At 51.7% G+C, this 57,426-nt stretch carries 58 protein-coding genes and 6 tRNA genes (3 of these 64 only partly in view); 35 read left to right on the top strand and 29 right to left on the bottom strand.

Annotated elements, in window-relative coordinates; all coding sequences use genetic code 11:
• Window positions 1-36, bottom strand: the beginning of a protein-coding gene (locus ACF8OF_RS05880; RefSeq protein WP_392496012.1) for a type III secretion system domain-containing protein. 651 nt of this gene lie to the left of the window's left edge; the window shows 36 of its 687 coding nt (coding positions 1-36); the start codon lies at window positions 34-36; its stop codon lies off the left edge, out of view.
• A protein-coding gene (ssaJ, locus tag ACF8OF_RS05875) for an EscJ/YscJ/HrcJ family type III secretion inner membrane ring protein SsaJ (protein WP_354621329.1) crosses the window boundary here: on the bottom strand, window positions 1-656 show its 5' portion. 64 nt of this gene lie to the left of the window's left edge; 656 of the gene's 720 nt are visible here — the first part of the coding sequence; it begins with the start codon at window positions 654-656; the stop codon falls past the left edge of the window. Before ssaJ ends, ACF8OF_RS05880 begins: the two co-directional genes overlap by 100 nt.
• Window positions 653-928: a type III secretion system inner rod subunit SctI gene (sctI, locus tag ACF8OF_RS05870; protein ID WP_262860300.1), complete on the bottom strand. Its 276-nt coding sequence runs from the start codon at window positions 926-928 to the stop codon at window positions 653-655. The genes ssaJ and sctI overlap by 4 nt, the downstream gene beginning before the upstream one ends.
• A gap of 12 nt (window positions 929-940) precedes the next feature.
• The gene (locus tag ACF8OF_RS05865; RefSeq protein WP_279797674.1) at window positions 941-1,162 is read right to left on the bottom strand and encodes an EscG/YscG/SsaH family type III secretion system needle protein co-chaperone; all 222 of its coding nucleotides are present in this window, start codon (window positions 1,160-1,162) and stop codon (window positions 941-943) included.
• A gap of 26 nt (window positions 1,163-1,188) precedes the next feature.
• Entirely contained in the window at window positions 1,189-1,404 is a 216-nt protein-coding gene (gene sctF, locus ACF8OF_RS05860) for a type III secretion system needle filament subunit SctF (RefSeq protein WP_262860302.1), read from the bottom strand.
• 56 nt (window positions 1,405-1,460) lie between these two features.
• The gene (locus tag ACF8OF_RS05855; RefSeq protein WP_392496010.1) at window positions 1,461-2,213 is read right to left on the bottom strand and encodes a pathogenicity island 2 effector protein SseG; all 753 of its coding nucleotides are present in this window, start codon (window positions 2,211-2,213) and stop codon (window positions 1,461-1,463) included.
• On the bottom strand, window positions 2,210-3,016 hold the full coding sequence (locus ACF8OF_RS05850; RefSeq protein WP_392496008.1) for a hypothetical protein: 807 nt from the start codon (window positions 3,014-3,016) through the stop codon (window positions 2,210-2,212). The genes ACF8OF_RS05855 and ACF8OF_RS05850 overlap by 4 nt, the downstream gene beginning before the upstream one ends.
• 30 nt (window positions 3,017-3,046) lie before the next feature.
• Window positions 3,047-3,481 carry a SycD/LcrH family type III secretion system chaperone gene (locus ACF8OF_RS05845; RefSeq protein ID WP_392496006.1) on the bottom strand — a complete coding sequence of 145 codons (435 nt, stop codon included), beginning with the start codon at window positions 3,479-3,481 and terminating at the stop codon, window positions 3,047-3,049.
• 17 nt (window positions 3,482-3,498) lie between these two features.
• A complete protein-coding gene (locus tag ACF8OF_RS05840; RefSeq protein WP_392496004.1) occupies window positions 3,499-3,930 on the bottom strand; it encodes a secreted effector protein in 432 nt (143 codons plus the stop codon).
• A gap of 17 nt (window positions 3,931-3,947) precedes the next feature.
• Window positions 3,948-4,601 (bottom strand): type III secretion system effector protein, encoded by a 654-nt coding sequence (locus tag ACF8OF_RS05835; protein ID WP_392496003.1) that lies wholly within the window; start codon window positions 4,599-4,601, stop codon window positions 3,948-3,950.
• A gap of 9 nt (window positions 4,602-4,610) precedes the next feature.
• Window positions 4,611-6,086 (bottom strand): type III secretion system translocon subunit SctE, encoded by a 1,476-nt coding sequence (gene sctE / locus ACF8OF_RS05830; protein WP_392496001.1) that lies wholly within the window; start codon window positions 6,084-6,086, stop codon window positions 4,611-4,613.
• A complete protein-coding gene (gene sscA, locus ACF8OF_RS05825) occupies window positions 6,067-6,573 on the bottom strand; it encodes a CesD/SycD/LcrH family type III secretion system chaperone SscA (protein WP_392496276.1) in 507 nt (168 codons plus the stop codon). Before sscA ends, sctE begins: the two co-directional genes overlap by 20 nt.
• 2 nt (window positions 6,574-6,575) lie before the next feature.
• Complete coding sequence (locus ACF8OF_RS05820; RefSeq protein WP_392496000.1) at window positions 6,576-7,175, bottom strand: secretion protein; 600 nt, start codon at window positions 7,173-7,175, stop codon at window positions 6,576-6,578.
• A complete protein-coding gene (locus tag ACF8OF_RS05815; RefSeq protein ID WP_392495999.1) occupies window positions 7,172-7,483 on the bottom strand; it encodes a hypothetical protein in 312 nt (103 codons plus the stop codon). Before ACF8OF_RS05815 ends, ACF8OF_RS05820 begins: the two co-directional genes overlap by 4 nt.
• Entirely contained in the window at window positions 7,464-7,712 is a 249-nt protein-coding gene (locus ACF8OF_RS05810; RefSeq protein ID WP_392495998.1) for an EscE/YscE/SsaE family type III secretion system needle protein co-chaperone, read from the bottom strand. The genes ACF8OF_RS05815 and ACF8OF_RS05810 overlap by 20 nt, the downstream gene beginning before the upstream one ends.
• Before the next feature lie 12 nt (window positions 7,713-7,724).
• Complete coding sequence (gene sctD, locus ACF8OF_RS05805; RefSeq protein WP_392505292.1) at window positions 7,725-8,915, bottom strand: type III secretion system inner membrane ring subunit SctD; 1,191 nt, start codon at window positions 8,913-8,915, stop codon at window positions 7,725-7,727.
• Complete coding sequence (locus tag ACF8OF_RS05800) at window positions 8,908-10,392, bottom strand: EscC/YscC/HrcC family type III secretion system outer membrane ring protein (protein WP_392495996.1); 1,485 nt, start codon at window positions 10,390-10,392, stop codon at window positions 8,908-8,910. Before ACF8OF_RS05800 ends, sctD begins: the two co-directional genes overlap by 8 nt.
• Window positions 10,393-10,399: 7 nt before the next feature.
• Complete coding sequence (locus tag ACF8OF_RS05795; RefSeq protein ID WP_392495994.1) at window positions 10,400-10,774, bottom strand: pathogenicity island protein; 375 nt, start codon at window positions 10,772-10,774, stop codon at window positions 10,400-10,402.
• A 260-nt stretch (window positions 10,775-11,034) separates the two neighbouring features.
• Between ACF8OF_RS05795 and ACF8OF_RS05790 the strand changes: the two genes are divergently transcribed.
• Window positions 11,035-13,791 (top strand): two component system sensor kinase, encoded by a 2,757-nt coding sequence (locus ACF8OF_RS05790; RefSeq protein ID WP_392495992.1) that lies wholly within the window; start codon window positions 11,035-11,037, stop codon window positions 13,789-13,791.
• A gap of 43 nt (window positions 13,792-13,834) precedes the next feature.
• Window positions 13,835-14,470 (top strand): two component system response regulator, encoded by a 636-nt coding sequence (locus ACF8OF_RS05785; RefSeq protein ID WP_025153506.1) that lies wholly within the window; start codon window positions 13,835-13,837, stop codon window positions 14,468-14,470.
• 206 nt (window positions 14,471-14,676) lie between these two features.
• Here ACF8OF_RS05785 and ACF8OF_RS05780 read toward each other — a convergent pair whose 3' ends face one another.
• The 4 genes from ACF8OF_RS05780 to nagE all read right to left on the bottom strand — a co-directional run bounded on the left by ACF8OF_RS05780 (window position 14,677) and on the right by nagE (window position 22,151).
• Window positions 14,677-17,436 (bottom strand): putative adhesin, encoded by a 2,760-nt coding sequence (locus ACF8OF_RS05780; protein WP_392495991.1) that lies wholly within the window; start codon window positions 17,434-17,436, stop codon window positions 14,677-14,679.
• Window positions 17,437-17,552: 116 nt separating this feature from the next.
• Complete coding sequence (locus ACF8OF_RS05775) at window positions 17,553-17,966, bottom strand: type III secretion protein (RefSeq protein ID WP_392495990.1); 414 nt, start codon at window positions 17,964-17,966, stop codon at window positions 17,553-17,555.
• Window positions 17,967-18,274: 308 nt separating this feature from the next.
• Window positions 18,275-19,942: a glutamine--tRNA ligase gene (gene glnS, locus ACF8OF_RS05770; protein WP_262860320.1), complete on the bottom strand. Its 1,668-nt coding sequence runs from the start codon at window positions 19,940-19,942 to the stop codon at window positions 18,275-18,277.
• A 175-nt stretch (window positions 19,943-20,117) separates the two neighbouring features.
• On the bottom strand, window positions 20,118-22,151 hold the full coding sequence (gene nagE, locus ACF8OF_RS05765) for an N-acetylglucosamine-specific PTS transporter subunit IIBC (protein ID WP_392495989.1): 2,034 nt from the start codon (window positions 22,149-22,151) through the stop codon (window positions 20,118-20,120).
• A 427-nt stretch (window positions 22,152-22,578) separates the two neighbouring features.
• Between nagE and nagB the strand changes: the two genes are divergently transcribed.
• The 9 genes from nagB (at window position 22,579) to ACF8OF_RS05720 (ending at window position 26,691) form a co-directional block, all read left to right on the top strand.
• The gene (gene nagB / locus ACF8OF_RS05760) at window positions 22,579-23,388 is read left to right on the top strand and encodes a glucosamine-6-phosphate deaminase (protein WP_354621320.1); all 810 of its coding nucleotides are present in this window, start codon (window positions 22,579-22,581) and stop codon (window positions 23,386-23,388) included.
• A gap of 83 nt (window positions 23,389-23,471) precedes the next feature.
• Complete coding sequence (gene nagA / locus ACF8OF_RS05755; protein ID WP_392495988.1) at window positions 23,472-24,635, top strand: N-acetylglucosamine-6-phosphate deacetylase; 1,164 nt, start codon at window positions 23,472-23,474, stop codon at window positions 24,633-24,635.
• Window positions 24,636-24,648: 13 nt separating this feature from the next.
• Window positions 24,649-25,884, top strand: coding sequence for an ROK family protein (locus ACF8OF_RS05750; protein WP_279797634.1), 1,236 nt, complete (start codon window positions 24,649-24,651; stop codon window positions 25,882-25,884).
• Between the two features lie 190 nt (window positions 25,885-26,074).
• Window positions 26,075-26,151 (top strand) — tRNA-Met (locus ACF8OF_RS05745).
• A gap of 8 nt (window positions 26,152-26,159) precedes the next feature.
• Window positions 26,160-26,244 (top strand) — tRNA-Leu (locus ACF8OF_RS05740).
• Window positions 26,245-26,283: 39 nt separating this feature from the next.
• Window positions 26,284-26,358, top strand: a tRNA-Gln gene (locus tag ACF8OF_RS05735).
• 48 nt (window positions 26,359-26,406) lie between these two features.
• A tRNA-Gln gene (locus ACF8OF_RS05730) sits at window positions 26,407-26,481 on the top strand.
• A 37-nt stretch (window positions 26,482-26,518) separates the two neighbouring features.
• Window positions 26,519-26,595 (top strand) — tRNA-Met (locus tag ACF8OF_RS05725).
• Between the two features lie 21 nt (window positions 26,596-26,616).
• Window positions 26,617-26,691 (top strand) — tRNA-Gln (locus ACF8OF_RS05720).
• A 232-nt stretch (window positions 26,692-26,923) separates the two neighbouring features.
• Here the strand turns inward: ACF8OF_RS05720 and ubiF are convergent.
• Window positions 26,924-28,105, bottom strand: a complete 1,182-nt coding sequence (gene ubiF, locus ACF8OF_RS05715) for a 3-demethoxyubiquinol 3-hydroxylase (RefSeq protein WP_262862699.1) — start codon at window positions 28,103-28,105, stop codon at window positions 26,924-26,926.
• A 203-nt stretch (window positions 28,106-28,308) separates the two neighbouring features.
• On the opposite strand from ubiF, the gene miaB reads away from it, so the two are divergent.
• The 5 genes from miaB to lnt all read left to right on the top strand — a co-directional run bounded on the left by miaB (window position 28,309) and on the right by lnt (window position 33,854).
• Window positions 28,309-29,748, top strand: coding sequence for a tRNA (N6-isopentenyl adenosine(37)-C2)-methylthiotransferase MiaB (miaB, locus tag ACF8OF_RS05710; RefSeq protein ID WP_279797632.1), 1,440 nt, complete (start codon window positions 28,309-28,311; stop codon window positions 29,746-29,748).
• Window positions 29,749-29,800: 52 nt separating this feature from the next.
• Window positions 29,801-30,883: a PhoH family protein gene (locus ACF8OF_RS05705; RefSeq protein WP_046893687.1), complete on the top strand. Its 1,083-nt coding sequence runs from the start codon at window positions 29,801-29,803 to the stop codon at window positions 30,881-30,883.
• Complete coding sequence (gene ybeY / locus ACF8OF_RS05700) at window positions 30,876-31,343, top strand: rRNA maturation RNase YbeY (RefSeq protein WP_025153517.1); 468 nt, start codon at window positions 30,876-30,878, stop codon at window positions 31,341-31,343. Before ACF8OF_RS05705 ends, ybeY begins: the two co-directional genes overlap by 8 nt.
• 70 nt (window positions 31,344-31,413) lie before the next feature.
• A complete protein-coding gene (corC, locus tag ACF8OF_RS05695; RefSeq protein ID WP_004235612.1) occupies window positions 31,414-32,304 on the top strand; it encodes a CNNM family magnesium/cobalt transport protein CorC in 891 nt (296 codons plus the stop codon).
• Window positions 32,301-33,854 carry an apolipoprotein N-acyltransferase gene (gene lnt / locus ACF8OF_RS05690; protein ID WP_262882147.1) on the top strand — a complete coding sequence of 518 codons (1,554 nt, stop codon included), beginning with the start codon at window positions 32,301-32,303 and terminating at the stop codon, window positions 33,852-33,854. Before corC ends, lnt begins: the two co-directional genes overlap by 4 nt.
• Before the next feature lie 72 nt (window positions 33,855-33,926).
• On the opposite strand, the gene ACF8OF_RS05685 is transcribed toward lnt, so the two are convergent.
• Genes ACF8OF_RS05685 through ACF8OF_RS05670 form a run of 4 tightly spaced genes read right to left on the bottom strand, consistent with a single transcriptional unit; the run spans window position 33,927 to window position 37,610 of the window.
• Window positions 33,927-34,424 carry a protein disulfide oxidoreductase gene (locus ACF8OF_RS05685; protein WP_392495986.1) on the bottom strand — a complete coding sequence of 166 codons (498 nt, stop codon included), beginning with the start codon at window positions 34,422-34,424 and terminating at the stop codon, window positions 33,927-33,929.
• Complete coding sequence (locus ACF8OF_RS05680; RefSeq protein WP_392495985.1) at window positions 34,424-35,152, bottom strand: DsbA family protein; 729 nt, start codon at window positions 35,150-35,152, stop codon at window positions 34,424-34,426. Before ACF8OF_RS05680 ends, ACF8OF_RS05685 begins: the two co-directional genes overlap by 1 nt.
• Entirely contained in the window at window positions 35,149-37,185 is a 2,037-nt protein-coding gene (locus tag ACF8OF_RS05675) for a protein-disulfide reductase DsbD domain-containing protein (RefSeq protein ID WP_392495983.1), read from the bottom strand. The genes ACF8OF_RS05680 and ACF8OF_RS05675 overlap by 4 nt, the downstream gene beginning before the upstream one ends.
• Window positions 37,186-37,241: 56 nt before the next feature.
• Window positions 37,242-37,610, bottom strand: coding sequence for a copper-binding protein (locus tag ACF8OF_RS05670; RefSeq protein ID WP_392495981.1), 369 nt, complete (start codon window positions 37,608-37,610; stop codon window positions 37,242-37,244).
• Between the two features lie 423 nt (window positions 37,611-38,033).
• Here ACF8OF_RS05670 and ACF8OF_RS05665 point away from each other — a divergent pair, with 423 nt between their 5' ends.
• The 8 genes from ACF8OF_RS05665 (at window position 38,034) to nadD (ending at window position 46,315) form a co-directional block, all read left to right on the top strand.
• Window positions 38,034-38,936, top strand: coding sequence for a glutamate/aspartate ABC transporter substrate-binding protein (locus ACF8OF_RS05665; protein ID WP_279797620.1), 903 nt, complete (start codon window positions 38,034-38,036; stop codon window positions 38,934-38,936).
• A gap of 198 nt (window positions 38,937-39,134) precedes the next feature.
• On the top strand, window positions 39,135-39,872 hold the full coding sequence (locus ACF8OF_RS05660; protein ID WP_004235603.1) for an amino acid ABC transporter permease: 738 nt from the start codon (window positions 39,135-39,137) through the stop codon (window positions 39,870-39,872).
• Entirely contained in the window at window positions 39,872-40,549 is a 678-nt protein-coding gene (gene gltK, locus ACF8OF_RS05655; RefSeq protein WP_004235602.1) for a glutamate/aspartate ABC transporter permease GltK, read from the top strand. Before ACF8OF_RS05660 ends, gltK begins: the two co-directional genes overlap by 1 nt.
• A complete protein-coding gene (locus ACF8OF_RS05650; protein WP_025153524.1) occupies window positions 40,546-41,271 on the top strand; it encodes an amino acid ABC transporter ATP-binding protein in 726 nt (241 codons plus the stop codon). The genes gltK and ACF8OF_RS05650 overlap by 4 nt, the downstream gene beginning before the upstream one ends.
• A 216-nt stretch (window positions 41,272-41,487) precedes the next feature.
• Window positions 41,488-44,070: a leucine--tRNA ligase gene (gene leuS / locus ACF8OF_RS05645; RefSeq protein ID WP_262859968.1), complete on the top strand. Its 2,583-nt coding sequence runs from the start codon at window positions 41,488-41,490 to the stop codon at window positions 44,068-44,070.
• A gap of 13 nt (window positions 44,071-44,083) precedes the next feature.
• Window positions 44,084-44,638, top strand: a complete 555-nt coding sequence (gene lptE / locus ACF8OF_RS05640; protein ID WP_262859969.1) for an LPS assembly lipoprotein LptE — start codon at window positions 44,084-44,086, stop codon at window positions 44,636-44,638.
• Entirely contained in the window at window positions 44,635-45,678 is a 1,044-nt protein-coding gene (holA, locus tag ACF8OF_RS05635) for a DNA polymerase III subunit delta (RefSeq protein WP_274370919.1), read from the top strand. Before lptE ends, holA begins: the two co-directional genes overlap by 4 nt.
• Window positions 45,659-46,315: a nicotinate-nucleotide adenylyltransferase gene (gene nadD, locus ACF8OF_RS05630; RefSeq protein WP_072871280.1), complete on the top strand. Its 657-nt coding sequence runs from the start codon at window positions 45,659-45,661 to the stop codon at window positions 46,313-46,315. The genes holA and nadD overlap by 20 nt, the downstream gene beginning before the upstream one ends.
• Before the next feature lies 1 nt (window position 46,316).
• Here nadD and ACF8OF_RS05625 read toward each other — a convergent pair whose 3' ends face one another.
• A complete protein-coding gene (locus ACF8OF_RS05625) occupies window positions 46,317-47,036 on the bottom strand; it encodes an SDR family oxidoreductase (protein WP_062772233.1) in 720 nt (239 codons plus the stop codon).
• Window positions 47,037-47,139: 103 nt separating this feature from the next.
• Here ACF8OF_RS05625 and ACF8OF_RS05620 point away from each other — a divergent pair, with 103 nt between their 5' ends.
• Window positions 47,140-47,499 carry a helix-turn-helix domain-containing protein gene (locus ACF8OF_RS05620; protein WP_025153530.1) on the top strand — a complete coding sequence of 120 codons (360 nt, stop codon included), beginning with the start codon at window positions 47,140-47,142 and terminating at the stop codon, window positions 47,497-47,499.
• Here the strand turns inward: ACF8OF_RS05620 and ACF8OF_RS05615 are convergent.
• Window positions 47,469-47,996: a YbgA family protein gene (locus ACF8OF_RS05615; RefSeq protein WP_262859973.1), complete on the bottom strand. Its 528-nt coding sequence runs from the start codon at window positions 47,994-47,996 to the stop codon at window positions 47,469-47,471. The genes ACF8OF_RS05620 and ACF8OF_RS05615 overlap by 31 nt on opposite strands.
• A gap of 290 nt (window positions 47,997-48,286) precedes the next feature.
• On the opposite strand from ACF8OF_RS05615, the gene rsfS reads away from it, so the two are divergent.
• The 10 genes from rsfS to ACF8OF_RS05565 all read left to right on the top strand — a co-directional run.
• Window positions 48,287-48,613 (top strand): ribosome silencing factor, encoded by a 327-nt coding sequence (rsfS, locus tag ACF8OF_RS05610; RefSeq protein WP_080694358.1) that lies wholly within the window; start codon window positions 48,287-48,289, stop codon window positions 48,611-48,613.
• Window positions 48,614-48,616: 3 nt separating this feature from the next.
• A complete protein-coding gene (rlmH, locus tag ACF8OF_RS05605; RefSeq protein ID WP_004235593.1) occupies window positions 48,617-49,087 on the top strand; it encodes a 23S rRNA (pseudouridine(1915)-N(3))-methyltransferase RlmH in 471 nt (156 codons plus the stop codon).
• A gap of 56 nt (window positions 49,088-49,143) precedes the next feature.
• Window positions 49,144-51,024 carry a peptidoglycan DD-transpeptidase MrdA gene (mrdA, locus tag ACF8OF_RS05600; protein ID WP_392496275.1) on the top strand — a complete coding sequence of 627 codons (1,881 nt, stop codon included), beginning with the start codon at window positions 49,144-49,146 and terminating at the stop codon, window positions 51,022-51,024.
• 5 nt (window positions 51,025-51,029) lie between these two features.
• A complete protein-coding gene (mrdB, locus tag ACF8OF_RS05595; RefSeq protein WP_025153534.1) occupies window positions 51,030-52,142 on the top strand; it encodes a peptidoglycan glycosyltransferase MrdB in 1,113 nt (370 codons plus the stop codon).
• 17 nt (window positions 52,143-52,159) lie between these two features.
• Entirely contained in the window at window positions 52,160-53,149 is a 990-nt protein-coding gene (rlpA, locus tag ACF8OF_RS05590; RefSeq protein WP_392495977.1) for an endolytic peptidoglycan transglycosylase RlpA, read from the top strand.
• Between the two features lie 93 nt (window positions 53,150-53,242).
• Window positions 53,243-54,457, top strand: a complete 1,215-nt coding sequence (dacA, locus tag ACF8OF_RS05585; protein ID WP_025153536.1) for a D-alanyl-D-alanine carboxypeptidase DacA — start codon at window positions 53,243-53,245, stop codon at window positions 54,455-54,457.
• A gap of 68 nt (window positions 54,458-54,525) precedes the next feature.
• Complete coding sequence (gene ybeD / locus ACF8OF_RS05580) at window positions 54,526-54,789, top strand: DUF493 family protein YbeD (protein ID WP_004235588.1); 264 nt, start codon at window positions 54,526-54,528, stop codon at window positions 54,787-54,789.
• A gap of 142 nt (window positions 54,790-54,931) precedes the next feature.
• On the top strand, window positions 54,932-55,564 hold the full coding sequence (gene lipB, locus ACF8OF_RS05575) for a lipoyl(octanoyl) transferase LipB (RefSeq protein ID WP_392495975.1): 633 nt from the start codon (window positions 54,932-54,934) through the stop codon (window positions 55,562-55,564).
• Window positions 55,565-55,695: 131 nt separating this feature from the next.
• Window positions 55,696-56,661, top strand: a complete 966-nt coding sequence (gene lipA / locus ACF8OF_RS05570; protein ID WP_004235585.1) for a lipoyl synthase — start codon at window positions 55,696-55,698, stop codon at window positions 56,659-56,661.
• Between the two features lie 297 nt (window positions 56,662-56,958).
• Window positions 56,959-57,426: the 5' portion of an EamA family transporter gene (locus ACF8OF_RS05565; protein WP_392495974.1), read on the top strand. Its footprint extends 381 nt past the window's final position; the window shows 468 of its 849 coding nt (coding positions 1-468); its start codon is at window positions 56,959-56,961; the stop codon falls past the right edge of the window.

The raw sequence follows: 57,426 nt of genomic DNA, 5'->3' as shown, positions 1-57,426 counted from the left end.
GAAGGTACCAGGATCCATCGGTGCCGGTTTATCCATGCGATTGTCCTCCACTGAGTTTCTGCCGGTGCGTTATCCGCACTTTGCATACGAAATTCGGCCGGCTGCATCAGAATGCTGATATTTTCTTTCTGCACACCGGGGATCGATTTTTCAACCAGGTTGCTTATCTGCACCCGGAACATTTCAAGGTTAATCTGAGGTGAATACTTGATAAATACCGCCACGGAAGCCGTTCCGGCGGACCTGTCATCGTTTGCACTGTCATAGGCAATGGTCACACCGGCGTGGATGACGCCGTCCATCTGACTCAGCATCCGCTCAATTCTCTGCTCGTTGAGGAAAACAATTTTTTGCTGCTCCTCAGCGGGTGATACCACCAGCTGATTCGGGGGAAACATGGTTTCAGCGGAAACGTAGCTGCGCCGGGGGAAACCATTCAGGCGCAGCAGTTCAACGGCATTGATAAACTGCGATTGTTCCACCCGCAGCGTAACGCCCCCGGTTCCGGGCTGCTTATCGGCATCGATATGGTGCTGCATGAGGATCGCCAGCATCTGATTCGCATCCTCCTCGTGCAGTTCGCTGTAGAGCTCCACGCGGCAACCCGCCAACAGCAACACCAATCCGATGACCACAGCCAGACGCGAATACTTCATGTCATATTGGCCAGTTTATTAACCGACTGGGAAACCGCACCCGCCACCTTAGCGCCCAGGTCCACGCTCACGGTCGTCCCGAGTATTGTGGCCTGTTGCACAAGCATCTGAGAGGGGGTCAGACTACCCGCATTCCCCTGCGGCGTACCGGCAAACAGTAAATTATTGAAGGCGGCAATCTGCCCGTTATCCGGCGCAGACACGGCAGTTGCCGGTGGCGCAGCGCTCATCGTGGCGGCGTTTACCGCGGTTACACTGTTAATCACACTCATCAGTTACTCCTGTTAAGCTTTTTTAAGCCAGGTTTTTACAGCTTCAGCCTCCGGAGGGGCAACGTCTGCAAGCGCCCGGTGCGCCTGAACGGATTCATTCAGACCGGCCAGCAGCACTGCGCGGCACAGCGCCTGCAGGCTGGTATCCTCAACCAGCAACGGCAGCACCGGCAGAATGCCCCGGACTTGTCGTTGCAGACCATGGTTTATCCCGGCAAAGGCCGCTTCTACCACCAGTTGCCTCTCCTTCTCTGTCAGCATCATATTTTGGCGATAATGCCACTGAGCATATCTTTGATGGTTTTGAGCATCGCACTCTCATAGTTAATAAAAGTGGAGTACTGCTGTACGGCAAACTGGGCTTTGAGCATGGCTTCCGGATTAGAGATGTCCTGTGCGTTCATTTTGTCCTCAATCGCCTGTCCGGCCTGATGTGCCAGGCGCGATAAGTTGTCAACAAGTTGCTCAACATTCATTGCTGCCTCCGGTTATATGAGTTGTTACACAGTTAATTATGACCGCTGCGGCGCGGTTACCTATCAGGTGATGACCTGAAAGTAACAACAGATTCTGCAGGATTGTCCGCTGGCGGAAACAGACGATTCAGTAAGCGAAAAAAAGGGATGCTCGCCCGCTGCCCTGTTACGGGACAGCCTGCAGCCCCGTAGCGCAAAAATACCAGTGCGCCCCGGGTGGCATTGTCCATCAGACGAAAGTACGGGTAGCTCAGGCCGACAGAAGTCATCATAAACGGCTGCCCCATGACCGCCGCCGTGAGCAGCGCACGTGCCCCAAACGACACGCTTTCGCCGATATTTTTGCTCTTATTCACATCATAAAAACGGTGAGCAATGAAATACACCGCGTTAGCGATACTGTCGTGCCCCATCGGCAAGGTATGTTTGCGCTGATAAATCAGACAGGCGATATCAGCAATGGCGATGGACAGGCCAATCCCGGCGAACAGCAGCAGTGATACCGCGCCACCGCCGGCTACCGCCAGCGCTATCGCCGCACCACAGCAAAAAAGCTGTCCTCCCAGCACAACACTCTGCCAGCTAAAAAGCTCCGCGGGAATTATGCCTGCCGCCCGTTCAGTCAGTCTGGCGAGCATCCTCTTCTGCCCCTGCCTGCAGGTATCTTTCGCCTCCTTATGACCTGCATCATGCAGGGGGGCGGGCAAAACCGGAATCGACAGCCCTGCAACCATCTCCTTTATTATTTGTTGCATCTCTGCACTGACCACCACTTCATGGCCGGTGCGCGTGATATCTGCATCTATCATGCCGGACTGCCTGCGGGGGCGTTCAGCTCTGCCCGGGAATATTCATAGGCGGCGACCAGCTGCTTAACCATCCTCTGGATTTTTTCCTGACTGAGTCTGTCGATCTCATCATCATCATCTCCGGTGGCAGGCACCGTAGTGGCTGATACCACAAGATTACCCAACATCCGCTCAATCCGTGCGGTGTATGTGTTAATCCCGCCACCCAAGATGATGAGCACCGCCGAGATAGCCGACGAAGTACAGGAGAGCGTAAAGTCGGCGCTTTCCGGCAGATGCGCAAAGGGTAAAAAGAGAAGGGAGGCTGAGATGCCAACGCGAAGTGTGAAAGAAGCGATATCACCTGTGACTTCCGCATGTGAGTCGCTCATACCGAAGGACGTCATCAGTTTCTTTGTCGCCAGCACAATAGAATCATTTCCTGTTTTCAGCGGTTCGCGGTCATTTCTCACCTGAATCAGGTTATACAGCGCACAACAGGCATCCCCTGCCGCAATAATCATGGCGGTACCGGTCACAACGGCAAGAGGGATCCCGGCGCCGCCGGAAATTACCGACGCGACTAACGATACCAGGAAAGCGGAACCGGACGCGGCAAAACGCACCAGATGCTGATTAAGATACCCGTTATAAGCCTGTCGCTTCAGCAGGTTTTCCTTACTCAGCGACATAGCGGGAACCGGCAGCACCGCACCGGGCGGAAGCAATACCGGAGGGGTAATTTCAGCATCTCTGCCCCCGTGATCCTTACTGTAAGCCTTTGTCAGTGAAGGCAGACGGGAATAATTGGTTACTCTTGACATGGCTATTCTCCATCGGTTCATCCGGTCACGCTATGCCAGAAGCTGACTCAGCATCTGTTCTGCACTGGCGCGCACGGTACTGTAAGAAGGATCTTCGTAGCTCATCGTCAGCGCTGTCTGCAGCGCGACTCTGGCTTCAGACAATTCCCCCATCGCTTTCAGACATACGGCTATCTGATACACCGGCTCGGGATGGCAGGCGTCCAGCATCAGTGCGTAGCCGTAGTAGTTCATCGCCTGCGCATATTCCTTTTGCATCATCAGCACGCCGGCAAGCGCAATATGTGCCCGCCAGCTCCAGGGCTGAATCATCACCAGCCAGGAAAAATTCACCAGCGCACAGTCGTAATCCTGCTGCTGCCAGGCGGCATAACCGTCGGCATAAACGTCATCCGGGGAAAGCGCCAACGCTTTTTTGATAACCGGATCGTCCCACAGTGTCTGCTCAAGAGATGTCGGTTCCATATTCTTCTCCAACTCATTCAATAGCGGGATGAACGTTGCTTTCCATGGTTACACAGTATACCGGCGGTTATTTCCAGCCAGCTCTCGCCATTGTGAAATACCCTGACCGCCCCCAGCCTGTACAACAACCGCACCAGTTTATGGCGCTGTATCGCCAGCCGGCGATCCCATACCGCGGTTATCACCAGCATTCTGACGGCACTCAGCCACGGGACCTGCTGAAACAGGCTCCGGAGGATCCTCCGGAGCGCCATCAGCGATGAAGGCAACGGCTGGCTGTCCGGCACGCGATGAAGACTGCACAGGATCAACGTATCTTTATCGGCGCGATAAACGAGACGGTAGGGATACCACTCCACCTGCTCCCCGAGCAGCAACCCGCAGCCGGGCAGACAGGCAGCGCACGGAATCAGTCCCTCTTTACGCAGCAGCCGCGCTATTTCATCCATACGATATCCTCCGGCGTTTAATAGCGAAAAAGTGCGCGCAACATCTGGCCCTCCTGCTCCACTATATTGCTGTTAAAATCTATCGAGTGTTTGTTGATTTCATTGCCCTTTACCAACGAATCATCCTGTGTTTTGACATATGACTGCGCGCCCTGATTCTGCAGCCCTCCAATGGCTTTCTCCTGATCCGCTTCGCGGGTTTTACTTGCGGAAGCCAAGGCACCAGCATTGTTGGCCATCTGCCCCACAGCGTTACCTATCATCGTCCAGACCTCACCGCGAGAGACGCCCACAGCTGCGCCAACGACCATCATCACGCCGCCAATAATGCCGCCAACCGCCCCGCGCACCGCGGCACAAAAGCTACTTACAATGGCTTTAACATTTTGCTGCATAGCGTTGACTTCAAGCCCCCAGCCCAGGGCCTGTTTCTTTTGGTTAATAAGCTGCAGCGTGTCGCGCAGTTTATTTATCAGCATCATCATCCTGATAAGCTTTTCATTGATGCCAGCAAAAAAATCGGTTATATAGGACGTTCCTTCGCTGCTGCCCTGAACATTAACGCTGCCATTAACAAACAACGGCTGATTTACGGGATTACAGCCCCTCTCAACACCCGAATTAATATTATGAGATACAAAAGAATCTTCAGGAAAAACCACTCTGCACATACCTCCTCCTCAGGCCCGTTGTCCGGCAATATTTGCCAGCACAGTGCCACTGTTATCGATAATTTCTGAGCAAATTCTCAGGGTATTTATGCTATTCTGATACGTTTGTTCGAGCCCCTTTTGCTGCGTTTTCTTGCGGTCTTCTGTCCAGTTCTGCATAAAATCGATATAGCCCTGCTGTACCATCAGGTGATCAATATCTCTTTGCAGTTTTGCACTGGCGAGGGCTATAGCAGAGGCCGAAATTTTATTCGCACCACTGGTAAAAATAGTAATACTTCTAATTAAAAACATAGGATTACGCGTGCAATCAATAACAACCGTTTTCACTATGCTCCAGCGCAGATTTTTTAAAATGGCAGCGCGAAGTTTTTTCGCCACCACCTCTTCACTTTTTTTCAGCAGATCCTTACCGGCGCCTTCGATAGCGGTTTCCACCAGCGTCCCGATACCTTTGCGGGTAAAACTTTTACTGATGCTGCGTACCATGTCCGATCCGGCCTCCAGCTCATGAGCGGCAGTTTCTGCCGCTATCTCACCCACCTCAGCCATCCCGCACTCAAGCGCCATGCCGGCGTCTTTACTTACCATCCGGCTGACTTCCTGCCCGGCTTTCTCTGCCAGTGTCTTCAGCTCACTCTCTGTACCTTTGACAATGGCATCGGTGAGCGCTTTACCTGCGCCCGTATCCAGAACCTCTTCAGTGGCTTTGGTGATAGCGCGGACGGCGCTGATACCACGGCAGATCTGAAAAATATCCAGCGTCAGCGCTACTCCTTCACAAACCATTTGCCCTGTCCCTGCTGCATTGATGATGTCATCGCAAACCGACTTATCAGCCCCGAGCGCCTCCGCGGTCTCTGCGCCCGCTTTAACCATGCCGGCCATCCCGGCCGAGAAATACGCTGCACCATCGGTAATCGCCAGCGGATCAGCCGTTAAAATACCTTCAACCATCTTCAGTACACCGATCACGGCCTCAGCGCCGCCGATTATCCAGTCAAAAACCGCGTTGACGATCCCGGCTTTACGCACCTGCTCAGCCTGTTCAACCGCTTTATTGATTTGCTCCTGGTATTCCGCAACCTGTTTATCACGCAGTACAGCCTGAACCTCACTCATATGTTCGAGCTGCCTGCACAGGGCATCGGCACTGTTCCCGCAAGCTTTCAGCACTAACTGCGTCATCATCAGAGATAACATCATGGGATCCATTTCCAGCACATCGCGCACCGTAGCACACCGTGTACCGTCACCTTCAGACTGAATGCCCATAAGCTTGCGTAACGCCTTATCTGCCTCCTGCTGACTGACATATCCCCGGCGTTTTACACCCTCATCTTCGTCAGCAAATTGCGCCGGAGCACAAAAGTGTTCGCCTAATGCTCCGCTGGCTATCCGGGCTGGCTGAACCCGGGCGGTGAGAGGCCGGCGGAAAAACACATCACCGGCGAACGGGGTACCGTTAATTTGCATCCGGTTCATTATCTTCTCCTGTTTTGCTCAGGCCGGCGCGTGCGCGCCGGCGTATATCCGCCACTTCCCTGTTTTCATGGTTACCTCCCTGATGCTCTGCACCACATACCAGCAATGCGGCCCGAAAGGCTTTGGCCGCCATCGGCAGATTACCGCAGGCGAGATAACACTCCCCTGCGGCACAGGGTACCTTCGCCTCTGATACTCTTATTTTTGCGGCACGTCCGTAAGCATAGATGGCATCACTCCAGGCTGCCCCCGCCCGGCAACAGGCGCCCAGTTCAAACCAGTATTCAAAAGACCACGCATCGCAGATGGTCAGAATCTTAAAGATCCGGGCCGCCGCACCGTACTCCCCTGCGCTTGCCAGTTGCCGCGCATAACGCTGCAAAATATCCAAATCTGCACTGATATCCTCAGCAAAAAGCATCCGCAACGCGCCGCCCTGCTGAAAAAAACGCAGCACGATATCTGACTCCGGGACGTCCGTTTTCATCATCAGTACATCTTCTGCGCAATCATGCTGAGTAAGTCACCCAGTTTATTGTTTGCTCCGGCTGACTGGGTGATAACGGCATTGATCTCCTGAGATATTTTCTGAATTTTGAGTTGTTCCTGGGTCATCAGGTCGGTATCGCGGTTCGCACTGTTATCAAGAGCCGCTTTGACCGCCTGCAGCGATCCCTTATCGAGGCCATCTGTATCCCGATGCTTACTGATGTAGTCATCAATCGTCATACCATCGACGAGAATGCCGTTATCGTGCATATATTTGATGACCTCATCGGGGACCGGTTTACGGGTTTTATCATCACCTTTTGCAGCGTCGGCAATAACTTCATCCATTCGGTTAGCCATATCCTGAGTATTGCGCGCACGATCGGCGCTGGTATTTATCCTGGCAAAAAGTGCATTAGCTATTTTTTGTAAAGCCAATCGCAAATTATCGAGGACCGATAAGGCGTAGGTGAAAGGATTATTACTATCCGGGTTATCCGCAACGGTATTATTATCGCCGGTACCCAAGGTAATATCCGGCGTTGTGAAGCCCGGGGTGTTAAAATTAATACGATGATTTACTGACAGGTTTCCGCTCATATTTTCACCTCAGCAGTACTATTGGTTTGGTTGCTAACAATATGTTTAAGTCGCGATTGCAGTTGCTTCAGGGCTGCGTTCAACACCTGAATATCCCGCTCAGCCCGGCGTCCCACCTCTTCAGCCCCCAGAGGTATCAGAGCCTGCAGGTCGTTAAGCTTTTTCGCGGCAGCAGGGTCAGTTGCAGCCCGCTCCCTGAGTTCAGCTGCTGCCAGCTTCAGCCTCCTGAAGTCTGAATAGAACCGGCACAGCCGGGAATATTCCCGCTCCATTCTTTTTAGTTCAGCATCAATATTGGTTTTCATCATCTGGTTTTACCGGTTGATTGTGATAGCGATATACGATCACCCTGATGATATCTTCAGCCTGAATGACTGCCTCCAGCAATAAGGTGAACTGCTGATGTTGTTCCCGGGTAACCGGTTCGTTCATCGACTGCTGCAGCCGCATTTTTGCTGCCCGCAATATGTTTAATCTGTCCTGCGCCAGGCTGACAGAATCGCGCACACTATCTTCTAAATAAGTCAGCGTTGACATAGTGTTACAGGCTCAAAAACCAAAAGAATAGTTAATCAGTCCGTCAGGAAATCTTATCGTTACTGCCTCGTCTGTCAGGGCAGCAACTTCCCCGCCCTGTGGCAGCCGGCTTCCCGTCCTCAGGCGCTCACCATTTTTCAGCAGCAGGTAGAGCCCCTGCTGACCACGGATAACAGCGACGACCGGCGAAGGGAGACGCTGGCTGCCCTCGCCGGACGATGCCACATTCTGGTAACTCAGCGCGATCCCGGGGAACTGCTGACGCAATTGCACCAGAATAGCGTTCAACGATTGCCGCTCATCCCTATTCAGTATGCCGCTGATGACGAAAGCCTGATCCACTGAGGTTACGCTGACTTTTTCTGCCAGCCCCTGCTGTAACAGGCTGTCAATCAACGCGTTGATTTGAGTTTCATGACGGTTTTCGATATGCAGATGTTTCAGACCGGGGATCGCCATCAGCTGCTGCTGAATACCCGCCCAGCGCTTTCCCATCATGATACCGGCGTTAATGCTGATCTCTCCCGGTGCGCTGCTGGTGATTTCTGCCTCGTCATACCCTGCCCGGGTCAGGACATCCCGGACCTGTCTGATAAGCTGATCGGTGCACACCACATGATCCCGGTACATCACCCCCCATTCGCCCAGCGTCAGACGCACGCTTTGCAGGCGCTCGCTCTTCTCACAGTAGCCGGAGAGCCGGAGTGTGCCGTTCTTTTCCCGGGTTACCGTGATCTGTGTCAATCCGGTTTGCCGCAACAGTTCTGTCACCCGGGAAGTCACCGGCTGCGGTGGCGGCAGATTCCCGTTATTCATCAGGATCAACGCGGAAGTCCCCGTCAATATCAGACACGCGAGCACCATCCCGCATAACAGGGCTGATCGTGTGCGACGAAGCGGGTAGCGGGCTAAATCAGCATGATGCTGACCAAACGCCATCGTCAGCCCCAAAGCCTGTACCACGCCCTCCCCGGGTAATGGCTTACCGGCCTGATGCCGGCGGCCATTAATCCGCACCGGCGCGCCCTCTGTATTGATCATCAGTCCTGCCGGTGTTGCGGTGAATTCCAGCCTGTCACCGCCGTGCAACGGAATACAGAGATCACAACCGCGCTCGCCGACCGAAAGAGACCCGCCGGCCAGACAGACTTCACGTCCGTGCAGCACGCCGCCGAGTAAACGGATTTTCCACTCGTTATCCATGGCTGTTATCACTATTGGCTACCGTGGCTTTGATAAGAAACAGACGGATAACACTGTGGGTCTCATTATGTTCGCTGCTGAACAAATGCCCGACAATCGGTATATCGCCAAGTAACGGGATTTTATTCTGCGTCTGCGTCTGTTTATCCTGTTTAAATCCCCCAAGCAGCAGACTCTGCCCCGGACGGAGTGTGGCCTGAGAGGCTATCTCAGAGTTTTGTACTTCCGGTAACGGTTCATCCTGACTCAGGGGCGGGTTTTGCTGACCATCCTGGATATTAAGGCTCAGCATAATATTCTGCCTGCCCTGTTCGTCCACCAGCCGCGGGGTTACCCTGAGGAGCGATCCTGTCGTGATAGATTCGAGTTTTGCGACTTTGTCACCCTGCAATTTGGTGTAGAAGGTGATGTTTTTATCCAGTACCGCCTGGATGTTATTAAGCGTCACCACGGACGGCTGCGACAAAATATAGGCATGGGAATTTTTCTCGAGTGCCGACAGCCGCACCATAAAGCCCGGCGTGTTGCTGATGACAGTGGAAAATCCCCCGCCGGTGTTACTGTCAGGGCCGTTAACGGTGACAGAGCCGCCGCCGAGAGAAAGCGCCGCACTCCAGTCAATACCGAGCTGACTGATATCGCCGGCATCAACATCAATAATCGTGACCGAGATTTCTATCATCTGTGGTCGTTTATCCAGCTCACTGATGAGTTTGCGGTAACCCGCCATATTGACCGCACGATCCCGCACAATGACGGCGTTTTGCCGCGGATCGGCGGAAAACATCGGTAATCCCTGTGTTGCGGCTGAACTGCCGGCAGCGACCGGCGCACTGCCACGACTCATATCACGCAGTACACTGACTATCCCGGGGACGACGACATTTTGATCGCGGTACTGGTACTGATCATCCACCGCCGTGGCATATTTGAGCGGGAACACCACAAGACTGACGGTATCATCCCGGCGGCGGGTCATCTCTCCATCCAGCATTGACGCCAGCTGAGTAATACGCGCGGTGCAGGCGGGAACCCCGCTGATATCAACAGCATTAACACCGGGGATGGTGCGCGCTTCACAGCTGCTTTTTTCCGGCACGTCCCGTTTACGCAGATAACGGATAAAGTTACCGGCCGGCAGCGTTTTCAGGGGAATGACGCTATGCGCCACACGTGATGAGGGGTAAACAAACAGCGTATAACCATCAAACCAGGTTACTAAGCTATATTGTATGGCTAATTTGTTCAGAATTTTATCAGGAGAAGCAGGCGGGATCGTGCCACTGAATGTTTCTGTAATTGCCGGGTCGATGACCACAGGCGTGCCGGCGTTTTCCGCTAAATTTTGCAACAGCGATACCAGTGACATTTCCCGGGTACGCAGCGAAAAATTATCGCCCTTACGGGAGAAGGTTTGCGCGTGAGTACATAAACAAAAAAACAGCGCCGGAAATACCACCCTTCTTTTTATTTTCATACCGGCCTCACATCTTACTATTTTTCTGACTGACGATTACGTTTGCCAAATATCGTGTCAGCGCCAGATGCTTTTCAATGTCGGTGGCCATTTTTTCAGCTGATATATTTTTGTCATAATAACAGCTCAGCCACCCGCCATCGGGTATTAACTGCAATGCATAATCATGAGTTTCCGGGCAGGCCGCAAGTAACAGAGTGATATACTTCACGGTTTCAGGAAGAAGGTTATCAGTATTGTCAATAAAAACTGACAAAACCAAAGACCGCGAACACAAATATCCGCGCGCCATTCTGCCCTCTAATATCATCAATATAATTGCGCTATCAGGTGCAATGCGTAACTGCTCGACTTCAGGGATTTTTTTTAATTTATCAAACATAGATCAAGCCTCCTGAACTGTGTTTATAGTCGTTCAGAACCACCTGAGCGCACATCAGCAAAAAACCTGATATTTTTTCCTCTGCATCTTGCCATCATATTCACTTACAAATTCACACAATATTTTTACCCGATATTTATTACGCTCTATATTAATTAGATTTTTTTACCTGAATCGGGGATAAGACTGATACATTTATATTTTGACATCACAGATCTGATGACATTTTGTATTGTGAAATAGCACAAGGATAACAATCAATGAAAAATCAGCATTCCCTGGTGGGAAGATTAACATTACTGATATCTATTGGTTTGCTAATCATTTGGTTGATTACTATATCCATCACTACCTATATTTCACTAAATAACGACAGACAGCGGGTTATTGAAAATTTATCCCATATATCGCGCCTGCGAATGGCGTTAAGCAACTATCGATTTCAGGGTGCGGAAAGAGATGCGCTGGCGCTCGCCCAGCTCTACCGTCACTATGTACCGGCAGATACACCTCTTACCGCAAAAAGCGAGTGTCGTTATTTCCCTTTCAATACCGGTACCGGTACCGGTACGCCGCAGGATAAGCAGGCTAAGGATATGAGTTTCATTCAGATTTATGGTACTGCAGGCCAGACATACTATCTTGATAGCTTTATTCTTGACCGGGGCTATGGTATTTATCTTCTGCCTCCGCTCCATCATTCGCCCGATTATCTTATTCACAGACAAAATGAGCTGTGGCAATTTCCGCGCCGCGCAACGCATCATAATCTGTTCTGGGGTAAACCGGAATATATCCCCGGCGCCGGCTGGAGCGTCTCTGTCGCGGCGGCAGGCTCTCATGACATTCTGGTGGGTTTAGCGGTTAAACTTGATGATCTGCCCTCCTATGACCATAACGTTTCCGGCGGGAGCATCAATCTCTGGCTTGATAAACACAATCAGATTCTGCCCTTCTCTGCTCTTGCGGAAAACAACAGCGAAATTCTGCAAAAACAGTTGCTGAATGTCTCTCTCCACGACGGATGGCAGCAGATCCCGGGCTATCTGGTGCTTCGCAGCGAACTAAAAGGTCCCGGCTGGCAACAGCTTATCCTGTACCCGACAAGCGGGATGCTAAAACACACGCTTAACATCGTGGCGGAGCAGTTGCCTTTTGCCCTGACGACTCTGCTGCTGCTGGCGATGATGCTGTTCTGGCTGCTTCACCGCTATCTGGCCCGCCCGTTGCGGGACTTCGTCAGCATCATTGAGAAAACCGGGCCCGGCAAACTTTCCGCCCGGCTGCCGGAAAACCGTCATGACGAGCTGGGAAGCATTGCCCGCACCTATAACCTGCTGCTTGATGCCCTGCACAAACAATACGACAGCCTGGAAAATACGGTTGCCGAACGCACCCGTGAACTGACGATAGCCAAACAGCTGGCCGAACAGGCCAATAAGCGCAAAAGCAGCCATCTGACGACGATAAGCCATGAGCTGAGAACACCGCTGAGCGGGATTCTGGGCGCTCTCGAACTTCTGCAGCTAACCCCGATGAGTGAAAAGCAGTCACAGCTATCCACGACGGCGAGCCAATGTACGCTTTCGTTACTCAGCATCATCAACAATCTGCTCGACTTCACACGCATTGAATCGGGACAGCTATCACTGCATATCGAAGACACCCCGATACTCCCGCTGCTGGATCAGGCGATGCATACCATCCAGGGACCGGGGCAAAGCAAAGGATTAACACTGAAAACATTTGTCGGTCACCGGGTGCCGCTGGTATTCGGGGCGGACAAGATCCGCCTGCGGCAGATTCTGGTTAATCTGCTGGGAAACGCCCTCAAATTTACCGATAAAGGTGCCATTTACCTCAGCGTTAAACGCATCGGTGATTTTCTGATTTTCGCCGTGAGCGACAGCGGACAAGGTATAACACCTGCCGATCAAAAAGCGGTATTCGAGCCTTTTTTCCAGAGTAAGGGTAAGGGACACAGTCAGGGGACGGGGCTTGGCCTGACAATTTCATCCACCCTCGCAAAAATGATGGGAGGATGGCTTGAAATACGCAGTACACCGAAATTTGGTACCTGCATATCTCTGCTGCTTCCGCTCGGCAAATATCAGCCTCCCGAACCCCTGGCGGGTAACATTGCCGCACCGCTGGTTCTGCATCGCCAGCTCTGCGCCTGGGGGCTGACGTGTGAAATAGCCAGACAAGAAAATGTATTTAGTGCCGATGATCTTTGTTTCCTTCCCGGGAAGCTGCGTGAAACCGTTGTCCGCGCACTTTCCGGTGTGGTGAGTGAGGATACCGCTCCGCTTCCGGTACAGCCCTGGAGATTACATATTTTGCTGGTTGATGACGCCGCTATCAACCGGGATATTTTTGGTATGATGCTGGCTTCACTCGGTCAGCAATTTACCCTGGCAGAGAGCGGCGAAGAAGCACTGGCATTAGGCCGGCAGCAGCGATTTGACCTGGTGTTAATGGACATTCGTATGCCGGAGACGGACGGAATGGAATGCACCCAGCGCTGGCGTCAGGACGCTCTGAATCACGATCCTCACTGCATGATTATTGCACTCTCGGCGAATACCACGCCGGAGGAAATAAGCCGCAGCAAAGAAGCCGGAATGCAGCATTATCTGACCAAACCCGTATATATCAACCAACTGGCCAATGCGATTTCCATTGCGGCGGAATACCAGCTTGAGCGCGATATCACGCTTCAGGAGCAGGATTACAGCTCAGGGCATGCACTGCTTCCCATGGACGATGACGCTATGCGCCGCAAAATACGCCACTCACTGCATTTATTACTTTGTGAACTGGAGCACAACCTGGGCTCCCTGCCCAAAACAAGCACGTTGCTGCATACCCTGAAAGGTTGCCTCGGTCAGGCGGGATTAACGCCTCTGGTTTGCAGCATCATTGATATGGAAAATCGCGTACAGCATGGCCTGACTTTAGCTAAGGAGGAAATTACCGAATTTCGCCACATTCTGAATTCAGCACTGGATGCATAAATCAGTGCCGGCCAATGAGGCCGTCTATCAAGAGGTAATACACATGCACGATCATAAAATCCTGCTTATCGACGACCATGAACTGATTGTGAATGGGATCATTAATCTGCTCTCCCCCTATCCCCGCTTTCAGGTGGTCGCCCACATTGATGATGGTCTGGAGGCTTACAATGCCTGCCGTATCCATGAACCGGATATTGTGGTACTTGATTTGGGCTTGCCCGGCATTAACGGGCTGGATCTTATCCCGCAGCTGCTTCGCCGGTTACCCCACACGGCAATTCTGGCCTATACCGCCCATATGGAAGAAACGATGGCAATACGCACGCTAAGTGCGGGTGCGATGGGTTATGTGATGAAAAACAGCAGCCGTCAGGTGCTGTTAGCAGCATTACAAAGCGTTGCCGTAAAAAAATACTATATCGACCCCGCGCTGAACCGGGAAGCCATTGAGACCGCGCTTCGCACCAAAAATGATTGCACGGAAATACTCACGCCGCGCGAACGGCAAATTCTCAAACTTATTGCCGATAGTTTTACCAACCGGCTTATCGCTGAGCGGCTGTGCATCAGCGTTAAAACAGTGGAAACGCATCGGTTAAATATTATGCGAAAACTCGACGTTCATAAAATCACCGAGTTACTTATCTGCGCACGACGACTGGGTTTGATTGAATAACGGACTATATTTCGGGTATTACAGCACTCTCAGACCGCCCGGATATAACGGCGGATGACTGATCGCTTTCCGCTGTTTTGTTAAAATATAAAAACGCCCGATGAGATTCATCGGGCGTTTTAAGGCTGAAAAGTGTCCGCCTGTATCAGAACCCGCCAATATTACCGGAATGACACAAACTTCCTGACGCGCCTGCAGGCCTTTATTTACCGCGTTCTGTTTTTGTAAGGTGCGACTCTTGCTATATCTGCGGTATAATTAAGCACAGGTTCCTCATCGTTAGTCCATTCCCCGATAGTTACCGTATATTTATCAATAATCACCAGACCGTCAAAACTCAAATCATCAGATGATACCGCGTTTTCTAAGGTATCTCTTTCTTTTCTTTCCGGTTTTCCCTGCATAGATAAAGGTGTTTCTGTAAATTTTATCTTATAGCCACCACCCAGTCCTGATGTTGATGCTGCTGATCTCAGCGTTCCCGAGCCCTTATATTCACGACATGCGTAAAAAACAATACTTTTGTAATGCGCTATAGATTTACCCGGTTTCATTAATTTCACTATATCGCTTAATTTTTTTTCTTCTTCAAATTCACTCACTGATGAAAAATCCACCATTAAATTATCTTTAAAATTAATTCTGTTATCTTTTACTGCAGCAATATATTCCTCATCCGGTGTTTTTTCGTAATATTTAATTCTATAGTTTTTCACTTCATCTAACGAAGCCTCTCCCATTGTTTTTTTCAATACCTGTATACCCTCTGATGTTATGCGGGTATGTATTTCCGGGTATTGACCCGATGCAAATAATGATTCGGTGGCGGAGCGGCCAAATTGTTCTTCCGCTTCAAGTAGTTTGTCCTTATTCGGACCGAGAAAAATAATGTCTTTATCTTTAGGTATTAAACCAAAATTAAGGTTATTATCGTGTGTCAGATACCATCCATGTCCACTCAATACCAGTGTGTCAGCCCTTTTATTTTCTTGAGTCCATACTTTTAATGGACCACACGATTCCTCAATCACATCTATTTTTTTTAATTTGTCTAAGGCGATTATTTTTCCTATGGCTTTATTTTTACGGCTGGCGTATTCACTACTCACATCAGATTGATACTGCGGGTTATAATCAGCCTTATTTGGCCTCTCAATTCGATTATTACCTTTATCGTCATTTGAATCCATACCGGGTAGAATCAGGTTTCTTCGGCTGGTATACATTGACTCCACATCATTTATTATATTTGAAAACATAGCAATAAGAGATGCAATAGATAAAAAATAATCCAGTTGCTGACGCACTCTTATTTTTGCAATGTCTATATCCTGACTTAAATAATATCTCAGAGAGTCAGCCTTATCCCTCAGAGTGAAATCTTTCAGTTTTTTTTCCTCACCATCACGTACATTCAGGAATATATCCGGATTAGGTAAATATCCCAGCGTCACACTAACAGAATAGAAGTAATGTTGTGCGACTTCCTGCAGTATATTACTTCCCGGCGTTGATACGAAACCAGTCATTTTATTAATCAGATATTCATACGTATCCTGATCACTCATTACCCGATTTCCATTATTATCTCTTTCATTAAATATTGAATTATCAAAAGATGCCTTTGAACTTATCCCGCAAATATATAGCGCGTAAGCTAAAAGCGATTTTCTTGCCTGATATGCAGGACCATAAATAACTTTATAGCTATCAGGAATAGATTGTATATCACGAACTACCTTTTCAAGTATTATCCCGGCAGATATTTCTTCAAAAGGTGGATAATAATATCCATTTTTTAAAACAGACGTTACAAGCAATGGTCTGAATTCAATATCAATTCTGTTATGGAGTAGTTTTGTTAAATGATACAACTCGACCTTAAGATATTCTATGCGCTTGGTGTTTGATTTATCTGTTGCATAAAGTTCATCAGAAACCACACGAATATGAGATACAAGCATAACTTTATCTTTCTTCATGCCGGCAGAATACCCGGAAATTGCATTTTTATAAAGATGATACGTATCATAAAATTTCATTTCATCCGGTGTATTTCCTCTTTGTTCAATAAAAGGAATAAATTCAGCTAAATTTCTTTTTCCGGTAACCAGATTATAAACTTTCAGATTAATATCGCTTGTAATGTTCTTATTGGTAAGTACTGTTATTTTTTTCAATGAGAACTTATCAAGTCTTGGGTACTTTTCTGATTCTTCTGTTTTTAAATATTCAAACATATTTAAATGTTCAAATTTATTTTTCGACAAAAAACAGACCGCTAAGTCATAGTCATCCAGTTGTTTGAATTTTTTATGATTTTTTATAAAAAGTTTCAATCTGCAAAATAAATAATCCTTATTATTTTTATCATTTTGATTGGAAGATGTAATGAAATCAGAACAGGCTCTTTTATGCTTTTCAGTTTCTGATAAATTTGATTGATTAGTATCCTTTTTATTGAAAAAAGTCACAATATCGTCATAATTATGTTTTCTCAATTTCACAGTTTTTTTATCATGATTGAATAAATAACGTTTAGACCTGTGGTGATATACATCAATATTATTTTTCGCATCCTGTTCTACTTTATATAACGTATTTAGCATGGATGAGTCATACTTGCTATTATTAGTGGTAACATTTGATCCAGGCATAGTATAACTATCACCAAACGTCGTTTTGTTACTTTCAGATATTGTGCCAGCTGAAGGGGTGACTGATGTATTAGCTAACGATGACATATTAACCAGCATTAGCATTGCATATACTGTTTGTTGCTGATTTATATTATCTGAATTCAGCCCCGGAGTCTTACCTAACCGGGGGCCAATCCCGGCTAATTTATTATTACCACCAATTTCTTTGATGTATTTATCAGAAATATAGTTAGCTCGATTCCCCATAGCTATTCGGTGATTTTGTGCTGTAGTGGGTATACTTTTACTATTTGTCAATAATTTCATTATTTAATCTTTCATTAACAGGGGGCAGAAGAATAACCTTCAGAAATGACGAGTTACTGAAATATTATCATTAACAGTACCGGACGAACGTGTTGAAAAGTTATTTGATAAGAGGGTTAATTGATATTATATATTTTAAAGATGTTTTCCATAACCAACGCATAATCATTTATTGCTGCTGCCATTGTCTCCTCATTTTTTAAAGCCAGTAATGAGAATGTTGCCCGTAATTCAATATTACCATCAATATTCACTAACGCCGGCTGACCGAAGTGAAAAAATGGCGAGTAATTGTTCATCACTGATAACAACGATTCACTTATGCTCCGGGTATCGACTCTCTTATATTCACAAATAACACTCCATATCACAGGTGTGTCATCAATTGTCATTACATGAATACATTTCGCATTTCCCAGGTAGAGCGTAATTGCTGAATGATTATCAAGTTGTGTGTTTACAGGTAAAGTATCTCCCCGGCCAATATAACGAATGGCTGAGCTAATTAAACCCGCTAAATTCATAGACATATAATACCTTAATCGTTATTAAGCGTCGTTCAGGATAGAACCACACAGAAAGGTAAACCGGAAATAATATATTAAGATAATTCAATATCTGTATTTTTCGTTTTATATATTTCATCCCGGGATAAAAGAAAATCTATTCTAACGTGCGAATATACAAATACACATAAGGCAAAAGACTGACCTTTATTCAGTTTTCGTAACGTTTCAGGCTCTGAAAAAAAAACGCCTGATGATATTCATCAGGCGTTTTACAGGCAGAAAACGGTTAACTTATATATAAGGCTGTCACAGTGACAGCCTGTTATCTGTTATTTACTTTCCATTTTTGCCCAGGTATCACGCAGGCCGACAGTCCGGTTAAAGACTAATTTATCCGCTGAGGATAATTTGGCATCAGCACAGAAATACCCTTCGCGCTCAAACTGATACGGTTTGCTGCTGTCTGCGGCGACCAGTGACGGCTCCACAAAGCCCTGACGGATCACCAGAGAATCCGGGTTAAGCGTTGCCAGGAAGTCATCTTCCGCGCCCGGGTTCGGTACACTGAACAGACGATCATACAGACGGATTTCCGCCGGTACCGCGTGTTTCACGCTGACCCAGTGAATAACACCCTTCACTTTACGGCCGTCAGCCGGATCTTTATTCAGGGTTTCCGGATCATAGGTGCAGTAAATAGTGGTGATATTGCCTTCGCTGTCTTTTTCCGCACGTTCAGCTTTAATCACAAACGCATTACGCAGGCGCACTTCTTTATTCAGCACCAGACGCTTGTACTGTTTGTTGGCTTCTTCACGGAAGTCAGCACGGTCAATCCAGATTTCACGGCTGAACGGCACTTCGCGGCTGCCCATTTCCGGTTTGTTCGGATGATTCGGCATGGTGACCATCACATCGCCTTCCGGCATGTTTTCAATCACGACTTTCACCGGATCGATAACCGCCATAGCGCGTGGTGCGCTTTCGTTCAGGTCATCACGGATACAGGATTCCAGTGCCGCCATTTCGACGTTGTTATCCTGTTTGGTGACCCCGATACGGCGGCAGAACTCGCGGATAGAGGCAGCGGTATAACCACGGCGGCGCAGACCGGAAATGGTCAGCATGCGCGGGTCATCCCAGCCTTCAACAAATTTCTCGGTCACCAGCTGATTCAGCTTCCGCTTGGACATCACGGTGTATTCAAGATTCAGGCGGGAGAACTCATACTGACGCGGGTGGCAGTCAATGGTGATGTTATCCAGCACCCAGTCATACAGACGGCGGTTGTCCTGGAATTCCAGGGTACAGAGTGAATGGGTGATCCCTTCCAGCGCATCAGAAATACAGTGAGTGAAATCGTACATCGGGTAGATGCACCATTTGTCGCCGGACTGATGGTGAGTCGCAAACTTAATACGGTAAATGACCGGATCACGCATCACCATAAAGGAAGATGCCATATCGATTTTGGCACGCAGACACGCCTTACCTTCCTCAAAACCGCCGTCACGCATTTTTTCAAACAGCGCGAGGTTCTCTTCCGGGGTGCGGTCGCGGTACGGGCTGTTCCGGCCCGGCTCTTTTAACGTGCCGCGGTATTCACGGATTTCTTCCGGACTTAATTCGCAGACATACGCCAGACCTTTGTTGATCAGCTCAACGGCGTAGTTGTACAGCGTGTCGAAATAGTCCGAGGAATAGCACACTTTGCCGCTCCACTGAAAACCGAGCCATTTGACGTCGTTTTCAATGGAATTAACGTATTCCACATCTTCTTTCACCGGGTTGGTGTCATCAAAACGCAGATTGCATTGTCCCTGATAGTCTTGTGCTATGCCGAAATTCAGGCAGATTGATTTTGCATGACCAATATGCAGGTATCCGTTCGGTTCAGGCGGGAAGCGGGTGTGAACCGTGGTATGTTTTCCGGAAGCCAGGTCTTCGTCAATGATCTGACGAATAAAGTTTGTCGGGCGGGCATCAGCCTCGTTCATTGTCATAATTCCTCAATGCAATATGCGCGTTAATAACCCCCTATCATCCGATATGATGCGCTCATATACAACCACCTGATCACAGAAATATCAGCCTGACAGAGACCTTCGCGCAAAAAACAGATAAAAAAAACGGGAAGCAGATGCCTCCCGTTATTATCACAACCGCAATCACTTATTTAATGACGTGATACAGCTCAGAGTCGTTTGCCTTCACCAGACCTTTGGCAACAATCTCCACACGATCATAATCGTCGATATTACTGATGATGACCGGACTTATCATTGATTTGGCATGTTCGTTCAGATAGGCCAGATCCAGTTTCAGCACCGCATCACCGGCCGCGACCTGTGCGCCTTCTTCAATCAGGCGGGTAAAGCCGTTGCCGTTCAGATTCACGGTATCAATACCCATGTGAACAATAATTTCCGCACCATTATCGGTTTCCAGACAGAATGCATGATTGGTATCAAAAATTTTCACCACAGTACCTGCCGCCGGGGCATATACGGTGTCACTTTCCGGTTTGATGGCAATACCGTCACCGACAACACGACTTGCAAAGGCTTCATCCGGTACAGCAGATAAATCAACCACTTCACCATCGAATGGTGCCACCAGCGTCAATACCACGTTACCGTCACCCTGCGCTTTGGTTTTCACAGCTTCTGGAGCTGCCGCGGCTGCCTGAGCGGCTGCAACCGGACCTTCTTTCAGTACATCACGCATGGCATTGGCAATCAGTTCGGCACGGGTGCCGACAATCACCTGCACACTCTCTTTATTCAGACGGATAACGCCGGAAGCACCGATTTGTTTCGCATAAGCATCATTGACCTGCGCCGAGTCCTTCACGGTCAGACGCAAACGGGTGATACAGGCATCAATACCGGTCAGGTTATCTGAACCGCCGATAGCCGCGATATACTGACGCGCTTCGCTGCTGATGGATTTTTTCTCCTCTTTTTTATTATCAGTGCTGACATTCTCACTGTAACCATCAACGGTGTCGTTGGTTGCCATCGCCGCTTCACGGCCCGGGGTTAACAGGTTGAATTTGGTGATAACAAAACGGAACACCACATAGTACAGCGCGAAGAAAACCAGGCCCTGCAGGATCAGCATATACCAGTTGGTTGCCAGCGGGTTGCGTGAGGACAACGCCATATCCACCAGCCCCGCACTGAAACCGAAGCCGGAAATCCACTGCATGGTTGCAGCGATAAACAGGGAGATACCGGTCAGGAAGGCGTGGATCACATACAGTACCGGTGCCACGAACATAAAGGAGAATTCAATCGGCTCGGTGATACCGGTGAAGAACGCGGCAAATGCACCGGCGATCATAATACCGGCCACTTTTGCTTTGTTTTCCGGTTTGGCGCAGTGATAAATCGCCAGCGCGGCCCCCGGGATACCAAACATCATGATCGGGAAGAAACCAGCCTGATAACGGCCTGTGATCCCCGGAATTGCGGTACCGGCATCAATAGATTGCTGACCGGCCAGGAAGTTAGGAATATCGTTGATATCCGCCACGTTGAACCAGAACACGGAGTTCAGTGCGTGATGCAGACCGACAGGAATTAACAGACGGTTAAAGAAGCCGTAAATCCCCGCGCCCCACGCGCCCAGGTCTTTAATGCTCTTACCGAAGGAAACCAGTGCATCATAAATCACCGGCCAGACATACATCAGCACCGCTGCCACCAGGATCATCACGAAAGAGGCCAGGATCGGCACCAGACGACGGCCGCTGAAGAATGACAGTGCCAGCGGCAGCTCAACACTGCTGTAACGGTTATACAGTTCGGCGGAAATAACACCGACCAGGATACCGATAAACTGGTTGTTGATCTTACTGAACGCTGCCGGAACGGATTCAGGCGGAATCCCCTGAATCATACCGACTGTCGCGGTGGAACACAGGGTGGTCACCACCATAAAGCTGACAAAACCGGTCAGTGCTGCCGCACCGTCTTTGTCTTTTGACATCCCGTACGCAATACCGATAGCAAACAGCATTGACATGTTATCAATGATAGCCGCACCGGATTTAATCAGGAACGCGGCAACCACGTTGTCCGCACCCCAGCCCGTCGGGTCGATCCAGTAGCCGACCCCCATCAGAATTGCCGCAGCCGGCAATGTGGCGACAGGCACCATCAGTGCTCGGCCAATCCGCTGCAGATAGTTCAGTATACCCACTCACTCCCCCTTGCCGCCCTGACGAACGGCCTTTTTGTTTTACTGCATTATTATCACAGCCATGAGCGGCTGCCTTTTTGTGTACATCTGAATGTGTAACAACCGGCCTGAGTATTCACCGGATTGCGTAACATGTATTTTACTCCGGCGATACGTAACAGTCTAAAAAGTTTATTTCGCTTCGCAAATTAAATAGCTGTGATTTGTGATTATTATCACCAATATTCATCACCGGATGGTTAAAATGCTGGCAGTCACACAAAACTTATTTTAAGATAAAAAATATCTTTTCCGGCGGCTGTATTCTCACCCGTGACTAATAAATTCCGGGTATTCATGCTATAGATGAGACAGGAAGGATCTTCCTGAGACAGCACAGCAGATACCGGGCGGATAACCCGGTATAACTTAATGAGGTAGAATCGATATGCGTTTAATCCCTCTTGCGAAAGCGCAGGATGTCGGTCAGTGGTCCGCACAGTACATCGCTGACAAAATCAATGCGTTCCGCCCTTCGGCAGAGCGCCCGTTTGTTCTGGGACTGCCGACCGGCGGCACCCCGCTGGCGACCTATAAGGCGCTGATCGCCCTGCATCAGGCCGGAAAAGTCAGTTTCCGTCATGTGGTGACGTTTAATATGGATGAGTATATCGGCCTGCCGACGTCCCATCCTCAGAGCTATCACTCATTTATGCATGAGAATTTCTTTAATCACATTGATATCCCGGCGGAAAACATCAACCTGCTCAATGGTAATGCCCCGGATAGCGATGCGGAATGTGAACGCTACGAAGCGAAGATGAAAGCTTACGGCGGTGTGCAGCTGTTTATGGGCGGTGTCGGTAATGACGGTCACATTGCCTTTAACGAACCGGGCTCATCACTGACCTCACGCACCCGTGTCAAAACCCTGACACCGGAAACCCGTATCGCCAACTCCCGTTTCTTTGACAATGACATCAATAAAGTACCGAAGTATGCACTCACCGTGGGTGTCGGCACACTGATGGATGCCAAAGAGCTGCTTATCCTCGCCACCGGTCATAACAAGGCAATGGCGGTACAGCAGGCGGTTGAAGGCTCGGTGAATCATATGTGGACGATTACCTGTGTGCAGATCCACCCGAAAGCCATTGTGGTATGTGATGAACCGGCCACACTTGAGCTGAAAGTGAAAACCCTGAAGTATTTCTGTCACCTTGAATCTGACATTATCGAACAATTTGCTGCTGAATAACCGATGCTGACCGCCCTTTATCCGGGCGGTTTTTGTTGTGTTGTCTTATCTTTAAATCAGTATTCTCTCCCCCAGGAGGCGTTATGTACGCATTAACCAATGCCATTATTTATACCGGTCACGATCGTCTGGAAAACCACGCGGTCATTATTGACGGTGAATTAATCCACAGTGTGTGCCCGGTCAGTGAGTTACCGGACGGAATTGATACCCGTGATCTGGGCGGTGCTATCCTCTCCCCGGGATTTATTGATTTGCAGGTCAACGGCTGCGGCGGCGTACAGTTTAATGACAATGAAGACGATATCACTGTCCGCACCCTGGACATTATGCAGAAAGCCAATGAGCGCACCGGCTGCACCAGCTTCCTGCCGACACTGATCACCAGCCCCGATTCGCTGATGAAACTGAGTGTCAGCACTATGCGTGATTATCTGAAAAACCATCAAAATCAGGCGCTGGGGCTGCATCTGGAAGGGCCTTATATCAACCCGGTGAAAAAAGGCACGCACAATCCGGACTATATCCGCAAGCCGGATGCCGCCATGATTGATTTCCTGTGTGACAACGCAGATGTGATAACCAAACTCACCCTGGCACCGGAAATGGTGGAACCTGCCGTTATCCGCAAACTGACGGATGCGGGGATTGTGGTCTCCTCCGGGCACTCCAACGCAAGTTATGAAGAGTCCCGTGCCGGGTTTGAAAACGGCATTACCCTCTCCACACACCTGTTTAATGCCATGCCGTACATTTCCGGCCGCCAGCCGGGACTGATTGGCGCGATTTATGATACCGCTGAAATCTATGCCGGAATTATTGCTGACGGCCTGCATGTCTCCTGGCCGAACATCCGCAACAGTAAAGCCCTCAAGCGCGACAAGCTGATCCTGGTTACCGATGCCACTGCACCGGCAGGGCTTGATCCGAAAACCAGCGGGCTGGATCATTTTATCTTTGCCGGCAAAACGATATATTATCGTGATGGTTTATGTGTGGACGAAAACGGCACACTGAGTGGCTCCTCACTCACCATGATCCGCGCAGTGGCAAACTGTGTTCAGCATGTCGGTATCCCGCTGGATGAAACCCTGCGCATGGCCACACTCTATCCGGCACGGGCAATTGGTGTTCAGGACAGACTGGGAAGTATTAAATCCGGCAGCATTGCCAACCTGACCGCCTTCACCGCTGATTTTTCTGTCTGTATGACAATCGTTAACGGGAATGTGGTCCATACATCATGAGTAAAAGACGCCGATGGGTAACGGAATTCCGCAGATAGGTAATATTGATTTAGTCAAACAGCTGAACGGGGCGGTGGTTTACCGCCTGATAGACCGTTCCGGCCCGATTTCACGCATTCAGATTGCGGAACAAAGTCAGCTGGCACCTGCCAGCGTGACCAAAATTACCCGTCAGCTTCTTGAGCGCGGCCTGATAAAAGAGGTGGATCAGCAGGCATCCACCGGCGGACGCCGCGCTATCTCCATTATTTCCGAACACCGTGCCTTTCAGACTATCGGCGTGCGTCTCGGCCGCCATGATGCCACTATCGCACTGTTTGATCTCAGCGGACGGGCTCTCGAAGAAGAGACCTGTTCCCTGGAAGCCACCTCTCAGGCCGATGCGGAAGCCAAACTCATTGCGCTGATCGACAACTTCAGACAGACACACCAGCGCCGTATCCGTGAGCTTATCGCCATTGCGGTGATTCTGCCCGGCCTGGTCGATCCGGATCGTGGTATTGTGCGCTATATGCCGCATATTACGGTCAATGACTGGCCGCTGACCGAAAACCTCCATCAGCATTTTAAACTGCCCTGCTATGCCGGACATGATATCCGCAGTCTCGCGCTGGCTGAACACTATTTCGGTGCCACCCGTGATTGCGCGGATTCACTGCTGGTGCGCATTCACCGGGGGGCCGGGGCGGGGATTATTATCAACAGCCAGATTCTGCTGAACCGGCGTGGTAATCTCGGCGAAATCGGTCATATTCAGATCGACCCGCTCGGTGAACGCTGCCACTGCGGAAACTTCGGCTGTCTGGAAACGGTCGCATCGGATGCCGCCATTGAAACCCGGGTAAAATATCAGCTGGCTCAGGGGTTTAAGAGTGAACTGACGCCGGATAACTGCGCTGTCCGCGCCATCTGCCGTGCCGCTAACCGGGGGGATGCCCTCGCGGCAGAAGTGATAAAACAGGTCGGTAATTCCCTCGGAAAAGCCATTGCTATCACGATAAACCTGTTTAACCCGCAAAAAGTGGTGATTGCCGGTGAGATAACCGCGGCTGAAAACATCCTTCTGCCCGCACTGCAAAGCTGCATCAATACGCAGTCACTGAAAAATTTCCGTGAGGATCTGCCGGTGGTGATTTCTCAGCTGCCGCCAAACTCCGCTATCGGGGCATTTGCCCTGATAAAACGGGCCATGCTGTACGGTGAACTGCTGCTGCATGTTCTGGAAAACAGACCGGTTCCGCAAGCATAATCTGCTGCCGGATAAATGTATCAACTCTGTGATTTTATCCTGTTTTTTGTTCTGTTTATCTTCAAAGTGATTATTATGCAGGCAAACAAACGGATTTCATCAAAATATCTGCAAAAAGCAGTTGACGCTTTTGGCTGTAATCCGCATAATGCGCCCCGCAACGCCGATGAAGGTCACGCAAAAAAAAGATGGCTACGTAGCTCAGTTGGTTAGAGCACAACACTCATAATGTTGGGGTCACAGGTTCGAATCCCGTCGTAGCCACCATCTTTTTTGCGGGAGTGGCGAAATTGGTAGACGCACCAGATTTAGGTTCTGGCGCCGCAAGGTGTGCGAGTTCAAGTCTCGCCTCCCGCACCATTTCTCGTGACATTCGTTGTTGCTTATTGTATTTCCGGATGGGGTATCGCCAAGCGGTAAGGCACCAGGTTTTGATCCTGGCATTCCCAGGTTCGAATCCTGGTACCCCAGCCATCTTCCACTCAGTGGAAAAATGAAGTATGATAGGCGTCGTTTTTCAGGTGGGGTATCGCCAAGCGGTAAGGCACCAGGTTTTGATCCTGGCATGCCCTGGTTCGAATCCAGGTACCCCAGCCATATTCTGAAAAACGGCTTTGTTAAAGCAGTAAAAGATGGCTACGTAGCTCAGTTGGTTAGAGCACAACACTCATAATGTTGGGGTCACAGGTTCGAATCCCGTCGTAGCCACCATCTTTTGCAGCCACTATCTTTTGGGGTATCGCCAAGCGGTAAGGCACTGGATTCTGATTCCAGCATTCCCAGGTTCGAATCCTGGTACCCCAGCCAAATTCTGAAAGCCCGTCTCTGACGGGCTTTTTGCTTTTCTGCATCCGGATAAATATTTCATTTGCACTCAATGTACAACGCGCGACAGCAGGCAAAATAAACGAAAAGCATGCGCGTCAGGGATGACGCGCCTGAGCGCACACGGATGTGTTTACAGCGGCTTTTCGTTTTTGCCTGCTGTCCGCCATCCCCGGAAGCAGAAGAGAATCTCCCGCCCTGCCTGAATCAGTAATCAGACCCCCAGTGCATATTTCAGCGCCAGTTTTTTCAGCGGTGTTGCACGTTGTGCCACCGTCAGTGCCAGATTACGCAACGGCTGTAACCCCGGCAGGGTATTACTGAAAGTGAGATAAAACGCATCCATCCCGGCCTGCATCAGCAGGTTATCCGGGCGGCGGCGGCGCTCATAACGTCTGAGAACAGATTCACTGCCCCAGTCCTCACAGCACTCCCGCGCCGCAATCAGGGTATTCAGCAGGGTATCCGCATCACGGTAACCGAGATTTACTCCCTGCCCGGCCAGCGGATTAATGGTATGTGCCGCATCACCGATCAGCGCCAGCCCGTCCTGCACATAATGGGCGGCATGGTGACGCACCAGCGGGAAAGAGCCGCAGGCCAGCGGAGTCACGTCCCCGAGGCGTTCAGGGAATGATGCGCGGATTTCTGCCTGCAGTTGCGGCAGCGGCAGTTTACTGAGCTGGCGTATCCGCGCCGGTGAGTCATACCAGACCAGCGAAGCATACGAATCAAACAACGGCAGAAACGCACGCGGGCCGGACGGGAAAAACTGCTGCCAGGTGATATCCTGCTGCTCACGTCCGGTATCCACGCTGATCAGCATGCAGGACTGACGATACTGCCAGCCGCGACTGCCGATACCGGCCAGCGTTCTGACCTGTGATTTCGCGCCGTCCGCCCCGATCACCAGCCGGGTGGTAATGATGTCACCGTTATCAAACGTCAGTAACCATTCACCGGACTGCTTTGTCATACCCTGTAACCGCGCCGGGCACAGACAGGTGATCAGCTCATGAGTGGTGATCATCTCCCACAATGCCCGTTGCAGGACCGGGTTTTCCACCATATACCCCAGCTCAGGTAACCCGAGGCTCTCTGCGGTAAAGGTCACTTCCGACCCCGGTTCCTCATAGGTTTCCAGGGTGCGGTACGGCACACAACGCATGGCACGCACACGCTCCCATACGCCGAGACTCTCCAGTAACTCAGCAGACGCGCGGCTGATGGCAGAAATCCGCACGTCAGGGCGGCTCTGCGCATCGAACGCTGCCGGTGCCTGTAATTCAGCCACCGTGACGCGAAAACCGGCCTGAGCCAATCCCAGTGCTGTGGCGGCACCAATCATTCCCCCGCCGATAACGGTGACTTCAGAATGTGCTAACGGGTTATCCATGACATACCTATTCTAATACGTTGATTTTTTGTTCAATTACCGTAAATTCACCGGGGAAGGTGAAGATCCGTGCTGCCGGGTCTGGTCACCGGAGTGTCAAATGACTACAATATCGACCATTGATTACATCAAACCTGATTGAATACACACAATGCTTTTCAGTGTTGCGGGTATTGTTTCACTGAAAACAGCGGATTGAGAAAATGTCGACGAGTAAAAAACTGTACATAAAAACCTGGGGCTGTCAGATGAATGAGTACGATTCATCCAAAATGGCTGACCTGCTGGAAAGCACCCACGGCTACACTTTAACAGACAATGCCGATGAAGCCGATATTCTCCTGCTTAATACCTGTTCTATCCGTGAAAAAGCGCAGGAAAAAGTGTTCCATCAGCTTGGCCGCTGGAAAAACCTCAAGGATGTGAATCCGGACATTATTATCGGTGTCGGGGGCTGTGTGGCCTCCCAGGAAGGGGATTTTATCCGCCGCCGCGCCCCGGCCGTGGACATTGTCTTCGGCCCGCAGACACTGCACCGCCTGCCGGAGATGATCAACAAACTCAGAGGCGACCGCAGCCCGATTGTGGACATCAGCTTCCCGGAAATCGAGAAATTTGACCGCCTGCCGGAACCCCGCGCCGAAGGCCCGTCCGCGTTTGTTTCTATCATGGAAGGCTGTAATAAATACTGCACCTTCTGCGTGGTGCCTTACACCCGTGGTGAGGAAGTCAGTCGTCCGTGTGATGATGTGCTGTTTGAAATCGCACAGTTAGCCGCTCAGGGCGTGCGTGAGGTAAACCTGCTGGGTCAGAACGTGAATGCTTACCGCGGCCCGGCGTTTGACGGCAGCATCTGCAGTTTTGCCGAACTGATCCGTCTGGTAGCCGCGATTGACGGTATCGACCGCATCCGCTTTACCACCAGCCATCCGATTGAATTCACCGATGATATTATCGCTGTTTATGAAGATACCCCGGAACTGGTCAGCTTCCTGCACCTGCCGGTACAGAGCGGCTCGGACCGTATTCTGACCCAGATGAAACGCGCCCATACCGCGCTGGAATACAAATCCATCATTCGCAAACTGCGCAAAGCACGTCCGGATATTCTGATAAGCTCTGACTTTATCGTCGGCTTCCCGGGAGAAACCAATGACGACTTCGAAAAAACCATGCAGCTGATTGCCGACGTGAATTTCGATATGAGCTTCAGCTTTATCTACTCCCCGCGTCCGGGAACGCCGGCGGCTGACCTGCCGGATGACGTGACCGAAGACGAGAAAAAACAGCGTCTGTACCTGTTACAGCAGCGGATTAACCAGCAGGCAATGAGCTACAGCCGTCAGATGCTCGGCACCACTCAGCGCATCCTGGTAGAGGGCCCGTCCCGCAAAGATGTTATGGAGTTATCCGGACGCACCGAAAATAACCGCGTGGTGAACTTTGAGGGCACCCCGGACATGATCGGCAAATTTGTGGATGTCGAAATTACCGATGTCTACACCAACTCACTGCGCGGTCGCGTGATCCGGACAGAAGATCAGATGAACCTGCGTGTTCACGAAACCCCGGAATCCGTGATTGCCCGCACCCGTAAAGAAGACGAACTGGGTGTCGGCATCTACCAGCCAACCGTACACTAACTAACGATCACGCGCAGAATAACCTGCGCGTGAGAATACACAGAGAGATTCAGTGACAGAGACCTATACATCACCTTCACAGGTAGCAACACAGGAAATTTTCCTCGAACCCGCCGAAAATCAGCGCCTGCAAAGCCTCTGCGGTCCCTTCGATGATAACATCAAACTGCTTGAGCGCCGCCTCGGCACCGAAATCAGCCGCCGCGACAACCGCTTCCGGCTGACCGGCAAACCGCACTGTGTCAAAGCCGCTGCGGCTATCCTGCGTCAGCTCTATGTGGAAACCGCCCCGGTGCGCGGCGTTATCCGCGATATTGACCCCGAGCAGGTTCACCTCGCTGTAGCCGAAAGCCGTGTACTGGAACAGAGTGACGAGCATGTGCCGGACTACGGAAAATCCGTCAATATCAAAACCAAACGTGGTGTGGTTAAACCGCGCACGCCAAACCAGGCACAGTATATCGCCCACATTCTCGACCACGATATCACCTTCGGTATCGGCCCTGCCGGGACCGGGAAAACCTATCTGGCAGTCGCTGCCGCCGTGGATGCCCTGGAGCGTCAGGAAATCCGCCGCATTCTGCTGACCCGCCCTGCCGTTGAGGCCGGTGAGAAACTCGGCTTCCTGCCCGGCGATCTCAGTCAGAAAGTCGATCCGTATCTGCGCCCGCTGTACGACGCGCTGTTTGAAATGCTCGGCTTTGAGAAAGTGGAAAAGCTGATCGAACGCAACGTGATTGAAGTCGCACCGCTGGCCTATATGCGCGGACGGACACTGAACGACGCCTTTATTATTCTCGATGAAAGCCAGAACACCACCATCGAACAGATGAAAATGTTTCTGACCCGTATCGGCTTTAACTCCAAAGCGGTTATCACCGGGGATATCACCCAGATTGACCTGCCGAACGGCAATAAGTCCGGTCTGCGCCACGCTATTGAAGTGCTGGCAGATGTGCCGGAACTGAGCTTTAACTTCTTCCACAGTGAAGACGTGGTGCGTCATCCTATCGTGGCAAAAGTGGTTATTGCCTATGAAGCGTGGGAAGCCGCAGAACAGAAACGCAAACAGATGCTGAAACAGCAGCGCGATGCCGAACGTGCGCAGGCGCAGCAGGAACAATCCCATGAGTAATCCGGTTCTTGATTTACAAATCGTCTGTGAAAATACAGACAATCTGCCTTCTGAGGCACAGTTTCAGCGCTGGATTGACGGCGTGCTGCCGATGTTTCAGGAAGAGAGTGAAGTGACCATCCGTCTGGTGGATGAAGCAGAAAGCCATGAGCTGAACCTGACTTACCGCGGCATGGATAAACCAACCAACGTACTCTCCTTCCCGTTTGAAGCGCCGCCGGAAATTGAACTCCCGCTGCTGGGCGATCTGATTATCTGCCGCCAGGTGGTGGAGCGAGAAGCTGCTGAACAGGAAAAAACCGAAGAAGAACACTGGGCACATATGGTCGTTCACGGCTGCCTGCACCTGCTGGGTTATGACCACATCGAAGACGATGAAGCAGAGGAGATGGAAGGCCTGGAAACGGAAATCTTAAAAAAATTAGGCTATTCTGATCCGTATATCACAGAAAAAGCGTAGTCAGCGATGCCGTTTTTATGCTACATAATACGGCATCTTTCATTAAATCGGGGAATATAAAAAAACCGCCATGAGCGACGACCATCCATCGGGTAGTGATACACCGAACCAGAAAAAGGGTTTCTTTTCTCTGCTGCGCCAGCAACTGTTCCACGGCGAACCAAAAAGCCGTGAAGACCTCGTTGAGGTCATCCGTGATTCCGAACAAAATGCACTGATCGATCCTGACACCCGCGATATGCTCGAAGGGGTGATGGATATTTCTGATCAGCGTGTCCGCGATATCATGATCCCGCGTTCACAAATTGTGACTCTCAAGCGCAATCAGACACTCGACGAGTGCCTGGATGTCATTATTGATTCTGCCCACTCCCGCTTTCCGGTGATCAGCGAAGACAAAGATCACATTGAAGGCCTGCTGATGGCAAAAGATTTGCTGCCGTTTATGCGCAGTGATTCCGAAGAGTTCAGTATCGATAAAGTCCTGCGCCAGGCGGTTGTTGTGCCGGAAAGTAAGCGTGTTGACCGTCTGCTTAAGGAGTTCCGCTCCCAGCGCTATCATATGGCGATTGTGATCGATGAATTCGGCGGCGTCTCCGGACTTGTCACTATCGAAGACATTCTGGAGTTAATCGTCGGCGAAATTGAGGATGAATACGATGATGAGGATGACGTGGATATCCGTCAGCTCAGCCTGCACTCCTATTCTGTCCGCGCCCTCACCCAGATAGAAGATTTTAACGATGCATTCGGCACCCGCTTCAGCGATGAAGAAGTGGATACCGTCGGCGGGCTGGTGATGCAGGCCTTCGGCCATCTGCCGACCCGGGGTGAAACCATTGAGATTGACAACTACCAGTTCAAAGTTGCGATGGCGGACAGTCGTAAAATTATCCAGTTACATGTTAAGATTCCGGACGATGCTCCAATCCCGTCTTTAGATGAAGATAATCTGACATGATAAAATCACCTCATGGTTTACGCCAGTGGCCGCGTCTGCTGCTGGCACTGATTTTCGGGGCCGGCGGAACGCTGGCCTTTTCGCCTTTTGATCTCTGGTTTTTCTCACTGCCTGCACTGACCGCCCTGCTGCTGCTGACCCTCAACCGGACAGGCAAACAGGCTTGTGCTATCGGTTTCGCCTGGGGGCTGGGCTTATTCGGCAGCGGCGTAAACTGGGTGTATGTCAGTATCGCGGATTTCGGCGGTATGCCGGAAATCGCCAACCTGTTCCTTGTTGTCCTGCTGGCTGCCTATCTGGCGCTCTATCCGATGCTGTTTGCCGGTCTGCTGGCGAAATGCTTCCCGCACGCCACTGTCTGGCGTCTGGTGATTGCTGCCCCGGCACTCTGGCAGCTCACTGAATTTTTACGCGGCTGGGTGCTGACCGGCTTCCCGTGGCTGGAATTCGGCTATACCCAGATTGACGGCCCGATGCGCGCACTGGCGCCAATCCTGGGTGTCAATGCCATCACCTTCCTGCTGATGGTGATAAGCGGGCTGATTGCCCTTTCACTCTCACAGCGCCGTATCCGCCCGCTGATCCCGGCACTGGTGCTGCTGTTTGCGCCGTGGCTTGCCCGCAACTACCAGTGGTATCAGATGAATAACGACCCGACTCAGGTCGCGCTGGTACAGGGAAATATCGCCCAGTCCCTGAAATGGGAACAGGGCATGCTGGATAAAACGCTGGGCATTTACCTCAAAGAGAGCCGCCCGTACTTCCGCCCTGACACCCTGATTATCTGGCCGGAATCCGCTATTCCGGATTTTGCCGCCAGTCAGTCTGCGTTCCTGGATCAGCTTAACGGCCTGCTGACACTCAGCGGTGCGCAGCTTATCACCGGTGTGGTGGATGCGGTCCCGAAAGCGGACGGCAAAGAGTATGATGTTTACAACACCCTGATTGTGTTGGGCAATAAGAGTGAATACGACAGCCGGGATACAAACCGCTATTACAAACATCACTTAGTGCCGTTCGGGGAATTTGTGCCGCTGGAAGATTTACTGCGTCCGCTGGCGCCGTTCTTTAACCTGCCGATGTCTGCTTTCAGCCGCGGGGGTTACATTCAGCCGCCGCTGACCGCCGGAAAAATGACACTGACCGCCGAGATTTGCTATGAAGTGATCCTCGGGGAGCAGGTGCGCCGCAATATGACCGACAAAACCGGTGTACTGCTGACTGCCTCCAATGATGCCTGGTTCGGCCGCTCCATCGGCCCGTGGCAGCATTTCCAGATGGCGCGGATGCGAGCACTGGAGCTGGGGCGTCCGCTGCTGCGCGCCACCAATAACGGTATTACCGCCATTGTTGCACCGGACGGCTCTGTCACCGCGCAGTTGCCGCAGTTCACACAGGCCACCCTGAGTGCCACGGTGACCTCTGCATCCGGTTTCACGCCGTATTACCGTATGGGCACCTGGCCGGTCTGGGGCGCTACCGTTATCTTCCTCGGTCTGGCGCTGGTAAAACGCAGAAAGAGCACCGAGCGCGGCCTGCATTTTCGCTGATAAGAAAAAATTCCGCAGATAAAAAAATCCCGCCGTGATTGCTCACCGGCGGGATTTTTATTTTCAGACTGATTATTTCGCCAGCCACAGCCTGGCCATCATACCCAACTGGCTGGTCCAGCCGCTGGTATAACTGACTATCTTCCCTTTGTGATAAATCACAAAGGTCGGCGTGACATTCACGCCCCAGAGCTGAGAGATACGGCCATCCGGATCATTAATCACCGGAAAATAGTAACCTTTCGCTGCCATCCCTTTCGCCAGCCGGTCATCGTCACCGGAGCGGATAGCAACCGTCACCACATTGTAGCCAAACTCAGACAGTTCGCTGACTGACGGCGACGTCAGTTTGCAGATCCCGCACCAGGATGCCCAGAAGTAGACCAGTAACGGTTTTTCCGCACTCATCTGCGCAATGGACACCGGTGTGCCGTCTGTCAGTGCCAGTGAAGGCACCGTGTTTAAATCCGGTGCCTGCGGTTTGCGCCAGTAGTCCATCGCCTGTGACGCAATAAATAAAATCACCAGCAGCAGGAGAAATTCCTTTCCCCATCTGCGCAGTAACCGCATTATTTAACCTTAGCCAGCTGTTCCTTAATGATGGCATCCAGCTGTGCTTCATCCACGGCACCCGGCAGCATCACGTCACCGATCAGCGTTGCAGGCGTTCCCTGAACACCTAACTGCTCTGCCAGCATCATGTTCATACGCATGGTATTCATACTGTTCTCAGTGACTTTTACATCACCCGCTTTGGCGGTTTTCAGTGCGCTGTTGATATCATCCTGGGTCAGTGCGGTTTTTTTCTGCATCAGGCGGTTATGCAGCGGTGCGAATGCTTCCGGCTTGCTTTCCCAGACAGACAGTGCGGCACGGCTGGCATTCAGGGAACTTTCCCCTTTGAACGGCAGCAGTTTGAAGACTACCGCCACGTCAGGGTATTTTTTCACCATCGCTTCCAGCTGCGGATCAAAACGTTTGCAGTACGGGCAGTTATAATCGGTGAAAGATACAATGGTCAGCTTCGGTGATTTTGAACCGATGCGCGGCGTGTACTTATCATTAAACAGCACGTCAGCATTCGCTTTAACGGCATCTTTCATCTGCGCAGTCTGTTTTTCGGTCTGTTTCTGCTGAAGTGCCGCGATCGCTTCTTCCAGAATTTCCGGGTTTTTGACCAGCGTGTCACGAACCAATTCACGCACCTGCGCTTCCTGGTCAGCGGTAAAAGCAGCCGCGTGAGCTGTGGCTGTAAAGATAAGCGGAGCAATCATTAAAGCCGCGAGTGTTTTTTTCATGGTTCAATTCCTTGTGACTGATTTAACAGATGTAAGAGTGTTTCTTTATCCAGCAATGGTGACAAGATTTCACCATCAGGTAAAGCAGGGCCGTAAATCTGATTAAACGGTACTGCCAGATGCCCGCGCTTTTGTAAAAATGCAGTAATATCCGGTGACGGTTTGGTCCAGTCCCCGCGCAGTGCAACAACATCCGGTTCACGGAGTGCGTCCTGAACATCATCGCGTAATAATACATTGTATTTGTTTGCTTTGCAGGTTACGCACCATTCGGCGGTCACATCCACAAAAACCCGTTTCCCCTGAGAAAGCGCGGTGGTCACCGCCTCTTCCGTCAGCGGCTGCCAATCCACCTGATCACGGACCAGGCTCTGCTGCCGGTCATCCGTCATATTGATACCGGCCCAGACACCACCGGCCACCAGCAGTGCCGCCAGCGCCGCCGTTCCGCGCTTAATACCGGTACGGCGGAACGCCAGCAGCGCAAGTACCAGCAGCACAACCCCCACCATCACGGCAGCGGTTTCCGGCCCGGTGTGCGGGATCAGCAGACTGATCAGCCACAGTGCTGTAATAAACATCATGGCACCCAGCACCAGACGCAGACCGTTCATCCAGCGGCCCGGTTTCGGCAGAGCTCTGGCAATTCCCGGAAATGCGGCGATCAGCAGCCACGGCAGACTCATCCCTAATCCCAGCGCGGTAAAGATCATCCACAGCTGTGAATACGGGGCCACCAGCGCAAACGCAACGGCAGTACCGAGGAACGGCGCGGTACAGGGGGTCGCCAGCAGCGTGGCAAACATACCTTCCATAAAGTGGCCGCGCATCCCTTTGCCGCCCGCTGTCGCCAGTTTTGTGGTTGCATTACTGCTCAGACGGATAGAAAAAACACCGAACAGATTGGCACTGAACAGTAAGGTTACCACCACCATAAAGCCGAGGAACCACGGGTTCTGGAACTGAATTCCCCAGCCGACCGCACTTTGTGTCAGACGTAATACCGACACCAGTGCCGCGAGGATCCAGAAGGAGACCATAATACCGGAGGAGGAGACCAGGAACTGGGTGCGGATCATCCGCCGTTCGCGGTTTTCCACATACAGCACAGCGCCGAGTTTCATCGCCAGCACCGGCAGAACACACGGCATAACGTTGAGGATCAGCCCGCCCAGCAATGCAAACAGTAACAGCATGATAAAGGAGGTATCACTGCCGGATGCAGCCGTAATATCCGGCCCGCTGCCGATCACCGTGGTGAGCGCCTGCGCTGCCGGACCGTCTGTCACAACGACCGACAACGGTTTTCCGTTCAGATCTGACGGTACTTCACCCCAGTCATCCGTCACTTTAACGGTGGCGGTGAGGTTATCCCCGGAAAGGGTAAATGACGGCGCGGCAAAAATAGTTTCTTTATCCGCATTAAAAAACAGCTGCGGATCCTGCCAGCCGCCCGGGCGGTGCAGTGCCATCGTCAGCGTCCCGCCGTTTATCCGGCTGCCGCCGACAGTGATATCACCGCCGGTCTGCGGAACCTGCTGCATCGCCATCACATACTGGCGATCAAAATCGTCCGGTGCCGGTTCAGACGTATCCAGTGAGACCGGATAATCGGTCAGGATACAGACATTACTGCATGTGGATAAGGTCAGTGTTCCGCTGAGCGCCGGCAGCGCCTGAGCCGCCGTGACTTCCAGCGGGAACACCACACTGCCGCCGTAGCCCTGAGTGGAAAGCCCTGCGACGTCAAAACGCTGCGGTGCGGGCCAAAACCACTGTGTATCAGCGGAGGTCTCCTGCCATGTCAGTTCAGGGGCAACGCCCCCCTCGCCCGGTGACTGCCAGTAGGTTTTCCAGCCCGGTTGTAATTCAACAGCCAGCAGCAGACGCAGTTTTCCGTCTTTCCACTGATCTGATGTGACTCTGACACGGGCGTGATCATTGTGCGGCATCTCAGTCCAGCCGGTATCAGCTGCATGCACAGAAGTCAGCGCGGACAAAAACAGCACAAACGCTGTTAATACAAAACGCATAATTTTTTCATCTCCGAATTAAGCAAAAAACCCGACAATATAAAGCGAGCCGGTTGCTAATCCCTCATGACACAAAAATGGAGATGCCTGCGCAGCCGCATCGGCGGGATATGTTGACGCCACGATCGCGAACGGTAACGGACAGGAACAATCACCGCTGTCATGACGAAGAAAAGAAGGGCAAAAAAGAGAGGTTCTGCCGGGAACTGCGGCACCGTACTCAGCGACTTGGCACTGATATCACAGGTGCCGCCGGGATTGGTACTGCCGGTTTCCGCATTACTGAGCTGCACCGGCGTGGTAAAATCCGCAGACGGGCTCAGACTGATGCGCGGCGCACCAGACACCCGTTGTGTCAGACACAACAGGATAAAGAATAATGTGAAAAACAGCAGCAAATAACCCTGCCTGCGTTGCTTCAGCATAGCCCGCTCCCCGATAGTTACCGCTTATCTTACACAGCCAGCGATTTCAGACAACCGGATAACCATAACTTTACACATTTAACCGCAATATGATGTTTTCACCGTACAGCCGGATTGTGACAACAGCGGATTATGGCACAATAGCACTTCCCGGCCATAACAGCATCCCGCCCGGCAGTAAAAACAACCATTAAAAGGTTAATAATTACGCCAATTGCAGCATATAAAACCAAGTCAACTAAAAATATCATAATTTAATATGAGTGTACGTTCTGTGTGTAACTTGCACATCTTTATCGGACAGAGTGAGAGGGATCTCCCGATTTAAAACAAATTAACTTCCATTTATTAACAATAGTGTTCTATTTTTAACAATACAAACACAATAGCAACACACGTCCTTATACTGTTCCCGAAAAGGAGTTGTTTATGCGCAAGTTAGTTTTGTCTGTCCTGGTCACCGGAGCCGCGCTTGCCAGTGCGGCAGTTTCTGCTGAAGAGCTGACCGGTACACTGAAAAAAATCAATGATAACGGTGTGATTATCGTCGGTCACCGCGAGTCCTCTGTCCCTTTCTCTTATTATGATAACCAGCAAAACGTGGTCGGCTATTCCCAGGATTATTCCAACCATATTGTTGATGCAGTGAAAAAGACCCTGAATAAGCCGGATTTACAGGTCAAACTGATCCCGGTGACCTCTCAGAACCGTATCCCGCTGTTACAAAACGGCACATTCGATTTTGAGTGCGGCTCCACCACCAACAACCTGGCGCGCCAGCAGCAGGCCGCGTTCTCCAATACTATTTTTGTGGTCGGTACGCGTCTGCTGACCGGTAAAGATTCCGGTATCAAAGACTTTGCCGATCTCGCCGGGAAAAACGTCGTGGTGACATCCGGTACTACATCCGAAATGCTGCTCAACAAACTCAATGATGAGAAGCAGATGAAGATGCGCATTATCAGCGCCAAAGATCACGGGGATGCCTTCCGCACGCTGGAATCCGGTCGTGCAGTCGCCTTTATGATGGATGATGCCCTGCTGGCCGGTGAGCGCGCCAAAGCGAAAAAACCGGATAACTGGGTGATTGTCGGCACACCGCAGTCCGAAGAAGCCTACGGCTGTATGCTGCGCAAAGATGATCCGCAGTTTAAAGCCCTGATCGATAAAACTGTCTCTGATGCGCAAACCTCCGGTGAGGCTGAGAAATCCTATACCCGCTGGTTCAAACAGCCGATTCCGCCTAAAAACCTCAACCTGAACTTTGAATTATCCGATGAAATGAAAGGGCTGTTCAAAGCGCCGAATGACAAGGCCTTTGAATAATCACCACGGCGGCTGACAGCCTGACCAGCTGCGCCGTCCGGACTGAGGATATAACTAAGACCGCCGCGCCCGCGTTCACCACTGACGCGGGCGCGGACGATAAACCGCAGTCCGTTGCATGCAAACACACTGTCTGTCCGGTAACCACTGGTTATCCGTCTTATACAGGGAGTTCGTTCTTTTACCGGGAGCCGCGCTATGTCAGCAAACTGGGACTGGGGCATCTTTTTTCAGCCCGCCCCCTTCGGCAACACCACTTACCTCGGCTGGATCCTGTCCGGCCTGAAAGTCACGGTGCTGCTGTCAATCTGTGCCTGGATTATCGCCTTTCTGGTGGGATCCCTGTTCGGTATTCTCCGTACGGTGCCGAATAAGTTTCTCTCCTCACTCGGCACCATTTACGTGGAAATTTTCCGTAATGTACCGCTGATCGTCCAGTTCTTCACCTGGTATCTGGTGATCCCGGAGTTCCTGCCGTCGTCTCTGCGCGACTGGTTTAAAATGGATCTCGACCCGAATATCCAGTTCTTTATTTCCTCCACCCTCTGTCTGGGGCTGTTTACCGCCGCCCGTATGACCGAACAGGTACGTGCCGCCATTCAGTCACTGCCGCGCGGTCAGAAAGCCGCCGGATTGGCAATGGGGCTGACACTGCCGCAGACTTATCGCTATGTGCTGCTGCCGAATGCCTACCGCGTGATTATTCCGCCGATGACATCGGAAATGCTTAACCTGGTGAAAAACTCTGCCATTGCCTCCACTATCGGGCTGGTCGATATGGCTGCGCAGGCCGGGAAGTTGCTGGATTACTCTGCCAGAGCTTATGAGTCCTTTACCGCGATCACCCTCGCCTATGTCGGCATCAACGTTATTATTATGCTGGCCATGCATTTACTGGAAAAACGGGTGCGTCTGCCCGGGACAGGAGGCCACTGATGTACGAATTTGACTGGAGTTCGGTGATGCCGGGTATGCCGTTCCTGTTACAGGGGCTGGTTATTACGGCGAAAATCACGGTTACCGCGATTGTTATCGGCATCCTGTGGGGCACGATACTGGCCATGATGCGCCTGTCATCCATAAAGATTGTGAGCTGGCTGGCTGCCCTCTATGTGAATGCCTTCCGCTCCGTTCCGCTGGTGATGGTGCTATTATGGTTCTATCTGATTGTGCCTAACTTAGTCCAAAATGTTCTTGGCATATCACCAAAAACAGATATCCGTCTGATCTCAGCTATGGTAGCGTTTTCCCTGTTTGAAGCTGCGTATTATGCTGAAATTATCCGCGCCGGGATTCAGAGTGTGTCACGGGGACAAACATCCGCCTCACTCGCCCTCGGTATGACCAAAATGCAGACCATGCGTCTGGTGGTGCTGCCGCAGGCATTCCGTGCGATGATCCCGCTGCTGCTGACCCAGGGAATTGTCCTGTTCCAGGATACGTCACTGGTGTATGTGCTCAGCCTGACCGATTTCTTCCGTACCGCCAGCAATATCGGCGAGCGTGACGGAACACAAATCGAGATGGTGCTGTTTGCGGGGGCGGTTTATTTTGTTATCAGCTTTGGTGCGTCAATGCTGGTTAATTATCTCAAGAGAAGGACTGTGTCATGATCTCCCTGAAAAATATCTCCAAATGGTACGGTCAGTTCCGTGTCTTAACCGACTGCTCGACCGACGTCAAAAAAGGGGAAGTGGTTGTGGTGTGCGGCCCGTCCGGCTCCGGTAAATCCACGCTGATAAAAACCGTCAACGGCCTTGAGCCGGTGCAGCAGGGCGAAATTTTCGTCAATGATATTCAGGTGAATGACAAACGCACCAACCTGGCGAAACTGCGTTCCAAAGTCGGCATGGTATTCCAGCACTTTGAGCTGTTCCCGCACCTCTCCATTGTGGAAAATCTGACCCTGGCACAGGTAAAAGTGCTGGGGCGCGATAAAGCGGCAGCAAAAGAAAAAGGGCTGAAACTGCTGGAGCGTGTCGGGCTGTCTGTCCATGCGGATAAATTCCCGTCCCAGCTGTCCGGCGGACAGCAGCAGCGTGTGGCTATCGCCCGCGCCCTGTGTATGGATCCTGTCGCCATGCTGTTTGATGAGCCGACATCCGCCCTCGACCCGGAAATGATCAACGAAGTGCTGGACGTGATGGTGGAACTGGCACACGAAGGCATGACAATGATGGTGGTTACCCATGAAATGGGCTTTGCCCGTAAAGTGGCGGACCGCGTGATTTTCATGGATGAAGGCAAAATCGTCGAAGACAGTAAAAAAGAGGATTTCTTTGCCAACCCGAAATCCGATCGCGCCAAAGATTTTCTGGCTAAAATTCTGCACTGATGTTCTGACCGGCCGGTCACAGACCGGCCTTTCTTCTTCTCTTTGTCATTCCCCTGCTTTTTTCATCCCTTTACGCCCTTAACTGTTGTTCCCTCAGGGGCATATCGGCTATGCTAACGGGTCAGAAATTAACGAAACCCAATATTTTCATGCTGTCCGCCCGGTCTGGTTGTCAGTCCGTGTCCGGCAGTTCATCACCACAGGAATACCGGTGCCATGCAAGAACAATATCGTCCCGAAGACATAGAGCAACAAGTCCAGAGTCACTGGCAGGAAAAACAAACATTTAAAGTGACTGAAGATAACAGTAAAGAAAAATACTACTGCCTGTCTATGCTGCCATACCCTTCAGGACGACTACACATGGGTCACGTGCGTAACTACACCCTGGGTGATGTGATGTCACGTTACCAGCGCATGCTGGGTAAAAACGTCTTACAGCCGATTGGCTGGGATGCGTTCGGTCTGCCTGCGGAAGGCGCTGCGGTAAAAAATAACACCGCGCCGGCACCGTGGACCTACGCCAATATCGAATACATGAAACAACAGCTGAAAAAGCTGGGTTTCGCCTACGACTGGGATCGCGAAGTCACCACCTGTACGCCGGAATATTACCGCTGGGAACAGTGGTTCTTCACCAAACTGTATGAAAAAGGTCTGGCGTATAAGAAGACCTCCGCCGTGAACTGGTGTCCGCATGACCTGACGGTTCTCGCCAACGAACAGGTTATCGACGGCTGCTGCTGGCGTTGTGATACCCCGGTTGAGCGCAAAGAGATCCCGCAGTGGTTTATCAAAATCACCGCGTATGCCGAAGAACTCCTCAATGATCTGGATACGCTGGAAGACTGGCCGGAGCAGGTCAAAACTATGCAGCGCAACTGGATCGGCCGTTCCGAGGGTGTGGAAATCACCTTTGATGTCGCGGACAGCACCGAAAAACTGAGTGTCTACACCACCCGCCCGGATACCTTTATGGGTGTCACTTATCTGGCGGTGGCGGCGGGTCATCCGCTGGCACAGCAGGCTGCGCAGAACAATCCGGAACTGAAAACCTTTATCGACGAGTGCCGTAATACCAAAGTGGCTGAAGCTGAAATGGCCACGATGGAGAAAAAAGGCGCGGCAACCGGTATGTTTGCCATTCACCCGCTGACCGGCGAAAAAGTTCCGGTCTGGGTCGCCAACTTTGTTCTCATGGAATACGGTACCGGTGCCGTGATGGCCGTTCCGGCGCACGATCAGCGCGACTGGGAATTTGCCACCAAATACGGTTTAGCAATCAAACCTGTTATTCTGGGTGAAGACGGCAACGCGCCGGATATCAGTGAAGCGGCAATGACCGGCAAAAACACCCTGTTTAATTCCGGTGAATTTGATGGTCTGGATTACACCGCCGGTTTTAACGCGATTGCGGACAAACTGGTGGCACTCGGCGTCGGTGAGCGCAAAGTAAACTACCGCCTGCGCGACTGGGGGGTTTCCCGTCAGCGTTACTGGGGCGCACCAATTCCGATGGCAACCCTGGAAGACGGCACCGTGGTACCGGTTCCGGAAGATCAGTTACCGGTTATCCTGCCGGAAGACGTGGTCATGGACGGCATCACCAGCCCGATTAAAGCCGATCCGGAGTGGGCAAAAACCACCATCAACGGTCAGCCTGCCCTGCGTGAAACCGATACCTTCGATACCTTTATGGAATCCTCCTGGTATTATGCCCGTTACTGCTGCCCGGACTATGACAAAGGCATGCTGGACCCGGCGGCAGCCAACTACTGGCTGCCGGTCGATCAGTATATCGGCGGTATCGAACACGCCATTATGCATCTGATGTATTTCCGCTTCTTCCACAAACTGATGCGTGATGCCGGTCTGGTGAACTCAAATGAGCCAGCGAAAAACCTGCTGTGTCAGGGCATGGTACTGGCCGATTCCTTCTATTATACCGACACTGACGGCCACCGCGTGTGGGTGTCTCCGGAAGAAGCTATTCTTGAGCGTGATGATAAAAACCGTATCATCAAGGCAACAGATAAAGAAGGCCGCGAGCTGGTTCACACCGGCATGAGCAAGATGTCAAAATCGAAGAACAACGGCGTTGATCCGCAGATTATGGTGGAAAAATACGGCGCGGATACCGTTCGTCTGTTTATGATGTTTGCGGCACCACCGGAACTGACCCTCGAGTGGCAGGAATCCGGCGTGGAAGGCGCGAACCGCTTTATCCGCCGTGTATGGCGTCTGGTGTATGAGCATGTTCAGAAAGGCAAAACCGCGCCGCTGGATATCAGCAGCCTGACACCGGAACAGAAAGATCTGCGCCGCTCTCTGCACAAAACCATTGCCAAAGTCAGCGATGACGCCGGCCGCCGTAAGCAGTTCAACACCGCCATCGCGGCAATTATGGAACTGCTCAATGAACTGCAGCGCGCACCTCAGGAAACAGAGCAAGATCGCGCGCTGATGCAGGAAGCGCTGGATGCGGTTATCCGTATGCTCTCTCCGATTATCCCGCACGCCGGTTTCACCCTGTGGAAAGCGCTGGGTCACGAAACGGATGTTGATGATGCACAGTGGCCGGTTGCCAGCGAAGAAGCAATGATTGACGATACCAAACTGATTGTTATCCAGATCAACGGTAAAGTCCGCGGTCGTATCACGGTTGCCGCCGATGCGGAGCAGGATGCTGTTATGGCACTGGCCTCGCAGGAAGCGAATGTGGCGAAATACCTCGAAGGCGTGAGTATTCGCAAAGTCATTTATGTGCCGGGTAAATTACTGAACCTGGTCGTGGGTTAATTAAGGAGATATCGTGCGACATCGCATTATTACGCTGTTGCTCGGGCTTGCGGTGCTGGTCACCGCAGGCTGCGGCTTCCATCTGCGCGGCACCACGCAAATCCCGCCTGAACTGCAGAAACTGCAAATCAGCACCGGTGATCCGTATGGCGAACAGACCCGTGCTATCCGCCAGCAACTGCTGCTGAATAACGTTCAGATTATTGAAAGCGGTGATGCCACCCTCCCGGTTCTGAAGATCACCAGCTCTTCCGAAGACTCAGAAGAGACAGTATCTATTTTCCAGGACGGTAAAGCCGCTGAAAAAGAACTGGTTTATTACCTGAATGCCCAGGTCATTATGCCGAACGGGTCGGTCTATCCGATCAACGTCCGCGTTGACCGTTCATTCTTCGATAACCCGCTGGAAGCACTCGCAAAAGATGCGGAAAAAGATATGATCCGCCAGGAAATGCGTGAGCAGGCTGCCGCCCGTCTGGTTCGTAAACTGCTGATTATCCAGCCGTCCGAACAACAGAAACAGGCTGAAAATGCTGTAGCGGCTGAGATTGTCGCACCGAAGGCATGATAAAAGTTTCACCTGAGCAACTCATCACGCAGCTCCGTTCGGGGCTGCGTGAACGTTACCTCCTCTGGGGGAACGAACCGTTACTGCTCCAGGAATCCCGGGATGCTATCCGCCATGCGGCGCAGGAACAGGGATTTGACGAGCACTTCACTTTTTCACTTGAACAGCATACTGACTGGGATGCGATTTTTTCTGTCTGCCGGTCACTCAGTCTGTTTGCGGGACGGCAGACACTCACTCTGTATCTGCCGGAAAACGGCCCCAATGCCGCGATGGGCGAACAGCTTCTCCGGCTGGCCGGGCAGTTGCATCCGGATCTGCTGCTGATACTGCGCGGTCATAAACTGACCAAAGCCCAGGAAAACAGTGCCTGGTTTAAAGCGCTGGCACAGGATGGCGTCTATATCGCCTGTATGACGCCGGATCTGAACCGGCTGCCGCAATGGGTTACCGCGCGGGCAGCATTGTTACAGCTGCAGCCGGATGAACAGGCTGTCCGTCTGCTCTGCTATTGCTACGAAGGCAATCTGCTGGCGCTGTCACAGGCACTCTCCCGGCTGGCGCTGATCTACCCTGACGGCAAACTCACTCTGCCCCGTGTGGAAGCAGCGGTGAATGATGCGGCACACTTTACCCCGTATCACTGGGTGGATGCCCTGCTGGCCGGCAAAAGCAAACGCGCCTGTCATATCCTGACTCAGCTGCTGGCGGAAGATAACGAGCCGGTGATCCTGCTGCGCACCGTCCAGCGGGAAGTGATGCAGTTACTGACATTACAGCGCGAAAGCCGAAACCAGCCGCTGCGCACCCTGTTTGACAAGCACCGCATCTGGCAGAACCGCCGCGGTATGATAACCGATGCACTGGATCGCCTTGATGCGCATACCCTGCAGGTGGCGATATCCCTGATCACCCGTATTGAAATCCGCCTCAAGCAGGATTACGGACAATCCGTAAGTGATGACTTACTGACACTGACACTGCTCCTGAGCGGTAAAGCACAGACAGGACAGATCCTCTATGACGAACAACGCGGATAACCGGATTCTGGCGCTGTACGGCGGCACATTTGACCCGATCCACCAGGCGCACATCAATACCGTGAAAGCCATGGCGGCGGAAGCCGGTCTGGAACAGGTGATTTTACTGCCGAACAATGTCCCGCCGCACCGTCCGCAGCCGAAAGCGGATGCACAACAGCGGCTGATGATGGCACAACTGGCTGTTAACGGTGATCCGCTGTTCCTGGTGGATGACCGCGAACTGCGCCGCGATGCCCTCTCCTATACGGTGGAAACACTGCGTCAGTACCGGGCTGAAATTGGTTCACGGCGACCGCTGGCTTTTATCATCGGTCAGGATTCCCTGCTCACGATTGATACCTGGCATGAATGGGATAAGATCCTGACCCTGTGCCATATCCTGGTCTGCAAACGGCCGGGGTATTCACTCGATTTTCCGTCCGAACAGCTCGCTGACTGGTTTGTGCAGCATCTGGTCACCACACCGGAAAGCCTGCACAAGCGACCGTGCGGCTATATTTTCCTGGCTGATACCCCCCTGTTTCCGATTTCTGCCACCAATATCCGCGAACGGCTGAAAAACGGCGAGGACTGCAGCGATCAGCTGGCCCCCGCCGTTCAGGACTACATTCTGGCACAGGGACTGTACCGCTGACTCACCCCGCCTGCCGGGTTTTGGCAATCACAATCTCACGGATACAGACATCCTGCGGTTGCTGATAAGCAAACTGAATACAATCCGCGATTTTTTCCGGATCCAGACCTGACTGAATCTCTTTTTTCCAGGTCTGGTAATTCTGCTTAATTTCCTCATTAGTGGTATGACTCAATAACGGTGTTTCCACCACGCCCGGGGCTATGGTAATTAAACGGACATTTGACGGAGCCACTTCTTCACGGATATTTTCCGTTATCGCATGAACGGCAAATTTAGTTCCGCAATAGACTGAATGGCTCGGGAATGTTTTTCGTCCGGCAATTGAACTGATATTAATAATGGTGCCTTCCTGACGCGCAACCATATCGTGCAATACAATATTAATCCCGGTCAGTACACCGTTAATATTCACATCCACCATTTGCTGCCATTCGGCATAATCCTGATCATACGGATTATCCAGCAACATAACGCCCGCACAGTTAATTAATAAATCCGTTTTGCCGTACAGACTTTCCGCTTCCGCTATGGCGGCTTTCATTGCCGCAAGATCGGTCACATCCACGCTGCGGCACAGGCTGTCCGGCAGATGAAACCCTTCGGTAATCTGGCTGCGGCGTGCCAGTAATAAGACCGGATGTCCGGCCTGACTCATCCGTTTTGCCACAGATTCACCGATACCGGAACTGGCGCCGGTAATAACCACTAATTTTTTCATTGCATTTATCCTGAGAATATCAATAAAGTTGCATGATTTTATGCCTTGCTTTACATATATCAAGAAGGCAGATTTATTTCACAAAGTAACCTGAAGGTAACTAATGGACGATAAAATAAAGAAAATTGTAGTGGTCAGTGAAATAGAAGTGACGCTGTCAGTTATCGGCGGAAAATATAAGCCGTTAATATTAAATTTATTATCTGAAAAAACCGTTCAGCGTTTTGGTGAAATACGGGCTTATATTGTCAATATTTCACAAAAAACATTAACCAATCAATTACGCGAGATGGAAGCGGACGGCCTGCTGACCCGGACGGTCTTTGCCGAAGTACCGCCCCGTGTGGAATACACCATTACAGAAAAAGGCCGTTCGCTGATCCCGATTCTGCTGCTGATGTGTGACTGGGGCTATGAAAATATGGGTGACCGCTACACACTGCTGCGCCCGGAGTGTGACTGAGCCGGTTTTACCGGTTGCAGGATAGCCTGCTCACACAGATAATCTGTCTGATAGTGACGGGCAGTGCTGAGTAACAGATGTTTCACCACCGCCGCAGAGCCGGTTCCGGTACGGTAAGCCTCAATCGCTGCACTCATCTGCTGCTTTTCTGCCGGGCTCAGCAGGCGTTTAAAATAGCCCTGCATATGCATCAGTGCGTTGGTCATATTGGCGCGGGTCGCGGGTTGCGAAAATGCAGAAAGTAACATCTGCTGCCAGACTGCCGCCGTTTCCGCCAGTTCAGCCGGGGAGCGTGTTCCCGCCTGTGATAACAGTCGCCCGCTGCTTTTATATATCTGCGGTGAATAAGCCATCAGCGCGTATTTGTAACGGCTGTGCAGACGGATCAGCCCGCCCGCACTGAGCGGCGGATTCAGTGCCTGAGTCAGTTCCTGCTGTGCCTGCTGTCGCCACAACATGTCCTCATCATCATTTTCCGTCTGTCGCTGATATGTCATATTTTCCGCCTTTTTATCTGTTACGGAGTGACTATAGTACAAAGTACACTGTTTCTGTTTTCCCTGTCCGTACATTTCCTGATATTTCTTTAATCTTTACTGCTTTGTATTCCCTCTGTTCGCTGTTATTCTTGCGGTGCCGGCGGCAACGCAGGGTGAGCCTCGCAAAATTGCCCTCTGTAACGTAAAATAGCGATTATCCCCCGGCACACAGCAACCCCGCGCCGGAACTGCCACGGCAGTACGACTGACGGGGATGTGTTCTGTTATCTATTTATCCGGAATATAAGGTGAACCTTTTGCAAGGCACAGAATTACTTGAGTTTATTATTGATAAACTCGAAGACTCCAAAGCACAGGACATTATTACTATTGATGTACGCGGTAAATCCAGCATTACCGACCACATGATTATCTGCACCGGCACATCCAGCCGCCATCTGGCATCTGTCGCCGATAACCTCATCACCGACTGCCGTCAGGCCGGTATGATGCCGCTCGGCGTGGAAGGTCAGGGCATTTCCGACTGGATTGTTGTCGATCTCGGTGAAGCTATCGTGCATGTGATGCAGGATGAAAGCCGCCGTATGTATGAATTAGAGAAACTCTGGAGCTGAGTGTTGAAGTTACAGCTCATTGCCGTCGGCACCAAAATGCCTGACTGGGTCGAAACCGGATTTCAGGATTATCTCCATCGTTTTCCGAAAGATATGCCGTTTGAACTGACCGAAATCCCGGCCGGAAAGCGGGGAAAAAACGCGGACATCAAACGGATTCTGGAAAAAGAAGGTGAGTTAATGCTGGCGGCGGCGGGCAAAGGCAACCGGATTGTCACACTGGATATTCCCGGCGCACGCTGGGATACCCCGCAGCTTGCCGGGCAACTGGAGCGCTGGAAGCAGGACGGGCGCAATATCAGCCTGCTTATCGGCGGCCCTGAAGGCCTTTCGCCTGCCTGTAAAGCCGCCGCTGAGCAGAGCTGGTCGCTCTCCCCGCTGACTCTGCCGCACCCGCTGGTGCGTGTGCTGGTGGCAGAGAGTCTGTACCGCGCCTGGAGTATTACTGCCAATCATCCGTATCACAGGGAATAACCGCAGTGCCCGGTCTGAACGCGCCTGACGGCGATAAGAAAAAACACAAGCAACGGATGGACTTCCGCGATTACAGCGCGGAATCCGCCCTGTTTATCCGCCGAGCGGTGGTTGCATTTATCGGTATTGTTATTCTGTCTGCCGTACTGGTGGTGAATCTCTATCATCTCCAGATTAACCGCCATGAAGATTATCAGACCCGCTCCAATGATAACCGGATCAAACTGGTTCCGATTCCGCCGAGCCGTGGTCTGATTTATGACCGCAAAGGCACCCTGCTGGCGGAAAACAGAACCATTTATCAGCTCGAAATTGTGCCGGAGAAAGTCAGCGGCCTGCCGGACGTACTGAATGAGCTGCGAGAAATTGTCGATCTGACCGACGAAGATATCGCGAATTATGAAAAAGAGCGCCGCCGTTCGCGCCGTTTTACCTCTATTCCGCTGAAAACCCCGCTCAACCAGATTCAGGTGGCGCGGTTTTCGGTAAATCAGTACCGGTTCCCGGGACTGGAAATCAAAGGCTATCAGCGCCGTTTCTACCCTTACGGCTCCGCCCTGACCCATGTGATTGGTTATGTGGCAAAAATTAACGACAAAGATGTTGAGCGCCTGGATAAAGACGGTCTTTTACCGAACTATGCCGCCACCCATGATATCGGCAAGCTGGGTATTGAGCGCTATTATGAATCCGTCCTGCACGGTAAAACCGGCTACGAGGAAGTGGAAGTCAACAGCCGCGGCCGCGTGATCCGCCAGTTACACGAGCAGGCACCGCAGGCCGGGAAGGATATCTATCTGACAATTGATCTCGAATTGCAGATGTATATTGAAAAACTGCTGACCACCAGCCGGGCGGCTGTCGTGGTCAGTGATCCGCGCAACGGCGAAATTCTCGCACTGGTGTCCAACCCGAGTTATGACCCGAACCTGTTTGTGAACGGCATTTCCGGTCCGGATTACCGGGGCCTGCTTAATAACCCGGATCGCCCGCTGATCAACCGTACCACCCAGGGGCTCTATCCGCCGGCATCCACCGTGAAACCGTTTATTTCAGTGGCGGCACTCAGCGAAAACGTGATCACCCGTAACACCACGATTTTTGACCCCGGCTGGTGGCAACTGCCGGGATCGGAAAAACGTTACCGCGACTGGAAACGCTATGGTCACGGCAACCTGAACGTGGTGAAATCAATTATTGAATCGGCAGATACCTTCTTCTATCAGGTGGCGTATGACATGGGGATCGACCGTCTGTCCGCCTGGATGACCCGCTTTGGTTACGGCGAGTATTCCGGTATCGACCTGATCGAAGAGTATAACGGCGTGATGCCGACCCGTGAATGGAAACAGCGGCGCTATAAAAAACAGTGGTATCAGGGCGATACCATCCCGGTCGGGATCGGTCAGGGATACTGGACGTCAACCCCTATTCAGATGGCAAAAGCCCTTAATACCCTGATCAATGATGGTGTGGTGAAAACGCCGCACCTGCTGCTCGGTACCAAAGAAGGCAACGGCATGCTGCCGTATGAGCAGAAAGAGCATATTGCTATCGGTGATATTCATTCCGGCTACTGGGAACTGGCCAAATCCGGGATGTTCGGCGTTGCCAATGCCTCGAACGGCACCGGCCGCAAATTCTTTGCCGGTACACCGTACAAAGCCGCCGCCAAATCCGGTACGGCGCAGGTGTTCAGTTATGAAACCTATAACGCCAGCAAACTGGCGGAACGTCTGCGCGACCATAAATTAATGATTGCCTACGCACCGTATGATAACCCGAAAGTGGCGGTGACCATTATTCTGGAAAACGGCGGTGCAGGCCCGGCCGTCGGTACCCTGGTCCGCCAGATCCTTGATCACGTCCTGCTGGGTGATAACAACACGGTACTGCCGGATGCGCCGCCGTCGCCACCCGGCAGTGAAACAGAGTAATGCCCATGACTGATAATCCGCGCAAAGTATCCCTGATGACCCGTATGCACATCGACTTCCCGTTGCTGGTGCTGCTGCTGATCCTGCTGGTTTACAGCGCATTTGTGCTGTGGAGTGCCAGCGGGCTGGATCCGGAGATGATGGAGCGCCGTCTCGGGCAGATTTTCTCCGGCATCATTATTATGCTGATCCTGGCGCAAATTCCGCCCCGCGTGTATGAAACCTGGGCACCGCATCTCTATATTGTCTGTGTACTCCTGCTGGTTTTTGTTGATGTCTTCGGGCAGATCAGCAAAGGTGCGCAGCGCTGGCTGGATCTGGGGATAGTCCGTTTCCAGCCGTCCGAGATTGCCAAAATTGCGGTTCCGCTGATGGTGGCGCGCTTTATGAACCGCGACCAGTGTCCGCCGACCCTGAAAAATACCGCCATTGCCCTGCTGCTGGTGGTGGTACCGACTCTGCTGGTTGCCGCACAGCCGGATCTCGGGACATCCATCCTGGTTGCTGCCTCCGGTATTTTTGTGCTGTTCCTGGCCGGGATGAGCTGGCGTCTTATCGGGATCGCCGTGTTGCTGCTTGCCGCCTTTATTCCGCTGCTCTGGTTTTTCCTGATGCACGATTACCAGCGCGGTCGTGTGATGATGCTGCTCGATCCGGAAACCGACCCGCTCGGTGCCGGTTATCATATTATTCAGTCAAAAATTGCCATTGGTTCCGGCGGGCTGGCCGGCAAAGGCTGGATGCTGGGCACCCAGTCCCAGCTGGAATTTCTGCCGGAACGTCATACTGACTTTATCTTTGCTGTCCTCGCGGAAGAACTCGGGCTGGTGGGGGTGATCTTCCTGCTGGTACTCTATCTGCTGATCATTATTCGCGGGCTGATGATTGCCGCCCGCGCTCAGAATACCTTCGGACGGGTAATGGTGGGCGGTCTGATGCTCATCTTTTTTGTCTATGTGTTTGTCAATATCGGTATGGTCAGCGGGATCCTGCCGGTGGTCGGTGTACCACTGCCGATGATGAGTTACGGCGGCTCCGCCCTTATTGTATTAATGGCAGGGTTTGGTATTGTCATGTCAATTCATACACACCGTAAGATGCTGTCAAAAAGCTTATAATACATTACGAGGTTTTCATGCGTTTACAATGGATTGCGGTCACAGTGATGGCCGCCCTGCTGGCAGGCTGCCCGTCAGTGCCGCCGCCGGTCAAACAGACACCGCCGCCGGGCCCGGCAAAAGAGATCCTCGGTGCCGTACCGGCTTATGAGCCGCTGCATCCGGGCGTAAATAATGATTATGTCCGTAATGGTCAGCAGTATCAGATTGTCCGTGATCCGGAAAACTTCAGTCAGCAGGGCTATGCCTGGATTTACGGTCAGGCTCAGAACGGCAACCGGACAGCCACCGGTGAGATCATCAACAGCGCCGAACTGACCGCCTCCCACCCGACGCTGCCGATCCCCGGCTATGCGCGGATCACCAATATGGCGAATAACCGCATGATGGTGGTACGGATTAACGATCGCGGCCCGTATATGCCGGGCAAACAGATCGGGCTTTCCCGCGCTGTGGCCGATCGCCTGAACCTGCTGCCGAATACCAAAATTAAAATTGACCCGATTGTGGTGGCGGAAGACGGCTCCCTGAGCGGGACCGGGACTGTCGGTACCGTGGTCGCCAAACAGAGCTATGCCCTGCCGGGCCGCCCGGAACTGGGAAAAACCAGTGCGCTGGGGACGCCGGTAATCAACACCACCCCGGTGGTGCCGATCAGCAGCCGCCCTGTTATGGCGCAGCCGCAGCCGGAATCTGCCCTGATCCCGACAGTGAAACAGCCCGCAGCACCGGCAGAAACCCTGACTGAAAACACCGCCGCGCCTGCGCCGCAACAGGCCGCTGTCAGCGGTTACCGTGTCCAGGTGGGTGCCGTGGCAAGTGAGGAGCGCGCATCACAGTGGCAGAAAGAACTCAGCGACAAACTGGGGGTGCCCGGTATGACAGAATCCTCCGGTGATATGTTCCGTGTCCAGCTGGGGCCGTTTACCAGCCGTGAACGGGCCGCCGAAGTACAGGGACGCCTTCAGCAGCAACTGAATATGAATTCATTTATCCTGGCACCGTAAAAGCAGGCAGTGATAACACTACGCGCTGTCATGGCTGTTTTGCTATGATAGCGTTTCTTTTTCACCGGCATCATCAATGTTGTTTTAACACTCATGAAATACGCAACGACTTATCAACACCGCGCCGGGCGTCTGGCCGCTTTCGGTCTGACCCTGGCACTGAGCGCCGCAGCTTCTGCCGCTGATGTTCCGAATCTGAATACCACCATCCCGCCTGTTCCGGATATTGAAGCGGAATCCTATATTCTGATGGATTACCATTCCGGCAAAATACTGGCGGAAAAAAATGCCGATGTCCGCCGTGACCCTGCCAGTCTGACCAAAATGATGACCAGCTATGTCATCGGTCAGGCAATGAACACCGGTAAATTCACCCCGGACACCATGGTCACCATCGGGGAAAACGCCTGGGCGACCGGTAACCCGGTATTCCGCGGCTCCTCGCTGATGTTCCTCAAACCGGGCGAGCGCGTCAGCGTGGCGGATCTCACACGCGGCATCAACCTGCAATCCGGTAATGATGCCTGTGTGGCGATGGCGGAATTTGTCGCCGGTGATCAGGACACGTTTGTTGGTCAGATGAACCAGTATGTGGCACAGCTTGGTCTGAAAAATACCCACTTTAAAACCGTTCACGGCCTGGATGCCGACGGTCAGTACAGCAGTGCGCGGGATATGGCGCTCATTGGTCAGGCAATGATCCGTGACGTGCCGAATGAATACGCCATCTATAAAGAGCGCTCATTCACCTATAATAATATTACCCAGCAAAACCGTAACGACCTGCTGGGTGATAAAAGCCTGAATGCGGACGGGATTAAAACCGGTCACACCAACGGCGCGGGGTATAACCTGGTGGCCTCTGCCACCGAAGGAGATATGCGTCTGATCTCCGTGGTGATGGGCACCAAATCGGCCAAAGCCCGTAATGCGGAAAGCAAGAAACTGCTCACCTGGGGCTTCCGTTTCTTTGAAACGGTCAAACCGATGCAGAAAGACAACCCGCTGGTGTCTGAAATCGTCTGGTTCGGGGACAAAGACAAAGTACAGCTGGGAGTGGAAAATGATGTTTATCTCACCATTCCGCGCGGTCGCCTGAAAGATCTGAAAGCCGGTTTTGTCCTGATCGATCCGGAGCTGCATGCGCCGCTGGCGAAAAACCAGGTGGTCGGCACCATTAACTTCCAGCTCGACAACCAGATCATTGAAACCCGGCCGCTGGTCGTGACGGAAGCCGTCCCGGAAGGGAACTTCTTCAGTCGTCTGATCGACTATATCCGTCTGCTGTTTCACCGCTGGTTCGGCTGAGACTTGAAATCAGATGAACTATCCCCATATTTAGTTCATCTGACGTTTTGCTTTATTAAGGAGCACCCATGAAAACCAAACTCAATGAACTGTTAGAGTTCCCCTGCTCATTTACCTACAAAGTGATGGGTGCCGCTGAACCGGAATTAGTGAATGATGTTCTGGAAGTGATCCAGCGCCACGCGCCGGGTGACTACAGTCCGTCAATCAAACCAAGCAGCAAAGGGACCTATCATTCCGTTTCTGTCACCATTGACGCGACACACATTGAGCAGATCGAGAATCTGTACGAAGAATTAGGCGCGTTAGAGCGCGTGAGAATGGTGTTGTAACACCGTCATTTCTTCATCATTTCAGGCCGCCTTTCCGGGCGGCCTTTTTTTTATCCTGCTGAACATTTTATGCGCATCACTGGTACGCATTTGCCGTGCGCGTTATACTGCTGGCCCGGCATACCGAACTGAAGATACCATTTTGCAAAATAACACCATCGTTTTACGTCAGCTGGGCCTGCGGCCTTATCATCCTGTCTCCGAAGCCATGCACCAATTTACTGAACAGCGTACGGCGGACACCGGTAATGAGATCTGGCTGGTTGAGCATGAACGCGTTTTTACCCAGGGTCAGGCCGGTAAAGCCGAGCATGTCCTCGCCCCCGGCGATATCCCGGTGATCCAGTCCGATCGCGGCGGTCAGGTGACCTACCACGGCCCGGGGCAGCAGGTCATGTATGTGCTGATTGATCTTAAACGCGACAAAATCGGTGTGCGCGAACTGGTATCCGCCCTGGAGAACGCCGTGGTTGAGACGCTGAAACAATGGAATATTGAGGCTTACCCGCGCCCGGATGCCCCCGGTGTTTATGTCGGGGGTAACAAAATCTGTTCACTCGGTCTGCGGATACGCAATGGTCGCTCTTTCCACGGCCTGGCACTCAATATCAATATGGATCTCGAGCCTTTTCACCGCATTAATCCGTGTGGCTATGCCGGTCTCGCCATGACACAAGTGGCTGATTTTATTCCCGGTATTACCCTTGCGGATGTTCAGCCCGTGCTGACCGCACAATTCTGCAGGCAATTAGGATTCCAACTTACCGCAGAATAGTGTTATAATTTTTTTAACATTTTTAAAAAGATTTTTAAAAGATTGATGACTTTGTTACATTCAGCAGGCAGGCCGTCACCACGGCGCTCATCAATCACTATCCGATGAATCTAACCGGAAATGACATCAACATGAGTAAACCAATTCAGATGGAACGCGGTATCAAATACCGTGATGCCGATAAAATGGCGCTTATCCCGGTCAAAAACCTGGTATCAGAGACGACCGAACGATTACGCAAACCAAGCTGGATGAAAATCAAGCTTCCGGCTGATTCCCATAAAATCAAAGGGATCAAAGATGCAATGCGCCGTAACGGCCTGCATTCTGTCTGTGAGGAAGCCTCCTGCCCGAACCTGAGCGAATGCTTTAACCACGGTACCGCCACGTTTATGATCCTCGGGGCTATCTGTACCCGCCGCTGCCCGTTCTGTGACGTTGCCCACGGCCGTCCGAATGCACCGGATGCCAACGAACCGCAGAAACTCGGTCAGACCATCAAAGATATGGGATTGCGCTATGTGGTCATCACCTCTGTTGACCGTGATGATCTGCGTGACGGCGGCGCACAGCACTTTGCTGACTGTATCACCGCTATCCGCGACCACAGCCCGGCGATTAAAATTGAGACCCTGGTGCCGGACTTCCGCGGCCGTATGGATAAGGCGCTGGAAATCCTGACCGCCACCCCGCCGGATGTTTTCAACCACAACCTGGAAAACGTACCGCGTATTTACCGTCAGGTGCGCCCGGGCGCGAACTATGAGTGGTCACTGAAACTGCTGGAGCGCTTTAAAGAAGCCCATCCGGAAATCCCGACCAAATCCGGTCTGATGGTCGGCTTAGGCGAGACCAATGAAGAGATCCTCGATGTGATGCGCGACCTGCGCCGTCACGGCGTGACCATGCTGACCCTGGGGCAGTATCTTCAGCCGAGCCGTCACCATCTGCCGGTTCAGCGTTATGTCAGCCCGGAAGAATTTGAGGAAATGAAAGCCGAAGCAATGGCAATGGGCTTCACCCACGCCGCCTGCGGCCCGTTTGTCCGCTCTTCTTACCATGCTGATTTGCAGGCCAAAGGCGAAGAAGTGAAGTAATTTCCCGTCATTCTGTGAATACCGTAAACCGCCGCTGAAAAACGGCGGTTTTTTTATGCCGGGGTACAGGGACGAATAGCAGGCAAAGAAATGAAAAGCGTCTGCGCCATGGATGGCGCAGCCGAGCGTATAGGGACATATTTACAGCGTCTTTTCATTTTGCCTGCTATTCGTCAATTCTCAGTTGCTGAGAATATATGTGTTTATTTCTTTTGTGCTTTGCCTCTCTGCCGCTATTCCCCCCGCAACGGATGCGGATTATGATGCGTTCCATATCACATTATTAATGAGTAAATTATGAAACGTAGTGGCGTTTTATGTCTGACCGCACTGGCTCCCGCCGTCTGGGGCAGTACCTATCTGGTGACCACTGAGATGCTGCCTGCAGGCTACCCGATGACTGTCGCCATGCTGCGCGCCTTACCTGCCGGTCTGCTGCTGATGCTGTTTATCCGCCAGTTGCCGAAAGGGCTCTGGTGGGGGCGGATTTTCGTGCTCGGGGCGCTGAACTTCGCGGTGTTCTGGTGGCTGCTGTTTGTCTCGGCCTATCGCCTGCCGGGCGGTGTCGCCGCGACAGTCGGGGCCATTCAGCCGCTGATTGTGCTGCTGCTCTCCCGCATGGTGCTGGGCAATGTGCTGAAACCGCTGGCTGTGCTCGGCGCACTGTGCGGGATAGGCGGGGTGGCGCTGCTGTTACTGACACCGCAGGCAAAACTTGACACTATCAGTATTATTGCCGGATTAGCCGGTGCGTTCTCCATGGCC

The organism is Morganella sp. TYF_1, assembly GCF_043105645.1.
GTDB classification, from domain to species: Bacteria; Pseudomonadota; Gammaproteobacteria; order Enterobacterales; family Enterobacteriaceae; genus Morganella; species Morganella morganii_B.
This window is presented reverse-complemented; position numbering and strand designations above follow the sequence as displayed.

Coding starts and splice junctions, on each gene's coding strand:
- sctI (WP_262860300.1), bottom strand. CDS start 928: ATGAGTGTGATTAACAGTGTAACCGCGGTAAACGCCGCCACGATGAGC.
- sctF (WP_262860302.1), bottom strand. CDS start 1,404: ATGAATGTTGAGCAACTTGTTGACAACTTATCGCGCCTGGCACATCAG.
- ACF8OF_RS05855 (WP_392496010.1), bottom strand. CDS start 2,213: ATGATAGATGCAGATATCACGCGCACCGGCCATGAAGTGGTGGTCAGT.
- ACF8OF_RS05850 (WP_392496008.1), bottom strand. CDS start 3,016: ATGTCAAGAGTAACCAATTATTCCCGTCTGCCTTCACTGACAAAGGCT.
- ACF8OF_RS05845 (WP_392496006.1), bottom strand. CDS start 3,481: ATGGAACCGACATCTCTTGAGCAGACACTGTGGGACGATCCGGTTATC.
- ACF8OF_RS05840 (WP_392496004.1), bottom strand. CDS start 3,930: ATGGATGAAATAGCGCGGCTGCTGCGTAAAGAGGGACTGATTCCGTGC.
- ACF8OF_RS05835 (WP_392496003.1), bottom strand. CDS start 4,601: ATGTGCAGAGTGGTTTTTCCTGAAGATTCTTTTGTATCTCATAATATT.
- sctE (WP_392496001.1), bottom strand. CDS start 6,086: ATGAACCGGATGCAAATTAACGGTACCCCGTTCGCCGGTGATGTGTTT.
- sscA (WP_392496276.1), bottom strand. CDS start 6,573: ATGAAAACGGACGTCCCGGAGTCAGATATCGTGCTGCGTTTTTTTCAG.
- ACF8OF_RS05820 (WP_392496000.1), bottom strand. CDS start 7,175: ATGAGCGGAAACCTGTCAGTAAATCATCGTATTAATTTTAACACCCCG.
- ACF8OF_RS05815 (WP_392495999.1), bottom strand. CDS start 7,483: ATGATGAAAACCAATATTGATGCTGAACTAAAAAGAATGGAGCGGGAA.
- ACF8OF_RS05810 (WP_392495998.1), bottom strand. CDS start 7,712: ATGTCAACGCTGACTTATTTAGAAGATAGTGTGCGCGATTCTGTCAGC.
- sctD (WP_392505292.1), bottom strand. CDS start 8,915: ATGGATAACGAGTGGAAAATCCGTTTACTCGGCGGCGTGCTGCACGGA.
- ACF8OF_RS05800 (WP_392495996.1), bottom strand. CDS start 10,392: ATGAAAATAAAAAGAAGGGTGGTATTTCCGGCGCTGTTTTTTTGTTTA.
- ACF8OF_RS05795 (WP_392495994.1), bottom strand. CDS start 10,774: ATGTTTGATAAATTAAAAAAAATCCCTGAAGTCGAGCAGTTACGCATT.
- ACF8OF_RS05790 (WP_392495992.1), top strand. CDS start 11,035: ATGAAAAATCAGCATTCCCTGGTGGGAAGATTAACATTACTGATATCT.
- ACF8OF_RS05785 (WP_025153506.1), top strand. CDS start 13,835: ATGCACGATCATAAAATCCTGCTTATCGACGACCATGAACTGATTGTG.
- ACF8OF_RS05780 (WP_392495991.1), bottom strand. CDS start 17,436: ATGAAATTATTGACAAATAGTAAAAGTATACCCACTACAGCACAAAAT.
- ACF8OF_RS05775 (WP_392495990.1), bottom strand. CDS start 17,966: ATGTCTATGAATTTAGCGGGTTTAATTAGCTCAGCCATTCGTTATATT.
- glnS (WP_262860320.1), bottom strand. CDS start 19,942: ATGAACGAGGCTGATGCCCGCCCGACAAACTTTATTCGTCAGATCATT.
- nagB (WP_354621320.1), top strand. CDS start 22,579: ATGCGTTTAATCCCTCTTGCGAAAGCGCAGGATGTCGGTCAGTGGTCC.
- nagA (WP_392495988.1), top strand. CDS start 23,472: ATGTACGCATTAACCAATGCCATTATTTATACCGGTCACGATCGTCTG.
- ACF8OF_RS05750 (WP_279797634.1), top strand. CDS start 24,649: ATGGGTAACGGAATTCCGCAGATAGGTAATATTGATTTAGTCAAACAG.
- ubiF (WP_262862699.1), bottom strand. CDS start 28,105: ATGGATAACCCGTTAGCACATTCTGAAGTCACCGTTATCGGCGGGGGA.
- miaB (WP_279797632.1), top strand. CDS start 28,309: ATGTCGACGAGTAAAAAACTGTACATAAAAACCTGGGGCTGTCAGATG.
- ybeY (WP_025153517.1), top strand. CDS start 30,876: ATGAGTAATCCGGTTCTTGATTTACAAATCGTCTGTGAAAATACAGAC.
- corC (WP_004235612.1), top strand. CDS start 31,414: ATGAGCGACGACCATCCATCGGGTAGTGATACACCGAACCAGAAAAAG.
- lnt (WP_262882147.1), top strand. CDS start 32,301: ATGATAAAATCACCTCATGGTTTACGCCAGTGGCCGCGTCTGCTGCTG.
- ACF8OF_RS05685 (WP_392495986.1), bottom strand. CDS start 34,424: ATGCGGTTACTGCGCAGATGGGGAAAGGAATTTCTCCTGCTGCTGGTG.
- ACF8OF_RS05680 (WP_392495985.1), bottom strand. CDS start 35,152: ATGAAAAAAACACTCGCGGCTTTAATGATTGCTCCGCTTATCTTTACA.
- ACF8OF_RS05675 (WP_392495983.1), bottom strand. CDS start 37,185: ATGCGTTTTGTATTAACAGCGTTTGTGCTGTTTTTGTCCGCGCTGACT.
- ACF8OF_RS05670 (WP_392495981.1), bottom strand. CDS start 37,610: ATGCTGAAGCAACGCAGGCAGGGTTATTTGCTGCTGTTTTTCACATTA.
- ACF8OF_RS05660 (WP_004235603.1), top strand. CDS start 39,135: ATGTCAGCAAACTGGGACTGGGGCATCTTTTTTCAGCCCGCCCCCTTC.
- gltK (WP_004235602.1), top strand. CDS start 39,872: ATGTACGAATTTGACTGGAGTTCGGTGATGCCGGGTATGCCGTTCCTG.
- ACF8OF_RS05650 (WP_025153524.1), top strand. CDS start 40,546: ATGATCTCCCTGAAAAATATCTCCAAATGGTACGGTCAGTTCCGTGTC.
- leuS (WP_262859968.1), top strand. CDS start 41,488: ATGCAAGAACAATATCGTCCCGAAGACATAGAGCAACAAGTCCAGAGT.
- holA (WP_274370919.1), top strand. CDS start 44,635: ATGATAAAAGTTTCACCTGAGCAACTCATCACGCAGCTCCGTTCGGGG.
- nadD (WP_072871280.1), top strand. CDS start 45,659: ATGACGAACAACGCGGATAACCGGATTCTGGCGCTGTACGGCGGCACA.
- ACF8OF_RS05625 (WP_062772233.1), bottom strand. CDS start 47,036: ATGAAAAAATTAGTGGTTATTACCGGCGCCAGTTCCGGTATCGGTGAA.
- ACF8OF_RS05620 (WP_025153530.1), top strand. CDS start 47,140: ATGGACGATAAAATAAAGAAAATTGTAGTGGTCAGTGAAATAGAAGTG.
- ACF8OF_RS05615 (WP_262859973.1), bottom strand. CDS start 47,996: ATGACATATCAGCGACAGACGGAAAATGATGATGAGGACATGTTGTGG.
- mrdA (WP_392496275.1), top strand. CDS start 49,144: ATGGACTTCCGCGATTACAGCGCGGAATCCGCCCTGTTTATCCGCCGA.
- mrdB (WP_025153534.1), top strand. CDS start 51,030: ATGACTGATAATCCGCGCAAAGTATCCCTGATGACCCGTATGCACATC.
- rlpA (WP_392495977.1), top strand. CDS start 52,160: ATGCGTTTACAATGGATTGCGGTCACAGTGATGGCCGCCCTGCTGGCA.
- dacA (WP_025153536.1), top strand. CDS start 53,243: ATGAAATACGCAACGACTTATCAACACCGCGCCGGGCGTCTGGCCGCT.
- ybeD (WP_004235588.1), top strand. CDS start 54,526: ATGAAAACCAAACTCAATGAACTGTTAGAGTTCCCCTGCTCATTTACC.
- lipA (WP_004235585.1), top strand. CDS start 55,696: ATGAGTAAACCAATTCAGATGGAACGCGGTATCAAATACCGTGATGCC.